The sequence below is a fragment of the Luteimonas sp. 3794 genome, assembly GCF_031456825.1.
Lineage (GTDB): Bacteria > Pseudomonadota > Gammaproteobacteria > Xanthomonadales > Xanthomonadaceae > Luteimonas.
This window is the reverse complement of the sequence record NZ_JAVDVJ010000005.1, coordinates 169,215-226,885: the sequence shown is the minus strand read 5'-3', so window position 1 is coordinate 226,885 and position 57,671 is coordinate 169,215. Positions and strand designations below refer to the sequence as shown.

Below are 57,671 nucleotides of genomic sequence, written 5' to 3'. Positions count from 1 at the left end.
GCTTCGGCCTGATTTCAACGATTGGTGGCGACGCCTCGCGCGCGATCGTCGACGGCGCGCTGCAGGCGCTGTCCCGCATGGCCCATCGCGGCGGCATCGCCGCCGACGGTCTGTCGGGCGATGGCTGCGGCGTGCTGCTCTATGCCGCCGATGCGTTCGTCGACACGCTCGCCGCAGAAGCCGGGTTCGATTTCGCAGGTGCGCGCCGCGCCGCCGGTATGGTGTTCCTGCCGCACGAGCCCGACGCCGCCGCGCAGTGCCGCGAGACGCTCACGCAACTGCTGCGCGATGTCGACGTGCGCGTTGCCGGCTGGCGCGAAGTGCCGCTCGACGACGCCGCGCTGGGTGCCCTCGCACGCAGCTCGATGCCGCGCATTGAACAGGTGTTCGTGACCGCCGACGGCGACGACATGCAGGCCTTCGAGCGCGTGCTGTACCTCGCCCGCCGCCGCGCCGAGCAGGCGCTGCGCACGCATGAACATTTCTACGTCGTCGGTCTCACGCCCGGCCTGCTCGGCTACAAGGGCATGGTGCTGCCGAGCCATCTGACCCAGCTGTTTCCCGACCTTGCGCGCGAAGATCTCGCGGCGAAGACCGTCGTCTTCCATCAACGTTTCTCGACCAACACCCTGCCGCGCTGGCCGCTGGCACATCCGTTCCGGCGCCTGGCGCACAACGGCGAGATCAACAGCATCGAGGGCAACCGACGCTGGGCACAGGCGCGCCGTGGCGTGTGGGCGTCGCCGCAGCTCGACATCGGCGAGTTCGACGAAACCGTGACCATGCACGGCTCCGATTCGCAGACGCTCGACAACATGCTCGAGTGGATGCTGCTCGGCGGCATGGACCTACTGCAGGCGATGCGTATCCTGATGCCGCCGGCCACGCAGTCGCTGGAATACAAGGACGCCGATCTCGCCGCGTTCTACGAGTACTACGCGATCAATTCCGAGCCCTGGGACGGACCGGCGGGCGTGGTGATGTGCGACGGCCGCCATGCCGCGTGCACGCTCGACCGCAACGGCCTGCGTCCTGCGCGCTGGACGCTGTCGCGCGACGGCGTGTTCGTCATCGCATCCGAGGCCGGCGTCTGGGACGTCGCGCCCGAGCGCGTCAAGGCCAAGGGCAAGCTGGGCCCGGGCGAGATGATCGCGATCGATCTGACCTCCGGCACGCTGCTCGACAACGATGCGATCGACGAGGTCAACCGCGCGCGCGCGCCGTACAAGCAGTGGCTCAAGCGCGGCATGAGTTATCTGCACACCGAACTGATCGATCCCGCGCTCGCCGCCGAACCGTTCGCACCCGACACCCTGCTCGCGTTCCAGAAGCTGTTCCAGCTCACCCGCGAGGAACAGGAATCGGTGCTGCGGCCATTGGCCGAGACCGAGCAGGAAGGCATCGGCTCGATGGGCGACGACGTGCCGATGGCGGCAATCAGCCAGCGCGTGCGCCCGCTCTACGATTGTTTCCGCCAGGCGTTCGCGCAGGTCACCAATCCGCCGATCGATCCGCTGCGCGAAGGCGCGGTCATGACGCTGGCCACGCAGATCGGCCGCGAAGGCAACATTTTTCTCAATTGCGCAGAGAACGTGCACCACGTCCTGCTGAACTCGCCGGTGCTGTCGCAGCGCAAGTTACGTCAGCTGCTGGCACTGCCGCGCTTCGCCGATGCCAACCGGCTGCTGCACCTGTATTTCGACGCCGACACCGAAACGCTCGAAGGCGCGCTGCGCCGGCTGTGCGCCGAGGCGGAAACGGCGACGCTCGCCGGTGCCGAAATCCTGCTGCTCAGCGACCGCTATCCCAAGCGCGGCACCGTGCCCGTGCACGCGCTGCTGGCGACGGGTGCGATCCATCTGCACCTGGTGCGCGCCGGCCTGCGCTGCGACGTCAATCTGGTCATCGAGACCGGCACCGCACGTGACCCGCACCACTTTGCCTGCCTGATCGGGTTCGGCGCGACGGCGGTCTATCCCTATCTCGCGTTCCAGACCCTGCACGCGCTGGGCCGTCGCGGCGTGCTGGCGACCAAGGTCGGCAACGAACATCTGCAGCTCGGTCGCAGCTACCGCCGCGGCATCCGCAAGGGCCTGCTGAAGATCATGTCCAAGATGGGCATCGGCAGCATCGCCAGCTATCGCGGCGCGCAGCTGTTCGAGATCGTCGGCCTCGCGCCGGAGGTCGTCGACCTGTGCTTCGAAGCGACGCCGTCGCGCATCGGCGGCGCCGGCTTCGCGCGGCTCGAAGCCGACGCGCGCCACCTCGCCGAACAGGGCTGGGACGATGCCGCGCTGCCCGAGCCCGGCGGCCTGCTGCATTACGTGCACGGCGGCGAGTACCACCAGTTCAATCCGGACGTCGTGACCTCGCTGCAGCGCGCGGTGTTGACCGGCGATCGCGAGGACTGGAAGCGCTATTCGGATTTCGTCGACTCGCGCCCGCCTGCCGCGCTGCGCGACCTGCTGCGGCCGATCGCGGCGGCTTCGCCGATCCCGCTCGACGAGGTGGAACCGGTCGCGTCGATCGTGCGCCGCTTCGATTCGGCGGCGATGAGTCTCGGCGCGCTGTCGCCCGAGGCGCACGAAGCGCTGGCGATCGCGATGAACCGTCTCGGCGGCCGCAGCAATTCCGGGGAAGGCGGCGAGGATCCCGAGCGCTACGGGTCCGAGCGCCGCAGCAAGATCAAGCAGATCGCGTCGGGCCGTTTCGGCGTGACGCCGGAATACCTGATCAATGCCGAAGTGCTGCAGATCAAGATCGCCCAGGGCGCCAAGCCCGGCGAAGGCGGCCAGCTGCCCGGCAGCAAGGTCAATCCGCTGATCGCGCGCCTGCGCTACGCCAAGCCCGGCATCGGCCTGATCTCACCGCCGCCGCACCACGACATCTATTCGATCGAGGATCTGGCGCAGTTGATCTTCGACCTGCGCCAGGTCAATCCCGACGCGCTGATCTCGGTGAAGCTGGTCAGCCATGCGGGCGTCGGCACGATCGCAGCCGGCGTGGTCAAGGCCGGCGCGGACCTGATCACGATCTCCGGCCACGATGGCGGCACCGGTGCGAGTCCGCTGGGCTCGATCCGCTACGCCGGCGCACCGTGGGAACTGGGTCTGTCCGAAGCGCGGCAGGCGCTGCAGTACAACGACATGCGCGGCCAGGTGCTGCTGCAGACCGACGGCGGCCTGAAGACCGGGCTCGACGTCATCAAGGCCGCACTGCTCGGCGCCGACACCTTCGGCTTCGGCACCGCGCCGATGATCGCGCTGGGCTGCAAGTACCTGCGCATCTGCCACCTCAACAACTGCGCGACCGGCGTGGCCACCCAGGACGAGCGCCTGCGCGCGAATCACTACAAGGGCCTGCCCGAGCGCGTGGAGACGTTCTTCCGCAACGTCGCCGAAGACGTACGCGAACATCTGGCCGCACTCGGCGTGCGCTCGCTCGACGAGATCGTCGGACGCACCGACCTGCTCGAACAGCACCTGCGCCACACCCGCGATGCGGTCGACATCGACCTGTCGATGCTGCTGCGCCGCGATCCGGACAAGCCGTTGTCGTACTGCGGCACGCCGGCGCTGCAGGCGCCTCCCGATGGCCTGGCCGCGGCGCTCGAGGCGCGCGTATCGAAGGCGATCGAACGCGGTGACGGCGGGGAATTCGATTTCGAGATCCGCAACACCGACCGCAGCATCGGCACGCGTCTGTCGGGCCTGATCGCGCGCCATCACGGCAACACCGCGATGAGCGATCGTCCGGTCACGCTGCGCCTGCGCGGCACTGCCGGCCAGAGCCTCGGCGCGTTCAACGCCGGCGGCCTGCACATCGATCTCGAAGGCGACGCCAACGACTACGTCGGCAAGGGCATGGCAGGCGGCCGCATCGTGCTGCGCCCACCGGGGGGCAGCGTGTTCGAATCGCGCAACACGCCGATTCTGGGCAACACCTGCCTGTACGGCGCGACTGGCGGCGAACTGTATGCCGCAGGTCGCGCGGGCGAGCGCTTCGGCGTGCGCAACTCGGGCGCGGTTGCGGTCATCGAAGGCGCCGGCGATCACTGCTGCGAATACATGACCGGCGGCGCGGTCGCGGTGCTCGGCCGCATCGGCCTGAACTTCGGCGCCGGCTTCACCGGCGGCATCGCCTATGTGCTCGATCTCGACCGCGATTTCGTCGACCGCTACAACCACGAACTGATCGACATCCTGCGCGTCACGCCCGAAGCCTTCGACAACTACCGCTCGCACCTGCGCGATCTGATCGAAACCCACGCGCGCCTGACCGGCAGCGCCTGGAGCGGCCGCATCCTCGACGAGTTCCGCGATTTCGTCGGCAAGTTCTGGCTGGTCAAGCCGAAGGCTGCGAGTCTGGAAGCGCTGGCCGAAGATCTGAGGCGGGCGGCGTGATGGATGGCCACAAGCGTAGGCGCGCGCTCGCGCGCGAAGCGGCTTTCCCGGGAACGCCCAATCGCGCGCGAGCGCGCTCCTACACGGGAGACTGCTGATGAAGCGCGATGTATTCCGGTTCCTCAACGAACCACGCGAGATGCCGGACAAGGTGCCACTGCCGCTGCGCACCGATGGCGACTGGAACGAGCTCTACGGCAACTTCGAGCACCGCGAGGCCGCGCATCAGGCGGATCGCTGCCTGGACTGCGGCAATCCGTACTGCGAATCCAAGTGCCCGGTGCACAACTACATTCCGAACTGGCTCAAGCTGGTGCAGGAGGGCCGCGTGCTCGAAGCTGCGGCGCTGTGTCACGAGACCAATCCGCTGCCCGAGATGTGCGGCCGCGTGTGCCCGCAGGACCGGTTGTGCGAAGGCGCGTGCACGCTCGACGACGGCTTCGGTGCGGTGACCATCGGCGCGGTCGAGAAGTACATCGTCGACACCGCGTTCGCGCAGGGCTGGCGACCGGATCTGTCGAAGGTGGTGGCCACCGGCCAGCGTGTTGCGGTGATCGGCGCCGGACCGGCGGGCCTGTCCTGCGCCGACCGTCTGGTGCGTGCCGGCATCGGCGCCGTCGTCTTCGACCGCTACGAGCAGATCGGCGGCCTGCTGCAGTTCGGCATCCCGAGTTTCAAGCTCGACAAGTCGGTGATCGCGACGCGCCGGGAGGTGCTCGAAGGCATGGGCGTGACGTTCCGCCTCGGCGTCGAGATTGGCAAGGACGTCGGGATGGACACGCTGCTCGAAGAATTCGACGCGGTCTTCGTCGGCACCGGCGCCTACCGTTACACCGACGGTGGCCTGCCCGGCCAGGATCTGCCGGGCGTGCTGCCGGCCCTGCCCTTCCTCGTGCACAACGGCCGCATCGTCACCGGCAGCGATACCTGGGGCCGTCCGGTCGCCGGCTGGGAAACCACGCTGACGCTGCCGAAACTCGAAGGCAAGCGCGTCGTCGTGCTCGGCGGGGGCGACACCGGCATGGACTGCGTGCGCTCCGCGGTGCGACTCGGCGCGGCCAGCGTGACCTGCGCCTATCGCCGCGACGAAGCCAACATGCCCGGCTCGGCGCGCGAGGTCGGCAATGCGCGCGAGGAAGGCGTGCGTTTCCTGTTCAACCGCCAGCCGCTTGGCGTGGAAGCGAACGCGGCCGGCGATATGGCCGGCGTGCGCGTGGTCGAAACGACACTCGGCGAACCCGATGCCAACGGTCGTCGTTCGGCGGTGCCGATCGATGGCACGGAATCATTGCTCGACGCCGACGTCGTGATCATCGCGTTTGGCTTCTCGCCGGTCGTGCCCGAGTGGCTCACCACGCACGGCGTCGAAGCCAAGGGCAACGGGCGCATCGGTGTGGGCGGCGAACGTCGCCTGCCTTACCAGACCGCGCATCCGAAGCTGTTCGCGGGTGGCGATGCGGTGCGCGGCGCAGATCTCGTCGTCACCGCCGTGCAGGAAGGTCGCGACGCCGCGGCCAGCATCGCGCGCATGTTGCGCAAAGGCGCACGTCCGAAGATGGCAGCGCTCGACGCGATCTGAGGATTTGCCGCGAGCGACTCGCGATCCGCCTCAGCCTGCCACTGGGAACGGCCCTCCCCCGCGTGCGGGGGAAGAAGCGGATCGCCGCACATCCAGACACGCGCTGGCAGATCAGCCCGGCGGCGGCGCCTTGCAGTGCCGATCGATGAACGCCTGGTGCGGCGGCATCGCATCCACGCAGGCCGACAAGGTGCGGCCGATGCTGTCGATGAAGCGATGGACTTCTTCGTCCGGCACGTTGTCGACCAGCGGATGCCAGCCCCGCGGCACGATGCCTTGTCCGATCATCACCTGCACCCAGCTGATGGTGTCGAACATCTCGCTGGCATTGCGGAAGAACCGTCCGCTGTCGCGGAACAGATCGATGACGCCCTGCAGTTCCGCAGGAATCTCCATCGTCCGGCACTGGCGCCAGAACGGCGTGTCGTCGCGACGTGTCGCCTTGTAGTGCAGCACGATGAAATCGCGGATGCGGTCGAACTCGAACGCCAGCTGCGCGTTGTAGCGCTCGCATAGCACCGGATTGAAGCCGTCGCGCGGCAGCAGTTCCAGCAGCTTGGAAATGCCCGACTGGATCAGGTGGATGCTGGTCGATTCCAGCGGCTCGAGAAATCCGCTCGACAGGCCGATCGCGACGACGTTGCGGTTCCAGCACTGCTTGCGGCGGCCGGTGACGAAGCGCAGCGGTCGCGGGTCGCCCAGCGCTTCGCCTTCCAGATTCGCCAGCAGCGTGGCGGCGGCCTCGTCGTCGCTGACGTGCGCGCTCGAATACACGTAACCGTTGCCGGTGCGGTGCTGCAGCGGAATGCGCCACTGCCAACCCGCCGCGCGCGCGGTCGAGCGCGTGAACGGTGCAGGCGGTCCGACGTTCGCGGTCGGCACGGCCAGCGCGCGGTCGCAGGGCAGCCAGTGAGTGAAATCGTGATAGCCGGTCTGCAGTGTCTGCTCGATCAGCAGGCCGCGAAAACCGGAGCAGTCGACGAACAGATCGCCTTCGAGCACGGTGCCGTCCTGCAACCGCACCGAGGTGACGAAACCGCTTTCGGCATGCTGCGCGACGTGATCGATCATGCCTTCATATCGGCGCACGCCGCGCTGCTCGGCGTAGCCTCGCAGATAGCGGGCATAGAGCCCGGCATCGAAATGGTAGGCATAGGCGATATTGCGCAGCGGCGACCCGACCGGCACATCGGTCGCCGACACCATGAAGCGGCCGCGCTGCGCGGCCAGGGTATTGAGCGTGTAATCGCCGAGCGGGCCCGCACGTCCTGCATGCCGCGCTTTGAGCCAGTACTGGTGGAACGGCAGCAGCCCGAGCGGATGCCCGATCTCGCTGCCAAAGCCGTGGATGTAGCGCTCGCCGATGTCGAGCCAGTCGACGAACTCGATGCCGAGCTTGAAGCTGCCCTGCGTGCTGCGCACGAAATCGGCCTCGTCGATACGCAGCAGCTGGTTGAACGCTTTGATGTGCGGCACGGTCGCTTCGCCCACGCCGACGGTGCCGATCTGTTCCGACTCGACCAAGGCGATGTCGTAGCCGGGACCGAGCACACGCGCGAGCGCGGCAGCGGTCATCCAGCCCGCCGTCCCACCACCGACGATGACGATGCGTTGCAGACGTTCCATTCCGGTCTCCTGTTGCGAAGGCGACTACACACGGCACGACGGGACCCGCAGGTCCCGTCGTGGTCACGCGGACGCAATGGACGGCGTCAGAACTTCGCGCCGATCTCGAAGGTCACCGTACGCGGCACATACAGGATGTCGCCCGTGGAGTTGACCGTGAGGTCGGGATTGAACCGGCCGTTGCTTCCGAAGCCGTTATAGGCGTAGGTGGAGTAGTTCTTGAAATCGAAGGCGTTGAGCAGATTCACGCGCGCCGACAGCTTGAAGTTGCCGGCCACGGTGAAATCCTTGCTGGCCTGGAAGTCGACCGTGCGGTAACCCCAGATGTCGCCGCCGAACAGGAACTTGCCGGTCCCCGGCGGGGTGACGCCGACCTGCTGGCAGGTCGCGCCGTCTGGATCGGTGAAACCGAAGCAGGCGATCGTGTTGATCGGCTCGGGCGTCGCCAGCACGATCTTCGCGCCGAAGGTGATGTCCCAGGGACCGTCGATCGAGCCGGACGCGACAAAGCGATGCGCCGAGGCCGCATTCGATTTCACGAACGGATAGTCGTGGATAGTCGGCTTGTCGAACGCGAACGCCTCGTCGATGTTGCGGTTCTGACGCGCGCTCGTGTGCGTGTAGGCCAGGTTGAGGCCCCAACCCGATTCCTCGGTGTAGGGACGCTCTGCCGACAGCAGGATCTGGCTGCTGCGCTGCTCCAGGCCGTTCATGCCGATGATCGTGTTCTGGAAGCCGGGCACCGGCTCGCCCCACGGCACGCTGCCGTTCTGGAAGTACGAGCCATCCGGATAGCGGTTGATCAGCGACATCGCGAAACCGTCGTAGCTCAGCACGCGCTGGAACGTCACGTCGGTGAGCCATTCGCCGACCTGGTTGCTGATGCCGACGCTGAACTGGTCGCTGTAGGGCGTCTTGATCTCGTTGTTGAACATGAAGAGTTCGGCGCTGCCGCTGACGTCCGGAATCGCATTGAGCTGGTCGATGCCATCCAGATAGCGCTGGTCGAAGGGCACGCAGACCCGATCGGCGCGATAGCACGCACCCGTCGCCGGGTCTTGGAAATACACCGCGACCGGCGACAAAGCCGCCTTGCTGGTTTCGAGCGCGAGCTGCTCGAACAGGTTGCGATCGTACGAACGCGCGGCGCCACCGTGCAGCACGGCCGTCTCGTCGCCGAGGAAATCGTAGGAGAAACCGAACCGCGGCGCCCACGCATCCTTGAAGTTCTTGCGGTTGTTGCCGGTGCTGATGTAGTCGGCCACGTTGATACCGCTGGCGAGCAGTCGGTTGGCCCAGGGCTGTCCCGGATTGGCGGGATCATCCGCATACAACGCGTCGACCATGCCCTGCGAGGTCACGAAGTCGGTGTAGGACGGCGTGTCCTCATAGTCGTAGCGGATGCCCAGGTTGAGCATCAGCTTGTCGTTCACCGCCCAGTCGTCCTGGATGAAGATGCCGTACTGCTTGGACGGCGACACCACGGTTGCCCGCTGGCCCGGTGTGTCGTAGGGCGCGACGAAGTCGACGCGGTAGGGCGTCGCCGCGACGCCTGCCGCGTTGACCGCGTACGAGAACTGCGGATTGACCGCCGCCGCGTCCTGCGAGGTCAGTTCCACATCCTTGTAGTTGAAGCCCATCTTGATGGTGTGCTCGCCGCGCCACTCGAAGCTGTTGAAGGTCAGCGCGTTCTGCAGGAACCAGCCCTTCTGGCTCTTGTTCTGTACATTCAGGCCCCCGGCCGGGCCGGTCGCGAGGAACGTGTACTCGTCGACATCGGTGGAGTTCGGGCGCGGCGCGAGAACCTTGTAGACGATGCCGTTGCCCAGGCTGGTCGCACTTGGGTTGTTGGACGAGTCCTCGGTACCGACGACCAGCTCGTTGATCCAGCTGTCGGCGTAGTGCTGCCAACGCAGGTTGGTCCGCTTGTCGGTATTGAGCTTCAGGGTCGCCTGCTCGAGATTGTTGATGCCGCCGACGTTCGCGGTCTGGGTCTCGTCGCGGTACAGCGTGCTCAGCTCGATGCGGTCGTTGTCGCCGGCTTCGAAGGTCAGCTTGCCGAAGACGAGGTCCTGCTCGAACGGCATGTTGGCCGCGCCGTACTGGCTCGAAATAGCGGGCGGCAGCAAACCGACGAACGGCAGTGCACGGCTGTCGGCCTGAATGCTCTTGGGCACGATGTTCTCCTTGCCCTCGTAGGCCACGAAGAAGTGCAGCCGGTCCTGCAGGATCGGGCCGCCCAGCGCGAAGCCGAACTCCTTGGTCTGCGAATCGATCTTGCCGCTCGTCGCTTCGTCGGGACGCGCCTCGCGCAGGTCCTGGTTGGTGAAGCGGTAGAACGCCTCGCCTTCAAACTCGTTGGTGCCCGACTTGGTCGCCGCGGTGATCGCCGCGCCGCTGATCTGGCCGTACTCGGCCTTGTAGTTCGAGGTGATGACCTTGTACTCGCCGACCGCGAGCTGCGGGAACGGGTTGCCCTGCGTGTCCGCCTGACCGGCGATGCCGCCGCTGCGCACGTAGCTCTTCTGGCCCACGCCGTCGATATACAGGTTGCCGGCGCTCGCATTCGAGGCGCCGCCACGCAGCTTGGTGTTCCCGTTGCCGTCGATCTCGAACACCATGCCCGGCACCACGTCGGCGAACTCGAGGAAGTTGCGCGTCGCTTGCGGCAGTTGCTGGATCTGGCGCAGCGAGATGGTGTTGCCGACCTCCGACGTCTTGACCTCGCGCAGCACCGGCGCCGTGACCCGCACCGCGCCGATATCCGTCACGTCGCCCTGGGCCGGCGTCTCACTGGTCGTGCCCGACAGGTTCAAGGTCGACGTGGAGGCCACCGTCAGCGTCACCGTCTGCGAATTGCCACCGGCATCGACCCGGTAGGTGCCCGGCGGCAGGCCGCCCAGCGTGTAGCTGCCGTTGGCATTCGTCTGCACGCTTCGGGTGGCCCCGGTGGCGAGATTGGTCGCGGTGACCGTGGTACCGGCTTCCGCACCGGCCTCGGAGGACACCTGACCGCGCAGCGTGGCGCTGCTGGACTGGGCGAACGCGGGCGTTGCGACGACGAGGCAACCCAGCAGCGCGCAGGCGAGCAGGCTGGGCTTGGGGGCACGCGAGGTGCGATTGGCTTTCATGGGATCCCCTCCGAGGGACTTCCGATACTTGGTGTGAGTTCTTGTTCTGACGTCGGGACAGCGGCACAGCCTTGGCAATACGCCCACGCGCGACCGCGCACCGGATCAAACCGGCGCTCCGGGAGCGGGTTGGGCCTGGAAAGTCGATGGAACGGCGCGTGGAGGCCTGGGGCATCCACGTCCTGGCCGGACCGGTCTCCACCGGTCGCGCCACGTCGCGGTCCGGGCCGGGGCACGGGGCGCGGCTGGCGCCGGCTGCCTGCGGCACGACGCGGCCTCGGGATGACGAGGGGGCGGCGCACAGCGGGACGGCGCGCATCGTAATCCTGCGCGGTGTCTGCGTCTACGAGGACGATCCCGGGTGCTGAACAGGGCACAGCCGCCCGGCGGACCCCTGCCGCGTCCTCACCGTATTCGACCGCCACAGCGCTCATTCGAACGTCCGCCCTCGTCAGTGGGGCGGACGCTACCACCGCTTGGAAACGTTTACATGCCGCAGTGCAGCACGTCTGAACAGGCCTGACGCATTGTCCACCGCGCCCCATGGGGGCTGAATGTCCGTCACGCCCTTGCCCGTCGGCGGGTGCGCGGGGGATGCCTTGCGATGCATGATGCAGCGATGGATATGCGAAGGATCGCCCCGCTCTCCCGTCCCGCCAGCCGCATGTGGGCAATGCTGCTGGGCGGCGTCTGCGCGATGTCTGCAATCGCGGCGCCCCCCCCGCCACCGCAGGTGACGGTGTACCGATGCACCGACGCGGGCGGCCGCGTGGCCCTGCGGGATTCGCCCTGCGCGGAGGGCGCGACCCAGGAAGTGCGCAACATGCTGCGCCCTGTGGATGGCGCGCCGCCTCCACCCCCGACGGCGCCCACCGCGGCCGCCGTCGATCCGCCGGCACCGCAGGTCATCGTGATGCGCCCACCGCAGCCGATGTATCGCTGCGTGCGCCCGGACGGCAGCAGTTACACCAGCGATTCCTCTGACGGCAATCCGCGCTGGGTGCCGCTGTGGACGCTCGGCTACGGATCCACGCAGCGCGGCCCGTCGACGCGGGTTGAAGCCGGCGATGGGCGCGGCAGTATCGAAGTGGATTCCGGTGTGGATACACGGCAGCGTGCGCGCGGTGGTTACTACGGCGCGGGCACCTGGATCCGGGACGAATGCCGGCCGATGCCGCAGACCGAGATCTGCAGACTGCTGGCCGATCGCCGCGAAGAGATCCGCCGGCGTTTCTTCAATGCCCAGCCCACCGAGCGCGCCGAGCTGACGAACGAAGAGCGGACCATCAACACGCGCCTGGCGCAGGACTGCGACCGGTGAAACGAAGCGTCGTGTTGTCCATCGCGCTCACGTGCGCGCTGGCGAGTGGTGGCAGTGCGGCGGTGACCACGGTGATCTACCGCTGCACCGATGCAGCCGGCGCGGTGACGTTCCAGAACGGCACGGCCTGCCCGGCCGGGCACACACAGCAACGTCGCGTCGTGGAGATGGCCACGCCGATGCCCGCCTTCGTCTCGCCGCCGGCGCCGTCCGTTGCCCCACCGCAGGTCCCGCTGATCTCGCGGCTGCCCGCTGCCGAAGCGCTGGCACCGCGCGAGGAGGATGCGCAACGCCAGCCGCCGCCTGCCCTGTTCGCCTGCCGCGTGTTCGACAACAGCAGCTACTGGCGCGAGGACGACAGCCCGCCGTTGCGTTGCCGGCCCATGCGCACGGTCGGCATCGGCGGCCTGCCCGGCCTGGAGGCAGGCCAGGCCTGCGAGCAGGTCGCGGACGTCTGCGAGGCGGTGCCAGTGGACGCGCTATGCAGCGCCTGGGAAACGCGCGTGCGCGAGGCGGAGTTTCGCTGGCGCTATGCGCAGACACGGGAACAGCCACCGCTGCGACTGGAATACGAGCAGCTGTTCTCGACCTGGCGCGACAGCAGCTGTGGTCCGGGCGCGGGCGTCGCGCCCGCCGCCGATTAGAGCCAGCGCGGCACGGTCGCCTGGTAGGTCTCGTACTGGACGCCGAACCGCGCGCGCAGTCGACCTTCCTCGAACGGAATGATCGCGTACTGCAGCGCCAGCACGGGCAAGGGCAGCAGAACCAGCACCCAGGGCAGATCCAGCATCAGCGCCAGGCCGACATAGGCCAGCACCTGGGCCAGGTAGATCGGATTGCGCGTCCACCGGAACGGACCGCGCAGGAGGAGTTGCGCGGGCGTGTGCGCGGGGATGATCGTGGTGCGGCGCCGCGCGAACAGCGCGAAGGCCCAAACCGCCAGCACCAGGCCAGCGTCGGCCAGCAGCGTGCCGGTCAGATGCAGCGCGCCGCGGATGTCGTCCGGCGCCAGCGGCAGGTCGAACGCGTGCTGCAATCCAGCGCCTGCCGCGAATGCGAGCACGCACTGCACCGGGGAGGTCATGCGCACCAGCCAGGGGGCACGCGGTGCGATGTCGAGCGGCTCAGAAACCATGCTGCAGGAATCCGCCGTCGACCGCGATGCATTCGCCGGTGATGTAGCTGGCGGCCGGCAGGCACAGGAAGGCGACCGCCGCGGCGACCTCCTCCGGCTCGCCGATGCGGCCCATCGGCGTGCGCAGCAGCACCTCGTCGAGATAATCGGGATCGGCCAGCGGCTCCGACGTGCGTCGGGTGCGGATGTACCAGGGCGCGACCGCGTTGACGCGCACGCCGTCCTCGGCCCATTCGACCGCGAGGTTGCGGGTCATCTGCTGCAGTGCTGCCTTGCTCATGCCGTAGGCGACGCCGGTGCGCACATGGGTCATGCCCGACACGCTGCCGACGTTGACCACGCTCGAAGTCGCATGCTGCACCAGCAGCGGGTGGGCGTAGCGCGTGAGCTCGAAGGCGCTGAACACGTTGATCTCGAAGATCTCGCGCCACTCGTCCTCGCTGTAGTCGGTCGCCGCACGCGCGATATTGCCGCCGGCGTTGTTGACCAGGATGTTGAGGCCGTCGCCCTGGTCCTCGACCCAGTCGAGGATCTCGCGCCGCTGGTCTTCGTCGACGACATCGGCGATGAGCGCCCGTACGTCGCCTTGCGGAAATTCCTCGATCAGATCGTCGCGCGTGGCTTCCAGCGCGTCACCGTTGCGGCCCACGATCAGCACCGTCGCGCCGAATCCCACGAGTTCACGGGCGATCGCGCGCCCGATGCCGGCGCTGCCGCCGGTGACCAGAGCGAGTTGCCCATCCAGGCGCCAGCGGTGCGGATCCATTCGACACATTTCCTTTTCTGTCGGCGCGTAGGATAGCGCCGAGCCTCTGCGCCGGAGTACCGCATGACCATGCCACGCATGTCTCCAACTGAAGTTTCGCGCCTGCCGCAGTCGCTGGCTGCAGCAACGCTTCTGGTGGCCCTGTCAGCCTGCACCCCACCGCCCGATTCGCCGACCGAAAAGCCCACCGAACCGCGGGCCGCGCAAATACGCGATGCCATCCGCGAGCCACTGGACGAGGCGCATGCGACCCAGCACGCAGTCGATGCCGATGCACGGCGCACGCGCGAGGCGATCGACGCCGCCGGCGGCTGAGCGCGACACGGCTGCGGGCCGGCTTACCAGTCCGTCGGCTTGTAGTCCTTGAGGAACTGGCCCCAGACGTGGGTGCCGGTGTTGAGGCCGTCGATGATCGGATCGACGATGCGCGCCGCGCCGTCGACGATGTCGAGCGGCGGATGGAAGCGTTCCTCGACGATCTTGCGCTCGGCGATCTCCACCGGATCCTCGTCGGTCACCCAGCCGGTGTCGACGGCATTCATGTGGATGCCGTCGCCGTGGTAATCGGCGGCCGAGGTGCGCGTCATCATGTTGAGCGCGGCCTTGGCCATGTTGGTGTGCGGGTGCTTGGTGGTCTTGAAGTTGCGGTAGAACTGCCCCTCGACCGCGGAGACGTTGACGATGTGCTTGTCGCGCTCGGGCGTACGCACCATCAACGTCTTCAGGCGCGCGTTGAGGATGAAGGGCGCGACCGCGTTGACGAGTTGCGTCTCCAGCAGTTCGACCGCCGGCACTTCGTCCATCTGCAGCCGCCATGAATTGCGCCCGCGCAGATCGACCTGCTGCAGATCCTTGTCGACGCGTCCTTCCGGGAACAGATGCGCCTGGCCAACCAGTTCGTCGGCGAGCAGCGGTACTTGCGACAGCTCGGCGGCGCGCGCGAGACCGGCGCGGCCTGCACTGCTCTCGACCAGCGACTGGCTGCCGCCCGGCAGCAGATCGGCCGCGCGCAGACCCTCGTAACCACCGACCAGCTTGCGCACGTGCTCGGGCAACGTCTCCACCGCAGCGGTCTCGCCGGCCATCATGTGCGCGTAGAACGCGGGCGGACGACGCACGGTCTGGCAGGCGTTGTTGACGATGAAGTCGAGCCGCTCGCGGGTGGCGACAAGCTCGGCGCAGAACGCTTCGACGCTCGGTGTGTGGCGCAGGTCGAGGCCGAACACTTCCAGCCGGTCGCCCCAGTCGGCGAAATCCGGTTCCTGCGCGTAGCGCTGCGCGGAATCGCGCGGGAAGCGCGTGGTGACGATCAGCGAGCACCCCGCGCGCAGCAGCTTCAGGCCGGCCTGGTAACCGATCTTGACCCGGCCGCCGGTCAGCAGCGCGACGCGGCCGGTGAGGTCGGCGGTCTCGGTGCGCTTGAGGAAATTCAGTTCCGCGCAGGTCGGGCACAGCTGGTCGTAGAAGTGGTGCACCTGCGTGTATTTCTGCTTGCAGACGTAGCAGTGCAGCAGCTCCGGCGACTCTGCATACGGCAGCTCTTCCGGCGCGGCGTTGCGCGGATCGTGCTGCCCCGGGGGCTGCGGCGGGAAGTAGTTCGGCGTGGTGAACACCGGCTTGCGACGCAGCGTGCGGATACCGGTCTGGTCGAGCAGCGCCTCGGTGCGCCGCACCTTCTCGCGGTTGGCTTCGCGCAGCGCTTCCTTGGCCTGTTTGCGACGCGCGCGCGGCTCGGGATGGTGCACGAGCGCGACCGCCTGCAGCAGGCGGATGCGGGCCTCGTCCGGCAGGCCGTCGAGCACGCTGCGGTCGTCGCGGATCGCCTCAAGCAGGTCGGCGGCGATGCGTGCGCGCTGCGGCAGGGAGTCATCGGCGTCGGACGCCGGGGGCGGTGCGGAGGTCGAATTCAAGAGCGTGTCCGTGGGGCGTGCGCGGCACCTTGGACGCGGGGCGCCGGTGTCGAGCGTGGAATCGTGCGGTGCATCGGCCTGGCGGCCGTCGCGGGCGTAAGGTGGTCGCGATGGCGGAACGAGAGCCTAGTGCGTGACCGTGCCGGGATCGGATGGGATCCGCGGCCAGGACATTTTCGCCGATTGGCGGGGGCTGTGCCATCGCACGGCTGAGCGAGGTCCCTGCGACGCCTGCTAAGACTGCCTGTGATCACCTGAAGCCCGGCCTGGAGTTCACGCTTGGCCCGCCAAGGATCCGTTCCGCGGTTGGCTGGAAGCATTGCTGCACGCGCTCAGAAACGAGGGGCTTTCTCCGACACCCTCGGGCAAACGGCCGTCGTTCCCGCGAAGGCGGGAATGACGATTTCAGCGATTCGCGAACCGCTCGAAAGCCTACCTACCCCGTCAGAACGCCTAAAGCGATTCGTTAGAAATGGCCCTAGCGCTTCACCGGCTGATACACGATGAAGATCACCAGTTCCTCGTCGTCCAGTTGCGCCAGCGCATGACGGTCGCCGTTGCGGGTCAGGATGGCGTCGCCGGGGCCGACCTCGCGCACGGTGTCGTTCAAGGTCAGGCGGCCGCGGCCCGACAGCACGTAGTAGATCTCGTCCTTGTCGTTGACGTGGTCGCCGATCGTCGCGCCCGGATGGAAGGCGCGCTTGCGGAAGATCAGGTCGAAGCCGGTGGAGTCCGAGAAGAACGGGTACGCGGTCGTCGTGCCGAGGCCGTCGTGCGGGCCGGGCTGGGTGATCGCGATGTCGCGCTCCTGCACGACGACGGAGGGGGATACCGGCGCCACAGGCGGTGCGGGCAACACGTGACAGTCGGCCGCGGTCACGGCCTTGACCGGCGCATCGGCATCGATGCCGCGCCAGCCGGCCGCGACGAGGCAGGCCACGGCATCGGCGCCGGCCTCGCTGAAATGGGTGCCATCGGTCTTGCCCTGCGCGGGCATGTGCATGAAGTAGGGCTTGGCGCCCTCCTCGCCATGCGCGCGGATCCAGTCGCTGGACGTGGCGTTGAGGTCGATCAGCGCGACATTTTCACGACTCGCCAGGTCCTGCATCGCCAGCGTGTAGCGGCCATGGGTGTCGACCAGCGAGCGGAAATCGTAGAGCAGCCGCGCGACCGGGGTGATCAGAATCGGCGTCGCACCGTTTGCGCGTGCGACCTCCACAAAGCGCTGCAGCAGCTGCGGATAGTCGGTCGCGGGATCGGTATAGCGGGTGGCGTCCTCGCGCTTGGCATCGTTGTGGCCGAACTGGATCAGCAGGACATCGCCCGCGCCGATCTCGCTGGCGATCGCGTCGAGCCGGCCTTCGTCGATGAAACTGCGCGTGCTGCGCCCGCCCACGGCGTGGTTGCGGACGTCCCAGCCTTCAGCGGTCCAGTTCGGGAACTTCTGCCCCCAGCCGGCCTGTGGCGCGCGCTCGGCGCCGTAGGTCGCCGCGGTGGAATCACCGGCGATGAAGATGCGATGCGGAGCAGGCGATGCGGCGAACGCGGTGCCCGCGGCACACAGGAGCAAGAGCGACAGCAGACGTTTCATCATGACGGCGCCCTGCGGAATTCTGGATGGAACCGCAGGCCGCCGCGCCATGGCCACGGCCTGCGTCGTGCAACGGTGTCGCGCGGGGCTTACTTGCCCAGCACGCCCTTGACGTAGGCGACGATGGCCTCGTCCTGGGCGTTGTCGAAGAACGCCTTCTGGAAGCGTTCGCCACCGACGGCCTGCTTCACCAGCTCCTGGTCGATCGCCTTCAGGCCTTCGACGAAGTCCTTGGACGCGCCCTTCTTGACGTCGGCCAGGATGCCGGCGTTGGTCATCTGCGATTCCTTTCGCTCGGCCGGGTAGCCCTGGCCGCGCTCGCCGTCGAACGCCTTCTCGAAGATGTAGCGGATGTTGATTTCCGCGCCCCAGCCGTAGCCCTTGGCGAACGGAATGGCCAGCGCATTGCCGTTGTTGACCTGCGCGAACAGGAAGGCGTCGGTCGGCTCGATGCAGTAGCCGCAGTACACACCCGGCCACGCGTTGAGCGACATCAGCGCGCCCTGGCCCGTGCCGCAGCCGGCGACGACGAAATCGACCGCCTTCGAATTCAGCAGCAGGCTGCCGATGATGCCGAGGTGGATGTAGGTCAGGCGGTGGTCGTTGTCACCGTCCATGCCGACGTTGAAGACGGTGTGGCCCTTGTCGGCTGCCACGGTGTTGAGCTGCTCCAGCACGACCGGGTTCTTGGCGGCCTGGCTGAATTCCTGCATCAATGCGATTTTCATGAAGACTCTCTTTGCGTGATTCGAGGGGAGGTGGAACTGCGAAACCCGCCGGTGCGGCGGGTTCCGCTCGTCCGGGAAGGGATCAGCGCGCGAGCCAGCCGCCGTCGACCGGAATCACCGCGCCATTGACGTAATCGGACGCGCGGCTGGCGAGGAATACCGCCGTGCCGCCGAGATCCGACGGCTCGCCCCAGCGCGCGGCCGGGATGCGATCGAGGATCGACTTGTTGCGGGCTTCGTCGGCGCGCAGCTGCGCGGTGTTGTCGGTCGCCATGTAGCCCGGCGCGATGGCGTTGATGTTGACGCCCTTGCCGGCCCACTCGTTGGCGAGCAGGCGGGTGATGCCGGCGATGCCCGACTTGCTGGCGGTGTACGAGGGCACGCGGATGCCGCCCTGGAACGACAGCATCGAGGCGATGTTGATGATCTTGCCACTGCCCTGCGCAATGAAGTGGCGGCCGACGGCCTGCGACAGGAAGAACGCGGACTTGATGTTGACGTTCATCACGTCGTCCCAGTCCTGCTCGCTGAAATCGACCGCGTCGGCGCGACGGATCAGACCGGCGTTGTTGACAAGGATGTCGACGCCGCCGAGGCCGTCGAGCGTTTCCTGCAGCAGGCGCGCGACCGGCTCGATGCTGGTCAGGTTGGCTTCGATCGCCACGAACCTGCGGCCCAGCGCCTTGACCTTGGCTTCGGTCTCGGTCGGCGGGCTGATACCGGCCGCGGCGATGTCGGCGCCGGCTTCGGCCAGTGCCACTGCGATGCCCTGTCCCAGGCCGGTATTGGCGCCGGTGACCAGCGCGACCTTGCCTTCGAGACTGAACGGATTCGTCATTGCGTTGCTCCCTGTTGCGATGCGTGAGTGGCCACGTGCGGCCGGTTACTTGAGCTGGCAGATGTCCAGCACGTGCATGTCGGTGTAATCGAGGTTCTCGCCGCCCATCGCCCAGATGAAGCAGTAGTTCGACGTGCCGGCGCCCATGTGGATCGACCACGGCGGCGAGACGACGGCCTCGTTGCTGCGCACCACGATGTGGCGCTGCGCGTCGGGCTCGCCCATGAAGTGGTAGACCCGATCGGCGTCGCCGAGATCGAAATAGAAATAGACCTCGCTGCGGCGGTCGTGCAGATGCGGCGGCATCGTGTTCCAGACGCTGCCCGGCTTGAGGATCGTCAGACCGAGCAGCAGCTGCGAGGACTGGCAGGTCGCCGGCACGATGTACTGGTAGATCGTGCGTTCGTTGCTGGTTTCAAGCGACCCGCGTTCGAGCGGCACCGCGTCGGAGATCGAGATCTTCTTCGTCTCGAAGCGCGCATGCGCCGGCGTCGAAGCGAGATAGAACTTCGCGGGCGCGGACGCGTCATCCGAAGCGAACACGACCTCAGCGCTGCCCATCGGCACGTACAGCCCGTCCTTCGGTGCGAGCGCGTAAGCGGTGCCATCGACGGTCACCGTGCCGGCGCCTGCGCCGACATTGACGATGCCAAGTTCGCGACGCTCCAGGAACGGACGGCCCGCCGCGGACGCGGGTTCGGTCTGCGTGGGCAGCGACAGCGGACCGGCGACCGGCGATGCGCCACCGATGACGAAGCGTTCGTAATGGGTGTAGCTCAGACGGATCGCGTCGTCGACGAACAGACAGTCGAGCAGGTACAGATCGCGCAGAGCGTCATTGGAGATGCCCTGCATCACACCGGGATGGGTCGCGTGATAGGTCTTCTGGTACATGACGGGCTCCAGACAGAACAGGGCGCGGTCACCACGGCATGGCGCCGGGTTCTTGCGCGGACGGCCATTCTATGATGTTCGGTAACCGGTGTCATTCCGCGGCGCGGCATGGGTGAATAAGTTCGATAGATGACTGCGCGGCCAAGCCCAGACCCCACCGGTGTCCGCGCGATCGCGTTGCCTGGCGCGCGCCATTTTTCAACCGTCATTCCGGCGAAAGCCGGAATCCAGTGGCTTGCCCAGTAAAAAACTACGAATCCTCATTGATGCGCACTATGGTCGGCCGAACGGTACTGCGTGGATTAGCGCAGCCCGCGCCCTCGGTCGAAGTCGCTGGATTGTCCCGCCATGCGGCGGTCGAAAAGCGCTTCGGCCTTCGCCGGAATGACGACGTCGCAATCCGGATGGCCTTTAAATCTGCACGCACGGCCTCAGCTCAAATACCTTGCACGAAGCTGTGCGGTGTGAAGACGCCGCAAGAGCCCTCACCCCACCACCTGCTTCGCAGGCGGTCCTCCCCTCTCCCGGAGGGAGAGGGGCAGTGGCGTCTGCCGCCGACGGCGGCAGACAGCGTCTTATCTTGGTGGCTGGCAGGAATCGCGCAGGATCAGATGCGGACGCACGCTCGCCAGCGGGCGTGGACCGTCCTCGGGCTGGATCAGCATCGCCGCGGCGATGCGGCCGGTGTCGCGGGTGTCGCGACGCACCGAGGTCAGCGGCGGCCACAGGCGCGTCGCCAGCGGGCTGTCGTCGTAGCCGACGACCGACAGGTCGCGCGGCACGTTGATGCCGTCGCGCATCGCCACGCGATAGACGCCCGCGGCCATTTCGTCGTTGCCGCAGAAGATCGCGGTCGGTCGCTTCTTGCCCGACAGCAGTTTTTCCGCCGCGGCGACGCCGGATTCGAAGGTGTAGCCCGCCTCGACGACGCGCGACTTGGGCAGTTCGATGCCGCGCTTCTGCAGCGCCGACAGGAAGCCGCCGGTGCGTTCGATCGAGGAACGGTAGTCACGCGGACCCGTGATCAGGGCGATATCGCGGTGACCCAGCGACTGCAGATAATCGGCCACTTCCGCTGCGCCGTCGTGGTCATGGGTCACGACCATGCGCTCGGGCTTGTCCATCGAGACCGCGGCGATACGCACGTAGCGCACGCCGATCGAATCGAGCATCGACGCCAGCGCCGGATCTTCCGACACGCGCGGCACCAGCATCACGCCGTGCAGCTTCTGCTGCTGCACGAACCGCCGCACGCCGTCGACGTAATCGGGGCTGCGGCTGTCGCAGGGATGCACCACCAGCTCGAAGCCCGAACCGCGCAACGAATCCAGCGCGCCGTACTGCATGTTGACGATGAACTGCGCGGTCGGATTGTCGTAGACCATGCCGATCAGGAACGAGCGGCGGAATGCGAGTCCGCGCGCCAGCGGGTCGGGCGAATAGCCGACCTCTCGCATCAGCGTCTCGACCTTCTCGCGCGTGTCCTGCCGCACCAGTGGCGAGTGGTTGATGATCCGCGACACGGTTTTCTTCGACACGCCGGCGAGCCGGGCAATGTCGTTGATCGTCGCGGGACGCGATGGATCCCGCACGGCCGGCGCCTTGGGTGTCTTCTTTGCTGCAGGCATCGGCCGTTCCGTCCGTCGGGTTGTCGCGCGGTTTCCATTCTAGCGGCAGTTCCCGGGCCGCCGTGCGGCGGCGCCGGTCACCCGGGCGGACCTGTCAGTCCAGGGCGCGGTACCGGAAGTCGCGGAAGTGCACCTTGCCTTCGCCGGCCGCGTAGATCGCCGGCTTCACTGCGAGGAAGCGACCGGCCACGTTGTGGTGGTAGCCGGAGATTTCCATCTGCACCGGATATTTGGTCCAGGTTTCGCCGTCGGTGCTGGTGTGGATGGTGACGATGTGCTGATCGTTCTTGACCCGCATCCAGAGCTTGCCCCCGGCGGCGCTGGGCGCGATCTGGTTGGGACGTTCCTCGCCGTAGCGATGCATGATGAAACGCTCGCCGTTGCTGCCCACGCCCACATACAGTTTGTCGCTGTAGAACAGCAGCGCGCCGCCCTGCGCGCCCGGCTCGATCTCCATTCCCACCTGGAATTCGTAGGACTTGTCGCCGGCGATCACCGTCAACGGCGAACTGTCGCGCGGCTGCGTGCCCTTGCCCTGCAGCGTCAGCGTGCCGTCACCGAACGACAGACGCTCGTACTCGGTCTGCGTGGGGTCGTAGAACGACCATTGCGCGCCGAGGGTGTCACCGCTGAAATCGTCGGAGAGCGCCATGCCGTGCTGGCCGACCGACTCGCCGGCGGGCTTGACCAGCGGCTGGCCGAGATCGCCGCCCTTGGCGACGAACCAGCCATCGTCGGTCCATTCGATCGGCTCGAGCAACGCCTGCCGACCGAGCGTCCAGTACCCGTTCTCGTAGCCGTGATAGATCATCCACCAGCGGTCGTCGGTACCCTCGACGATGGTCGCGTGGCCGCGCGACCACCACGGCTCGGCGCGATCGACGGTGCGCACGATCGGGTTGTGCGGCGAGTTCTCCCACGGGCCGTGGATCGAACGCGAGCGCGCGGTGATCACCATGTGACCGGTCGGCGGACCGGCCGTGCCGCCGACGGCCGTGGTCATGTAGTACCAGCCATCACGGAAATTGATCTTCGGGCCTTCCTGGGCGTAGGCCTCGACATCCCAGTCCTCCGGATACTGCCAGCCGTCGTAGACATGCTTCGGCTCGCCGACCACACTGAGGCCATCGTCGGAGAGCTGTACGTAGGCGCCGCCGCTGAGGAAAAGGTAGCGCTTGCCGTCTTCGCCGACCGCGTGGCCGGGATCGATGTAGCGGCCGAGGCCGATGTTCACCGGCTCGCTCCACGGCCCCTTGATGTCGTCGGCCCAGACCACGTAATTGCTGCGCTCGCTGCCTTCGGTGCCGCCGGTGCGCGCGGGGAAATAGATGTAGTAGCGCTCGCCGTGCTTGATGATGTCCGGCGCCCAGATGGAGCCGACGTTCTTGGTGATCGCGTGGCCGAGCGGCTGCCAGTTCACCAGATCGCGCGAGTGCCACAGCGGCAGGCCCGGATAGGCGTCGAACGAGGATGACGTGAGGTAGTAGTCGTCTCCATCCTTGAGCACCGACGGATCCGGGCGATCGCCCGCGAACACCGGGTTGAGGAAGGTACCGTCGCCCAGATCGGCCTTGCGCTGGTTCTCGATGCCGCGCGCCCAGGGCGATGCGTCCGAAGTGGCGCTGGCAGCCGGTGGCGCGGCGAACGCGCCGGCAGCGAGCGACAGGCCTGCGAGACAGGCAACGAGAACGGGGGCACGCAACATCGATCGCGACATCAGCAACTCCAAGGCGGGAACGGTCGCTCATCCGTTGGATGACACCGATAGTCATTCGACCGTAGCAGAGCCGCGCGCATCGATCATTTTGCGACGCAGCAAGGCTTTGACGATGCGCCTCGCTACAGTCGACACGCATCAGGCAGCCGCGGCGGGCATTCAGTGACACCGATAGTCAGTTCTTTCCGCATAACGGCGTGCGTCGATGTGCGTCCAGTCCAAGCCGTTCCCGGCGCGCGACGCATCGCGCTGCTGGCGACAGCACCTTCCAGTCGATTGTCCGCACTGACAGCGAGGGCCTCACCGCTCACTCGGACCGCAGCGCGCCGTGCGGTCCGAGCAGAGGAGGATGCAGTGTCACCGGCCGAAGACGAATGCAGCCCGCAGCACCTGTGCGCGATTGCGTTACGCTCCGGCGAGCCGCGCCAGCGCAGCAGCAGACGCGCGCTTGGAACGAACTTGTTGAATTCGAACACGCGCCGCTGAGCGCGCGACGACACGCCCTCGGGAGGGGATGCACATGACGGCAACACAGGCGGGGGAAAACACACGGCTGATCGTCCTGATCAGCTGTGTGGCGACGATCGGCGGATTCCTGTTCGGATTCGACAGCGGCGTCATCAACGGCACGGTCGACGGCCTGCAGCGGGCGTTCAATTCCGACTCCGTGGGCACGGGCTTCAATGTCGCGTCCATGCTGCTGGGCTGCGCAGTCGGCGCGTTCTTCGCCGGCCGGCTGGCAGACGTGTTCGGCCGCCGCACGCTGCTGATCGTGGCCGCCGTGCTGTTCCTGATATCGGCCTGGGGCTCGGGTATCGCGACCGGTTCGCTGGAATTCGTGCTCTACCGCATCATCGGCGGCCTCGCCGTCGGCGCGGCCAGCGTGATGTCGCCCGCCTACATCGCCGAGGTATCGTCGGCGCGTTACCGCGGCCGGCTGGCGACGGTGCAGCAGATCGCGATCATCGGGGGCCTGTTCGCCGCCTTCCTCAGCAACTATCTGCTCGCGCGCGTGGCCGGCGGCTCGACGGTGGAATTCTGGGCCGGCTACGCCGCCTGGCGCTGGATGTTCTGGATCGAGATGGTACCGGCGGCGCTGTTTCTCGTTGCGCTGTTCGCGATTCCCGAGAGCCCGCGCTTCCTGGTCGCGCGCGGCCGGCTGGCACAGGCCGAAGCCGTGCTGGTACGCCTGTACGGCGACATCGACGGCCGCCGCAAGCTCGGCGAGATCCGCGATTCGCTGGCCTCCGATCTGCATCGCCCGAAGTTCTCCGATCTCGTGTCCAAGGTCACGGGGCGCGTGCGCCCGATCGTCTGGGTCGGCATCGGTCTGGCCGTGTTCCAGCAGCTGGTCGGCATCAACGTCGTGTTCTATTACGGCGCGGTGCTGTGGCAGGCGGTCGGCTTCTCGGAAAACGATGCGCTGCTGATCAACGTGCTCTCCGGCGCGCTGAGCATCGGCGCCTGCGTCGTGTCGCTGCTGCTGGTCGACCGCATCGGCCGCAAGCCGCTGCTGTGGATCGGCTCGGCCGGCATGGCGGTCACGCTGGCGGCGGTGACCGCCGCGTTCTGGACCGGCACGCTCGGTGACGACGGCCGCCTGGTGCTGTCCGACTCGATGGGTCTGCTCGCGCTGGTCGCCGCGAACCTCTACGTGATCTTCTTCAACGCCTCGTGGGGCCCGGTGATGTGGGTCATGCTCGGCGAGATGTTCCCCAACCAGATCCGCGGTTCGGGCCTGGCGGTCGCCGGCCTGTTCCAGTGGGGCGCGAACTTCCTGATCACCTGGACCTTCCCGATGCTGCTGGCGGGCATCGGCCTGGCGGGCGCGTACGGCCTCTACGCGATCGCCGCGGCGCTGTCGGTGGTGTTCGTGCTGCGCTACGTCAACGAGACGCGCGGCCGCGAACTCGAGCAGATGGAAGGCTGATGCGTCTGGGACTGGCCGCCAACCGGCTGCATCACGCGCGTCCGGATGCCGCCCTGTTCCGCTGGCTGCGCGCCAGCGGCGCAGGTATCCGTGCACTCGACATTGGATTGCACGCCGTGGGCCGCACCTTCGACGCGATCGTCGAACGTGACGCGCTCCCAGGTCACACGGGCCTGCAGCGCTATCCCTACGGCCGCGAAGGCGGCCTGATGACGCTGGTCGCCGAGATCGTCGGCCTCGGCCCGGCGCGCACGCTCGACGGTGTGGTCTATCTGATCGACCCGGTGGATCCGTCATCGATCTTTCCCGAAGCGGTGGCGTTGAAACGCCAGTGCGTGATCCAGGGCAAACCGTTCCTGTCGACCGTCGCCTCGGCGCGCGACTTCATCGAAAGCGAGCGTCTGCACGCTGGCCTGCCGGCTGATCCGGGCGCCGACGATCTGCACGCGTTCGAACAGCAGACAATCGCGCTGATCGCCCACGACGCGATGAAGCCGCGGATGCTCGCGTTCGTCGAACAGCATTTCGATCTGCTGTCTCGCTTCAATGGGCGCGTCGCCACCGGTACGACCGGCCAGTTGCTCAATGATCTCGCTTGGCAGCGCGGCTGGCCCGTCGATCAGCCCTGGACGCAGCGCTTCCAGAGCGGTCCGCTCGGCGGCGACGCACAGATTGCAGACCTGGTGCTGTCCGGCCGCTGTCAGCGCGCGGTGTTCTTCGAGGATCCGCATGTCGCGCGCCAGCACGAGGCCGACATCCAGTTGCTCGAGCGCGCGGTCACCACTGTGACCGATACGGTGGCCTGCCTGACCTCGCCGGCAGTTGCCGACCGATGGGCGCAGGCGGCAGCGCGCCGCGCGGCGATGGCCTGAACCTGCACGTGCGCTGAGACCTCCGGTCGCTGGCGCTGCGTCCGGCCACCCGCATTCGATCATCCGATGCTTCCTGTAGGAACGCGCTCGCGCGCGAGGGATGTCCGGCAAGATCACTCTGTATGTGCGTGTGCACGTAGAAAGGCCCTCGCGCGCAAGCGCGCTCCTACAAAGGGGGGCTGATGGGTAGGAGCGCGCTTGCGCGCGAACAGCTATAGCCAGGGGTACGCTTCGCGCGCGCAGACTGACGGTGTCGCATCCATGACGCCGGACCCGAACCCGAACCCGCTCCAGTGTTCTTTTCCAGCGGTACGTTGGCTGTGCTGTGCCCTGCCCTGCCCCGCCTTGGGCCTTGGGCCTTGGGCCTTGGGCCTTGGATTTGGATTTGGCTTTGGCTTTGGCTCTCAGCTTTTGACTTGAATCGAGCCGTAGAGCGAGCCGAGCACCGGAGCCTGGCGGGGCCGAAGAGCAGCCCATGTCTGAGCGCAGCGAGTTTGGGCTGCGTGCCGCGTCAGGCTAGGAGCACAGGGCACCGACGCGGCTTCATCGCGTCGGCTCGCGTCCGGCGAAGGGACCTTTTGGTTCCTTTTGGGTCCCTCCAAAAGGGACTCGCACGCGCAGCGGGCGAAAGCCCTGCACTTGCTTGAGCTTTTCGGCCTTGGCCTTGGCTTCCCCATTGGCGCTACGCGCACTGAAGCGAAACGCCCGCTTCGCGAAGATCAAGTACAGGGCTTCCGCGCTGTCGCGCGGCTTACTTTTGTCTTGGCAAAAGTAAGCAAAACCGTCTTCGCCGGACGCGATCCGCCGCGATACAGCCGCGGCGGTCCCCTGCGCTTCTCGGGCAGCGAGGCACGCAGCCCAAACTCGCTTCGCTCAGACATGGGCTGCTCTTCGACCCCGCCGCCCTGCGATGCTCGGCTCGCTCTACGGCTCGATTGAAGTCAAAAGCTGAAAGCCAAGGCAAGGCAAGGGACGAAACGATAGCCACAGCACGATCAACATGGATGACCAGCGCTAAGCGCTGTTGAAAAGCGCCTCCCGCTTTCGCGGGAATGACCGCGGTGGAGCGAAGGCGAACAGCAGCGAAAGGCGAAAGCACAAGCAAACACATAATCAACGCTAGGCTGGTCCAACAAAAAGAAACGGCCCCGCAAGCGGAGCCGTCTCGTGATCAATAACCACCCGCCGATCAGGCGCGCAATACCCCCGGCAACCACAACGACATTTCCGGGAACAGCGCCACGATCAACAACACCACGAAGCCCGCAATCCAGAACGGCCAGATCGTGCGCATGCTCTCCATCACCGTGATCTTGCCGATCGCGGTGCCGATGAACAGCACCGAGCCTACCGGCGGCGTCACCAGACCCAGACCGCCAGCCAGCACCAGCACCAGGCCGAAGTGGATCGGATCGATACCGTAGGCGCGCGCGACCGGCAGGAAGATCGGCGTGCAGATCAAGATCAGCGGCGCCAGGTCCATGAAAGTGCCGAGCAGCAATAGCACCAGGATGATCATCAGCAGCACGGCGAGCTTGCTGTGCGCGAACGACTGCAGGAAGTCGACCGCCGCCGCCGGCACCTGCAGATAGGCCAGCAGCCAGCCGAACACCGAGGCCGTCGCGATCACGAACAGGATCACGCCGGTGCTGCGCGCCGCATGCACGATCGTCTCCATGAACTCGCGCAGCCGGAGCTGGCGGTACAGCACGGTCGTCACCAGCAGCGCATAGACCACTGCCACCGCCGCGCTCTCGACCGCAGTGAAGATGCCCATCCGGATGCCGACGAAGATCAGCGCGACCAGGCCCAGGCCCGGCAGTGCCGACACCAGCCGCAGCAGCACCGCACGCCAGCCCGGGAAGATCTCCACGCCGTAACCACGCTGCCGGGCGACCAGATAGCCGGTGAGCATCAGCGCCGCGGTCATCAGCAGTGCGGGCATGATGCCGGCCGCGAACAGGTCGGCAATCGACAGGCCGCCGCCGGCCGCCGCGGTGTAGAGGATCAGGTTGTGCGACGGCGGCACCAGCAGGGCGACAAGCGCTGCGGTGATGCTGACGTTGACCGCGAAGTCGCGGTCGTAACCGCGCTTGACCATCTGCGGAATCATCGTGCCGCCGACGGCCGACACGTCGGCGATCGCCGAGCCCGACACGCCGCCGAAGAACAGCGACGACAGCACCGACACCTGGCCCAAGCCGCCGCGCATCCGGCCGACCAGCGACGAGGCCAGTGCGATCAGGCGCTCGGAGATGCCGCCGCGCATCATGATCTCGCCGGCGAATATGAAGAGTGGAATCGCGATCAGCGAGGCAGTGCCGGTACCGGCCGAGATCTGCTGCACGAGCACGATTGTCGGCAGATCGAGATACAGCAGCGTCGCCAGCGCAGCAGCGGCCAGGGCGAAAGCCACCGGCACGCCGAGCATCAGCAACACCGCGAAGACGAAGAAAAGCAGCGCGATCGCCATGTCAGTGGCCCTCCCCGGCCGGCGCCGGGCGCAGGACGCGCACGAAACGGTTGAGTGCGAACAGCACCATCAGGGCGCCGCCGATCGACAGCGGCAGATAGTTGATGCTCTGCGGCAGATTCGCGCCGGCCGCCTTGATGCCGAGTCCGTCGAACAGCAGGATCGTCGCCCACCACGCGATGACCGCGCCGATGGCGACGATCACCAGAGGCACCAATAGTTCGACCAGGCGCCGGATGGTCGGGCGCATGTGTTCCTGCAGCAGGAAGAACCCGAAATGCCGGTTGGTGTGCACGCCGGCGGCTGCACCCAGGCTCATCGCGGTGGCGAGCAGCAGCAGGGTGACGGGCTCGGTCCAGCTCGGTGAATCGTTGATCACATAGCGGGCGAACACCTGCCAGCCCTGCACGATCACCAGCCCGAACAGGGCAGTGGCGGCAACGGCGATGACGGCGTCAGCCAGGCGATCGAGGACGGTTTTCGGTGCGTCTTCGGGCGCGAGGGTCGTGTCTTCGGACATCGTGGATTCCCGTGTCGGATCCGGTTGGATCAGGCGAGGTCGCGCATGCGACGGTAGAGAGTCTGCAAGGCGGGCTGCTGCAGGTAGCGATCGCGGATCGGCTGCGCGGCGGCGCGGAAGGCGTCCATGTCGACAGCGTTGAACTCGATGCCGTAATCGGCGACCGACTGGCGGGCAGCCCCTTCGGATGCGTCCCACAAGTCGCGCATGACCGGCACCGATGCGCGTGCGGTGTCGATCAGCAGATCGCGATCGTCCGGTCGCAGCGCATCCAGCGAGCGGCGCGAGATCAGCAGAATGTCGGGGGCGTAGGAATGCTCGCTCTGCGACCAGTAGCGCGCGGCCTCGAAATGCCGGCTCGAATGGAAGCTGCGCATATTGTTCTCGGCGCCATCGATCATGCGCGTCTCCATGCCGGAGAACGTGTCGCCCAGCGACATCGGTGTCGGATTGGCGCCGAGCAGGCGCACCAGATCGATGAACATGTCCGACGAGGCGACGCGCAGCTTCAGGCCATGCAGGTCCTTCGGCGTGACGATGGGATGGCGCGTGTTGTAGAAGCAGCGCGCGCCACTGTCGTAGACCGCCAGTCCGACCAGATCGCGCGTGCCGAAACCGTCGAGCACGGTCTGCGCCACACCGCTGTCGAGCGCATGGCGCATGTGCGCAACGGAATCGAACGCGTAGGGCAGGCACAACGCGGTGGTCAGCGGAAAGGCGTTGTTGAGCGCACCCGCGTACACGCGCGTCATGTCGATCGCGCCGAAGCGCGCCATGTCGATCGCTTCGGACTCGCGCCCGAGCTGGCCGGAATGGTACTGGCGCAGGCGCACGCGCCCGCCGGTTTCACGTGCCATGGTCTCGCCGATCCACTTCACCGCTTCGACGGTGGGGTAGTTGGCGACGTGCACATCGGTGGCGGTCAGCACCGTGTTTGCCTCGTCGGCGCGCAATGCGGCAGGGATCAGTGGCGCGGCGCAGGCCGCGCCGAGTCCGGCGAGGAAGGCGCGCCGTGTCGTCATGCCGCGCTCTCCTCCGGTTGCGGTGCGGCGGCGCGTGCCGTCAGCATCAGCTCGCCGTGGCTCGGAAACACCACGCGGGCACGCTGGCCCGGGAGGATGTCGTGGATACCGGTGGCATTTCCGGTCGCGATCAACTCGCCAGCCTTCAGCGGCCGACCGCGCCGCGCAGAGCGCGACAGCGCGAACGCGAATGCGGCGCGCAGACCGCCGGGCAGCGTCGTCGCCCCGCCAGTACCGACGCGCGCGTCGTCGATCCAGCTCTCCGCGGTCAGCGTCGCTTCGTCGAGCGTGGCCCAGTCCGCGATCTCGCCGCCGACGATCAGTCCGTTGTTGTTGCCGAAATCCGACACGACCACGCGCGGGCCGAGCTGGTTGATGGTCGCCAGCGGGCTGCTGGCGACCTCCATGCCGATGAACAGCGTGGACGGCAGCGCAGCGGCCTCGTCGGGCGTCCAGTCGATCTTGTCCACCGGTGCGTCGGCATCGAGCCGCAGCACGAACTCGGCCTCGATTGCCCCGAAACCGCCCTCGAAGACGTGGAACTCGGTGGCCGCGTCCGCGCGTTGCAGCCGGTTGCGGAACACCGGCCCGAGCAGGCGTTCGTCGCCGGATGCATCGCGCTTTTCCGGGGCGATGTAGCCGACCTTCCAGCCGACCAGCGTGTCGGGCCACTGCGCGATCGCAGCGTCCTGCACGGCATAGGCGGCGACGAGGTCATCGGGAATCTCACCAGGGAAACCCGGCAGCGAATGTCCGTTGCGGCGTGCGTCGAGGAAGGCATCGACGATGCCGCGGGTGGCGTCGCTCGACGTCGGTTTCGACGTCGACGGATGCGGGGAGGCGTTGTTCAAGCGGGTTGCTCCTGGCCTGTGTCCGTTTGCTGCACCGCAGATCGCGATGCCTGGACGTGTCTTGTATGGTAAACCGGTGTCATCTTCAATGTGCACTGCGGCAAAAACACCACGACAGGTACGAGAGGCGGGGCGGTTGCGATGCGCAGACCAGGAATTGTTGGGGTTTTTGGCAGCGCCCTGCTCGCACTGTGTGCAGCCATACATGCCGCGCCCGCACGTGACGATGCGGTGCCTAAGCTCGCGCTGTGGCCTGCGCACGCGGGTATGCAGGCCGGGCGTATCACCGAACGCAGCGACGACTCCGCCGTACCTGACCGCATCATCGAAGACGTGCGCGCGCCCTACCTCGCCATCTACGCGCCTGCGCGGCCGAGCGGCACCGCACTACTGGTCACGCCGGGCGGCGGCTATGCACGCATCGTGCTCGACAAGGAAGGCACGGCGCTGGTGCCGGCGTTCGTCGAGGCCGCGGGCATCACTCTCTTCGTGCTGCGCTACCGCCTGCCCGATGCCTCGCATGTCGAGGGCGCGGATGCACCGCTGGTCGACGCCCAGCGCGCGATGCGTTTGATCCGCGCGCATGCCGCCGAGTACGGCATCGATCCGGCGCGCGTCGGCGTCATGGGATTTTCCGCCGGCGGTCACGTGGCGGCGCGCCTCGCCACCACGCCCGATGCGGCGTATACCGCGACCGATGACGTCGATGCGCGGTCGTTGCGGCCTGATTTCGCATTGCTGGTATACCCGGTGATCTCGATGCACGCACCGCTTGCGCATGGTGGTTCACGCGACCGTGTGCTCGCGGTCAGTGGCGATGCGAAGTCCGCCACGCTCGATCGTTTTTCGCCGGACCTGCATGTCACCGCGGAGACACCGCCGATGTTCCTGCTGCACGCACAGGACGACGAGGTCGTACCGGTCGGCAATACGCTCGCCATGCATGCCGCCGCGCTGCGGGCGGACGTGCAGACGTCGCTGCATGTGTTCCCGCGAGGTGGCCACGGCTTCGGTACGCGCGGCGCCACCGGTGCATTGGCGCGCTGGCCGCAGCTCGCGATCGACTGGATCCACGAACAGACTTCAGGCCCATGACCCAGAACCTTATCGATCCCCAGCGCCGCCACTGGTTGCGCGTCGGCGCCACCGTTGCCGCGCTGTCTGTAATGCCGAGCGCATTCGGCGCCGGTCCGCGGGCGAGGACCACCATCGCGCGCACCCGCAGCGGACAGATCGGCGGACAGGTCGAGGACGGCGTGCACGTGTTCCGCGGCGTGCCGTATGGCGCCGACACCGCCCCGCGTCGCTGGCAACCGGCCCTGCAGGAGATGCGGTGGCGCGGCGTGCGCGATGCGCTCGACTACGGACCGTCGGCGCCGCAACGTGGCGGCGAAGGCCCTGGCAGCGAAGACTGCCTGCGCGTCAACGTGTGGACGCCAGCGCTGCGCGACGGCGCGCGCCGTCCGATTCTGGTCTACATCCATGGCGGTGGATTCACCACCGGTTCCGGCAGCGATCCGCTCTACGACGGCGGCGCGCTGTGTCGACACGGCGATGTGGTCGTGGTCACCCTCAATCACCGGCTCAACGCCTTCGGCTATCTGCATCTGCGTGACCTGGGCGATGCCGCGTTCGCACACGCCGGCAACGTGGGCCAGCTCGATCTGATCCAGGCACTCGAGTGGGTGCGCGCGCATGCGCATGAGTTCGGCGGCGACGCCGGAAACGTCACCGTGTTCGGTCAGTCCGGCGGCGGCGCCAAGATCGCCACGTTGATGGCGATGCCGGCCGCGCGCGGCCTGTTCCATCGCGCCTGGACGATGAGCGGCCAGCAGGTCACCGCCGCCGGTCCGCGCGCCGCCACCCAGCGTGCGCAGATCTACCTCGATGCACTCGGCCTGCAGCCGGCAGAAATCGACCGGTTGCGCACGCTGCCGCTGCAGGCGCTACTCGAGGCGCAGACGGTGCGCGACCCCTCGCGCGTGGAAGACAGCGCGCTCTACTTTGGACCGGTCGTGGACACGGTCAACCTGCCGCGGCATCCGTTCTGGCCCGACGCGCCGCCGCAGTCCGCCCGCATCCCGATGGTCATCGGCAACACCCGCGACGAGACCCGCGCATTCCTCGGCAACGACCCGCACAACTTCACGATGCACTGGGACGACCTGCCGGCGAACCTGCGCACGCAGCAGTTCGTCGATCTCGACCCGGCCGTCGTCGTGGCCGAGTACCGGCGCCTGTATCCCGACTACACGCCGTCGGAGGTGTTCTTCGCGGCGACCACCGCCGGACGCTCGTGGCGTGGCGCGGTCGAGGAGCTCGAAGTGCGCGCTGCACAGGGCACCAACACCTGGGCCTACCAGCTCGACTGGTATCCGCGTACCGAAGAGGGGGCGCGCAGGCGTGCGTTCCACACGCTCGACATCCCGCTGGTGTTCGGCAACACCGGCGTCACCGGCGCGAAGACTGGCGACACGGTCGAAGCGCGCGCCGTGGCCGAAACGATGCGAGACGCACTGCTGGCCTTCGCGCGCAGCGGCGATCCGAACCACACCGGCATTCCGTTGTGGGCGCCGTACTCGATGGCGGCGCGCGAGACGATGGTGTTCGACGCCGCTGCGCGTCTCGAACACGATCCACGTGGCGGTGAGCGCATGCTCTACCAGCAGGCACCCTTTATCCAGCGAGGTACGCAGTGAGCCCACGCCATGCCGCAGTGACTCTCGCAGCCGTTGTACTGCTCGCCGGCTGCGCTTCGACCGCGACCGATGCGCCAGCAGCCGGCGCGACCACGTTCCGGCACGCACCGCTGGTCCGCGAGGTCTTCATCGCCGATCCGTCGGCGCACGTCTTCGACGGCCGCATCTACGTCTACGGCTCGCACGACGTCGACGAGCCGCCGCGCGACGACGAACCCGGCAGCGCCTTCGTGATGCGCGACTACCGGGTGCTGTCGATGGACCGCATCGGCGGACCGGTGACGGTGCATGGGCCCGGCCTGCGGCTCGAAGACGTGCCGTGGGCATCGCGGCAACTGTGGGCGCCCGATGCCACGCGGCAGGGCGGCCGCTATTACCTGTACTTCCCGGCCAAGGACCACGACGGCATCTTCCGCATCGGCGTCGCCACCGGTGAGCGGCCCGAAGGGCCGTTCACTGCGCAGCCCGAGCCGATTGCCGGCAGCTACAGCATCGATCCGGCGGTGTTCGCCGACGACGACGGTGCGCGCTACATGTACTTCGGCGGCATCCACGGCGGCCAGCTGCAGCGCTGGGTCTCGGGCACCTACGACGCTTCGATGGGCGAGACCGACCTGCAGCAACCCAATGCGCCCGCGCTGATGCCGCGCGTGGCCCGGCTCTCCGACGATCTGCTGTCCTTCGCCGAGACGCCGCGCGAGGTGATGCTGCTCGACGACGACGGTGCGCCGCTGCGCGGCGGCGATCTCGACCGGCGCTTCTTCGAAGCCGCGTGGGTGCACAGGCACGATGGGCGTTACTACTTCACGTATTCGACCGGCGACACCCACACGATCGCCTATGCGATCGGTGACTCACCGTACGGGCCGTTCACGTATCGCGGCGTCGTGCTGGCGCCGGTGCAGGGCTGGACCACGCACCACTCGATCGTCGAAGTCGATGGCCGCTGGTGGCTGTTCTATCACGACACCGAGCTGTCGGACCGCACCCACCTGCGCAGCGCGAAGGTGACCGAGCTTGTGCACGAGGCCGACGGCCGCATCCGCACCATCGATCCCTTCGTGCGTTGATATCCGCGCCCGACGCGCATCCACCCCGCTTCCGGAATCCAATCCATGCGCCATCCGCGCCTGCTCGCCCTCGTCCTGTCGGTGGCTTGCCCCGTCGCCGCCTTCGGCACGGACAATCCAATGCGCCCGCCGGTCACGCCGATCCAGGCCAGCAAGATCGTACTCGTCGGCGATTCCACGACCGCCGTGCAGGGCGGCTGGGGTGGCGCGTTCTGCGATCGCCACGTGGCCTCGTTCCTGGCCTGCGTCAATCTGGCCCGCGGTGGCCGCAGCACCTACAACTACCGCGCCGAGGGCTCGTGGGACATCGCGCTGCACGAGATGCGCACCGGGCCGTTCGACGCGGTGTATGTGCTCGTGCAGTTCGGCCACAACGACCAGCCGGGCAAGCCCGGCCGCTCAACCGATCTGACCAGCGAATTTCCGGACAATCTGCGCCGCTATGTCGCCGAGATCCGCACCGCCGGCGCGCACCCGGTCCTGGTGACACCGTTGACGCGCCGCCAGTTCGAGGACGGCCGCCTGCTCGACGATCTCGCGCCGTGGGCCGAGGCGACGCGCACGGTCGCGCGCGAGCTCGACGTGCCGCTGGTCGATCTGCACGCGCGCAGCCGGGACCTCGTGCAGGGCATGGGCCCGGTGCTCGCGATGCGCGCCGCGCAGCGTCCTGCAGCTCCGGAACAGGTCGCCGCCGCGCAGGCCGGCACGACGATCGGCACGCCGCCCGCCGCCGCGCCTGCAACGGCTGCAGCAGCGCCCATGCCCGCCAGCACGCAGGACAACGCAGCGACCGAACCGATGGGCCAGGCCAAGCTCGCGTTCGACTACACGCATCTCGGCCCGGAAGGCGCCGCGCTGTTCGCGGCGATCGTTGCCGACGAACTCGCGCAGCAGGTGCCAGTGCTGCGGCGTCACCTGATTCCGTAGTCGTTGCCGCGCAGAGCTTGCGTCGGCAAACGGAATCCACGCGTGCAGCGGCGACCGGTCAACAGCCGCCCTGTAGGAGCGCGCTCGCGCGCGAACCTGGCAGTCCAGGGGGTCCTTGGTCGCGCGCGAGCGCGCTCCTACAAGGTCGGGAGCGGCGCAGGATCGCCCGGACCCGGCCACGGCGCCGACTCCGCAGCAGCCTCGTCGAACCGGCGGACTCCTCGCGTGCAGACGTGCGAACGAGGGTTCCGTCCGGCTCGGTCACACGCGAGTTCGCTCCTGCGAACGCGAACACGTCGGTCTGAAGGGTCGCGCTGTTCGCGGCGATCATCGCCGCGCTGTATTGCCGGCGCAGACCGGCACCCTGGTTCGCAGCCATTGACGCGCAGAGCTGCACCGGCAGTCGGCATTCGCGACCGGTCAGCAGCCTCCCTGTAGGAGCGCGCTCGCGCGCGAACGTGGCCGTCCAGGAGGTTCTTGGTCGCGCGCGAGCGCGCTCCTACAGGGGCCGGGACGGCGCGAGGCCGTCCGGACGGTGGCCTTGTCGGGCACGCCCCATCGCGCGCGAGCGCGTGCCTATGAAGGCCGGGACGGCACGGGGGATCCGCAACCTCGCCAGGCCGCGAGGCCGCCGCGGCAGCCGCATCGATCCGGTATTCCAATCCAGTGACAGGCCCGCGGCCCGAAGGCCGCAGGCCCCGCCCCATCAGCGCACGTCGGCGACGTTGTTGAGCCGGGTCACTTCCTCGCCGTCATCCGGCAGCGCGATGCGCACGCGTCCGCCGCGCGGATCGACACCGGCCGCAGGCACGAGCCGCAGCGTCGCGGTTCTGGGGCGCAGGTCGCGCGGTGCCTCGAGCGCGGGGATCTCCGCACGCGCGAGTTCGCGACCGCGCGCATCCTCGAGCACCGCGATGCCTGCCGGGGAATCGACATGGCCCAGGCCGTGCACGGTCACCTCGACCGCGCCGTCGACGACGCGCACGTCACCGCGGCCGATGCCGATGTCGGCGCGGGTCTCCACCGGCGTGCCGGCCTCGATCAGCTCGAACTCGAACACCTCGGTGCGGCCGGGCGCGAACGCCAGCTCCACCGATGTGCTGGTCTCGAGCGTCACCTCGCGGGTCTGGGTGCGGCCGTCGATGGCTTCGTCGCCGTTGCGGTCGACACCGCTGGTGATGCGCCAGCGCCCGGCCGCGACGTTCCAGCCGGTCATCGCCGCGCTGGCGCTGCGCGCGCCGGTGTTGTGCGCGATCACCTTGAAGCGCTCACGCGACGGCGCCGACACCAGCAGCGCGACGGCTTCCGCCTCCGTCTCGTCGGCGAAGCGCCAGCTCACGGTGTGGCCGGGATAGGTCGAGTTGCGCTTCAAACCGAGCCCGCCGAGGCGCACGCGCTGCAGGAACTCGCTGTGCGCCTCGACCCGGTCCGACCACCAGTGGCCTTCGGTGTTCATGTACTCGCGCATGGCCTTGGCCTGGATGCCGTCGGCATGCAGGGCTTCGAGATAGGCCTTGTCACCGGTCTGCTGCCAGGCGAACACGCTCTGCACACCGGTCTCGCCCTTGTCGGCGGACTGCTGCAGGCGCGTGCCCCAGTCCTCGCGGCGGCCGAGCGCGTCGACGTAGTTCTCCGACAGGTTCGACAGGCCCGCGGGGCCGGCCCGCTCGACGCGGTATTCGATCGGGCGCAGGTACTTCGCGTCGCCGGTCCAGCGCCAGGCCGCCCAGTACAGGTGCATCGTGTCGGCCCCGCCCGATCCCTCGAACAGGTTGCCGCCGCGGCGCTCGCCGGTGGCCCAGTTGATCTCGTTGGGCAGCTGCCAGGCGCCGGCCTCGTCGGTATAGGCGTGGGCGAGGTAGCCGTCGGCCAGACCGGTGATCATGCCGCGACTGGTCGGATCGGCATTGAACACGCCGAGCACGAACGCCGGATGCAGCACCGGGAACGAATACGGCTTCTGCCACTGCCAGCGCGGCTCGCGATAGACCTTGTTGCCACCGAACCAGTTGCTCGAGAACAGCAGATGGCCCTGCGGATTGCGCAGCACGATCTTCTCGTCGAGGTCGCGCACGGTCTCCATCAGCCGGGTCATGCTCAGCGGGTCGCCCCAGTTGAGCAGCGCCATCGCGCTGTTGGTGTTGATGCCTTCCTCGTAGGCGTGCAGTTCGTCGGTCTCGATCGTCGACAGGCCGCCGACGAACATGTCGTTGGCATAGGCCGCATCGGCCAGCGCGGTGATCGAGGCGTTGATCTTGTCGGGCATCACGCCCATCAGCGCCAGGCCCGGCCACTGCTGGCTGAGATCACTGTCGTCGGAAATGCCGCCGCCGAAATCGCCGAACGCCACCTGGCGCTCGTCGATCCACCATTCGATGAAGCGTCGCACGGCCTTAAGATCCTCGAGCTGACGGAACGCCCACAGCGGCACGCCGGCCGGCGCCTGCGGCTGCTCGAACGGCGGCAGGCCCTGGCTGTTGTAGCTCATGTAGTTCCAGTAGCGCCGGCCGAGTTCGTGGTCGGGATCCACGCGCAGCAGATCGCTGATGTCGGCGAACACGCGCTGGTAGAGCCGCTGGCGCTTGGACGTGGTGTGTTCCTCGACCAGGAAGCCCCAGTTGTCGCGCACCTGGTTGAAGCGATCAGTGACGTGCTCGGCAATCGCCTGCTCTCGCGGCTTGTAGACCATGCGCACTTCGGCGCCGTCGAGCGCGGACGCATCGAAGCCCGTTGCGGCCGAGGCGATGCTGATCCACAGGCTGTCATTGGTGAGGATGCGGTCGCGCGTATCGAGCCAGACCGTGCGCTTCTCGCCCGGCCGTACCGACACCGAAACGTCGATCATGTCGCGCGCCGGCCAGACCGGATCCTTGACGCGGATGTTGAGCGGGATCACCGCCGTGCCGTCCACCGTGTGCGTGGCCGGCAGGTCGAGCGCGGGAATGTCGATGGCGATGCCGTCGAGGCCGTCGTGCATGTTCTCCCAGCTGTGCGCCCAGCTGCGGATCAACGGCTGCGCGGCCGGCGCGTCACTGATGCCCGACGGAATCAGCACGTGTACGATCGGCTGCGCGTCCGCGGCCTGCGTCTGCGTCGCCGTACGCGCGCGGAACGCGGCGCGGCCCGGCAGGGCGAGCGCCATGCTGCGTTCGCCGGGCGCGAAGCGGCCCTCGATGTAGGCGCGCAGATCGGCGAGGTTGGTGTAGTCGATCTCGGCGTTGCCGCGAATCGTGTAGGCCTGCTTGACTGAGCCTTCCGGCTCGGCGGCGTCGCTGACGTGATAAGCCCAGATTTCCTGGATCGGGGTTTCCTGCGCCGCGTTCTCGAAGCGCAGGTGGCCGCCGCGGCGTTCGGCGAACGTGTCGACGCTGCGCACCACGCCCTGCGGCCTTGTGAACAGTGGCGCCAGCGCATCGGGCCCGGCGCCGGCCTGCGCCTGGCCGTAGGCGGCGCCGCGCAGTTCGATGCGGTTCCAGGGCTCGTCGGGCAGGCTCAGATCCAGCGCCTTGCCGCCGTCGACATACGTGTCCCAGTCGGGCAACTGGAAGTAATCGTCGCGGCCGCGCAGCCGCGAGCGGTTGTAGACGCCCGGCCAGGTGGTTTCGGCGATGCCGTCGGTGCCCTTCCACATCCACTGCTTGAGGTCTTTCGCATCCGCGAACTCGACCTTGCGGATCGTCGTCACCGGCGTGTCGAGCAGCGGCGGCGCGGCGCCGTCCTGCCAGCCGTGACGGAACAGCCATGCGGCCTGGCGGTCGGCCGGTGCCACGGCCGACGCGGGTGCACGGAAGCTGCGCACGGCCTGCACGCCGGCGGCATCGAGCATGCGGTCGTGCACGCGGATGTCGTCGAAATCGCTGCCGCGCAGGAAGTTGTAGCGGCTCTGCACCTGGTGCGGCGCGAGGATGCGCGCGGCTAGGCCGAACTGGTCCAGCGCGGCGTCGTAGTCGAACGACGCCTGGGCATTCGCCGGACGATCCTCGCGACCGACTTCGCGGCCGTCGACGTACAGGCGCACGCCCACGGTCTCGTCCCAGGCGAACGCGACATGCGTCCACGCGTCGGCGGCCGGCGGCGTGTCCATGCGGAACGACACCCGCGAGCGCGCGAGGTTGGCATCGGTGACGAAGGCATCGAAGCCTTCTCCGTTCCAGTCGATGCGCAGCCAGGCCATGTCCCAGCTGGAATGGTCGGCGTAGCCGACGCGGAAGATCACGAACGGCGCCTCGCCGACCGGATCGCGCGAGCGCCAGAAGAAACTCAGCGTGCCGCGCGCGGCGTCGATGTTGCCCGGCGCGTTCCACGACAGCACGCCGTCGTCGTCCCATTCGATCGCGCGTCCGCGCGCGCCGCCATCGACCAGGCGCACCTTGTCCTTGAAGTTGGGTACCGGATCGCCTGCCGCGGTGTCGGCGACGAAATCCGCGTCTGCGGAGACATGGAACAGCAGGCGCGGCGTGTCGTCCGCATGGACAATCGCTGACAGGCACAGTGCACAGGCCACGGCCAGGATTCGCTTCGACATCTGGTTCAAACCTTCATCTCCTCGACAACGATGCGCCGGTCAAAGCCCGCGCGCATTACGGCGTATCCGCCGGCAGTCCGCCCGGTGCATGGGAACGCTGCCAGCGCGGCAGTTCCTTCTCCAGCAACCGGTCGGGCCAGGCGCCGTACCAGGCGTACCCGGTCCGGCGCTCCTCCGACATCTCGGCCAGCGACGCGACGATCGCGCCACCACGATCGACCAGCTGCGGCTGCTGCCGCTCCAGGTCGTAGAACCGCGCCCACAGTCTGGCACCCGGGCGTTGGACCAGTCGCACGTCGCGCGGTCGCGCGCCATCGCGCTCCGTGCGCTCGACCGCGAGGTCCGCCAGCGCATGCGTCTCGAACCAGGCGGCTGCATGCGTGACCGCCGCGACGATCTCGGGCGTGGGCTGCGGCTGGCGCATCAGCAGGCGGACGATGCTCACCGATTCCGCGCTCGCCAGCGACGGCAGCTCGTAGCTGCGCGCCGCTTCCGGCACCAGCGTCGTCTCGTCGTATTGCGCCGCCCAGATTGTCGGCACGCCATCGATGCGCACCTGCAGATCGAGGATCAGCGCGATCGCCCGGTCCACCGCGGCGCGGGCCGCTTCGCCGCGCAGTGGCGCGAGTGCGGCGACATCGCCCTGCGCTTCAGCGATGTCCTGCAGCAGGCCGACCACCTGGGTCATCGCGTCGTCGTTGAACGTGACCTGGCCGCGATAGCCGGAGCGGTCGGGATGGAACTGCGGCCAGCCACCGTTGGCATACTGCGCAGCGAGCAGATAGTCCACGCCACGCAGCGCGGCGTTGCGGTAGCGCAGGTCGCCGGTGTGTTGCCACGCTTTGACGAGATGCACGATCTCCCGCGTGGTCGCATCGTTGTCGATCGTGGCCTCGTCCGGCCGATCGGCGTGCGCGAGCGCGGCGCTCTCGGCCGCATTGAACGGCTGCGCGTAATCGATCGCCTTGCCGGCGAGGTGCTTGGGCCAGCCGCCCGAGGCGGTTTGGGCCTGCAACATGCGTTGGGCCACCGGGTCCGCCGCAGCGGCGGACGCGGTGGGGCCCGCGACGAGGGCAGCCAGCAGCACGACGTACTGCAGTACACGCATCGGGCGTCTCATTCGAAGGGTCTCCAGTCACCGAACAGCATCTCGCGTGTCGGCAATGCGGGCGCCTCGCCCGCCCAGGGCGCTGCGGGTAGGACCGTGAAGAAACCGCCGCGGGGGTCGAGCAGGCCGAAGCGGGCAGTCGCATGGATGTCTTCGCTGCCCTCGTCGTACCAACCCGGATACGACACCGGTGCGTCGAGCACACAATCAGCGAACAGGACCGCTGCATGCGGCGCCCCGGCCCGCCCCAGATAGACGCTCGACACCCCCGCTCCGACGCTGAGCCGGACACGCTCGAAGACGAAGCCGTACGCCTGCCCGGCGGGCGTGGACGCCGCGGTCACCGCGCCTTTGGTGTGCGAATGCAGGGAGCCGCCCTCGAACAGCGCGGTGGCGGCACCGAAAATGTAATCCTCCGTGCCCTCGACACGGCTATCGCGGAACCAGGCCACCGCGCCGGGCTTGCGCAGGTACAGCGTGTTCTGGTGCCCGAGCACCCGGACCTGGCGGAACGCCGCCCGCGTCCCGTCCACGACCAGCGCGACCGCCGGGCCGAAGGGGCCGGCATCGTTGACGATGTGGAGTCGCTCGGCGCGGAAATCGTCGCTGCGCACGAACAGTGTCGCCGAGCCGTAGACACCGAACGGACGGCCTGTCTGCGGATCGATCTTGGACGCGGCGTGGCCGTTGACCAGCGTGGTGACACCCTTGCCGCCGCCGGTCAGGGTCAACGGCGGCGCACCGGGTGGCACATCGACGACGCCCCGCCAGACACCCGGGGCGATGCGGATACGCGCGGGCCTGCCGGCGGCCACGGCGGCATCCACTGCAGCCTGCACATCGGCGAAAGGACCGCCGGCGACCACATCGAAGTCACGCACGGGTGCGCGCGACGCGCAGCCGGCAAGGCATGCCAGCGTCACCGCCAGCGGCAGGACACGCCCCCACCCCCGCCGCCGGAACGGCGGGGGCAGGCGACGTGGGGAGGCCTCAGAAGCGATAGCGGGCACCGACGTAGTACTGGCGTCCCGTCGTGGTGTAGCGATCGGGCAGCATCAGGTCCGAATCGACGTAGCGGCGGTCGGGCGTGTCCAGCAGGTTGACCGCCTCGAACGTCAGGCTGAGCTTGTCGGTGACCTTGTACGAGGTGTTGAAGTCGACATTGCGCACGCTGTGCTTGCCGGTGACATCTGCGGTGCCGAACTGGTTGCCGTCTAGGTCCCACACGTTCTCGCGGCTGAGCACTTCGCCGATGTAGCCGTCACGGTAGCTCGTGGACACGCGCGCACTGAAGCGGCCGTCGTCGTAGTACAGCGTGGCGTTGTAGGAGTTCGGCGACAGGTTCACCAGCTGGTTCTCGGTGATCTGGGTCACCACCGCGGTGTTGTTGCTGGCGGCGGTGCTGAACAGGTATTCGATGTCCGAATCCACGTGCGTGTAGTTCATCTGCACGCCGAACTTGCTCCAGAAGCCCGAGAGGAAAGTGAAAGGCTGCTGGTAGGTCAGCTCCCAGCCCTTCAGCGGGCCGCCCGGCGTGTTGTAGTAGCTCTGCACGTTGAAGATCGTGTTGGCGTTGAAGCCGGGCGGCAGCAGGTCGAGCGAGTAACCGAGTTCCGACCAGGTGCTCAGCAGGCGCGTGCGCTGCACATAGGTCTCGATGTCCTTGTAGAACACCGCCGCCGACAGCAACGCGCCCTCGCCGAAGTACCACTCGGCGCTCAGATCGAAGTTGGTCGAGCGGAACGGATCCAGCTTCGGGTTGCCGAGATTGATCGAGTAGAAGCGTCCGTCGTCGAAGAAGTTCGTCGGGCCACCGGTGACGCTGGGCGACATGTAGGTCAGCGTCGGGCGGGCCATGGTCTTGGCCGCGCCGAAACGCATGATGAAGGTATCGGTGAGATCCCAGGACAGGTTCAGCGACGGCAGCACGTCGGTGTAGTTGTGGCCGACCACGCTCTCGACGACAAAACGGTCGCCGGCCGCGGACGTCGCGTTGGCGACACCGAACACGCGCTCGCAGTTCGCCTCGCCGCCCGTCGGGCACGGCGCCCAGCCTGCGGCGCTGATCTGCGTCTTGACCAGGCGCACGCCCACGTTACCGCGCAGCGCGCGCGAGAGCAGGTCGGTGTTGAAGTCCAGCTGGGCGTAGGTCGCCATGCTGCGCTCGTTGACCGAGAAGTTGTTGTTCGACGAACCGAAGTGGCCGATGCCGGCGAGACGGTAGTCGCCGCCGGGCACGCCGTTGTCGGCATTGCTGTAGATGTTGAGCAGAGCGGCGATCTTGTCGAAATCCGGAATCAGCCACGAGCTGGGCATGCTGCCCGACAGGTTGTTGCCGAAGCCGTCGAGCGTGGTGCTGAGGTCACCGATGGTCACACCGGCCGGCAAGGCCTGCGGCAGACGGCCGTAGCTGATGTGCCGGTATTCCTCGGTGCTCATGTCGTAGTCCTTCCAGGCCAGGCCGGTGCGGAAGGTCAGGGTGGGATTGAGGTCGAAGGACAGGTCGACCTTGGCCGTATCGAAGGCGTTGCTGACGTAGTTGGGATTCAGGCGCACTTCGCTGATGTTCGCGCCGCGCGCGGTGCCGTTGCTGTTGACCGGCACTGCGCCGTAGCCCCGCCACTGCCACGCATCCGGGCTGCTGGTGTCGAAGGGGAAGGTCATGCTCGGCATCTCGGGATTGCCGCGCAGGTCGAGCACGAAACCGTCGAGATTCGCATTGTCGAAGCTGACCATCGAGAACACCGGGCGGGCGTACTCCGACGACGAGTGACCGATGGTCGCATCGAGGCGCACCGCGTCGTTGAAGCGGTGCTCGAGCTGCAGGCTGAACTGCTTGAACTCGGTAGACTCCTCGATCTGGCTGGACTCGGTGCGGAAGTCGACGTTGTCGAACACGCCGTACTGCAGGCGATTGCGATCGTCGACCTGGGCCTCGCGTACGACGATCTGGGTCTTGCCGCCAAGATTCGCCGCTCGGTGCAGGTTGGCGCCCAGCGAATCCTCGCGCTGGTCCTTTTCGAGCTTGGAGTACAGGGCGTCGAAGCTCAGCAAGGTGTCGTCGCTGATGCGGAACTGGAACGCGCCGGTCACGCCGAGGCGCTCGATCTCGTGCTTGGTGCGGATATAGCGCGGGTAGCGCGGCAGCCAGGCGTTGGTCGCGGTCTCGTAGGCGGCGATGTTCTCCGGCGTCGCCGCCGGACGCGGCAGGCCGGTGCCGCAGTTGTTGGCATCGATGCCATAGCTGCCCCAGCCGTTGTTGCGGTCCTGGTTGGCCTGGCTGCCGACACCGGCCGGCGTTTCGTTGGCCAGTGGATTGCGCGGGGTCTGCGGGTTGTAGCCGGCCGGCGAGCAGAAGCCGTAGGTGCCGTTGTTGGCCACGTTGGACTGGTTGGAATTGCGATGGTTACCGTGCTCCCAGCGCACCGGGTTGTAGCCTTCCTCGAACACCGTGCGCTGGCTGTAGGACGCCGACAGCAACGCGCCGACGCGGCCATCGGCCCAGGTATTGCTGATCAGGCCGGACACGCGCGGATCGCTCTCCTCCGACAGTTCGTTGTAACCGATCTGGCCGCTGGCCGAGCCACGGAACCCCTGGAAGTCGAAGGGACGTGAGCCGCGCAGATCGACGGTCGAGCCCAGCGAGCCTTCGTCCATCTGCGCCGACTGGGTCTTGTTGACCTTGACCTGACTGAAGAGCTCGGAGGCGAAGGTGTTGAAGTCGAAACCGCGCGAACGGTTCACGCCGGCGCTGCCGCTGCCGGCGGTCGCCAGTGCTTCGAGGCCATTGAGGCGCACGCGGGTGAAGTCGGAACCCAGACCGCGCACCGAGATGCGCTGGCCTTCACCACCTTCGCGATCGATCGAGATGCCGGCGATGCGCTGCATCGATTCGGCCAGGTTCTGGTCGGGGAACTTGCCGATGTCCTCGGCGAAGATCGCATCAACCTGCTCCACGCTGTAGCGCTTCTCGTCGAGCGATTTCTGCAGGCTCTCGCGATAGCCGGTCACGGTCACAGCGGCCATGTCGACGGCGCGTTCCTGCTCTGGGGACTGCTGGGCCATAACCGGCGACGACAGCGCGACGGCGATGCCGGCGGCGAGCAAGGTAACCGGTGTCTTCCGGACTTCACGGATACGATCCATCTGCATGATTTTCCCCGAAACGTGTGTTGTCTGATGTTCGCGGGAGGTTGCGCCTAGCGCCTCCTCTGCCTGATCAATGACACCGATGGTCATCGAGGTGCGTAACCTACCAGCGCGTGCAGCGGGCGGCATCTTGCAACGCAGCAAGACGGCACCGCACGCTCTATGCAGAACCCGCGCCTACGGCAGAGCTCCAGTCGTCGCGAACGCAGGTTGCAGCAACGAAAAAAGCCAGAGCGTCGCCGCTCCGGCTTTTCGTTTGAACGACGTTGCGATCAGAACTTGTAGCGTAGGCCCACCAGATACTGACGGCCGGTCTGGCTGTATTCGAGGGGAAGCTGCAGCGCCGGATTGGCGACCCAGGATTCCTGCGCGACGTTGGTCAGGTTGATGCCCTCGAGCGTGACTTCGAACTGGTCAGTGAGCTTCCACCGCACCGAGGCGTCGATGGTGGTCGTGCCGGTCTGGCCGTGCACGCCGTTTCCCGCGCTGTCGAAGCCGACTTCCGTACCCGGCACCTGGATCAGGTAGTCGTCGCGGTTGGTCGCCGACACTCGGCCGGAGAAGCGCTCGCCCTCGTAGAACACTGTGGCGTTCCACGCGTGCTTGGACAGACCGGTGAGGTCGGTCTTCTGCGCATTGGCGCCGGTCGAAGTGAGGTACTGGATCTGCGAATCGACATAGGTGTAGTTCAACTGCACGCCGAAGTCCTGCCAGATCCCCGAAAGGAAGGTGAAGGGCTGGGTGTAGTTCGCTTCGAAGCCCATCAACTCGCCACCGGGGGTGTTGATCGGCACCGAGAACACGAAGTCTTCGTTGACCGATACGCCGGTGCCGTCGAGCAGGCTGGCGGGCAGGCCGCTGGACGCGAACGTCCGCGTCTCGCGGGTGTTCTGGATGAAGCTGTCGATGTCCTTGTAGAACAGGCCGACGCCGAGCATCGCGCCCTCATCGAAGTACCACTCGAATCCGAGATCGGCGGTGGTGGCACGGATCGGATCGAGCAGCGGATTGCCGCCCGAAACCGCACGCGCCGAGCCGCTGATATTGACCGTGACGCCCGGTGTCAGGCTGCCCAGGCCCGGCCGCGACATGACCTTGGCTGCGCCGAGGCGGATCAGGAAATCGGGCGCGACCTCGGCCACCAGGTTCATCGACGGCAGCGTGTCGCTGTACTCGCGCGACACGGTCGTGGGGATCGGCGTGCCGCTGGCCGACGCGATGCCGGTCGACGACTGGCTGGTGCGGACATGACGCACGCCGAAGTTGCCCGAGAACGGGATGGAGCCCAGATCGGTCGAGAACTCGCCCTGCAGGTAGGCGCCGCGATCTTCTTCCTCGACGCCACGGGTGCTGGCGGCGAACTGGGTCTGGGTGAACGTGCCTTCATTGCTGTAGATGCCGAACAGGCTGGCGATCTTGTTGAAATCCGGAACCACCCAGGTACCCGGCGCACCCGCCAGGCCGCTGAGGCGGGCCAGGCTGACGAAGTCGGTCGGCACGATGGTCGAGCCGTTCGGGAAGCTGGGAACGATGGCCTCGTTTGCGCCGCGACGGAACTCGCGGGAGCCGAACGAATAATCCTTGGCCAGCACGCCGCCCTTGAGGCGGAAGCCGGGCGAGAGGCTCCAGTCGAAATCGATCTGTCCGGAGTCGAAATTGTTCTCGACGTAGTTCTGGCGCAGACGGATCGTGGAGAGGGTCCAGCCTGCCGGATCGGTCGGATCCACGCCGTAATTGAAGACCGGCTTGTAGGGATCGTTGCGGTAGTCGTAGCTGTAGCCGTCGACGTTGAGCTTGTCCATCATGATGGTCGCCTGCACGGGATTACCGTGCTCGGACCGCGAGCTGCCCACCCGCCCGCTCATGCGGAAATCACTCGTGAAGCGGTGTTCGGCCTCTAGGCTCAGCTGCTTGAACACCGTGCTCCACTCGTCGTGACGGCTCTCGGCACGCAGATCGACGTCATCGAACACGCCATACACGAGGGCACCGTCGCGGATCTCGCCGTCGCGGACGATGGTTTCCGGCTTGCCCGTACCGCCGCGGCTGAAGGAATACGCCTCGATGTAACGCTCGTCACGCTTTGCATCGATCTTGGAGTACAAGCCGTCGAGCGAGAGCGTGGTGCGGTCGGTCGGCTTGAACTGCAGCGAGGCGGTCACGCCGGTGCGCTGCTGGTCGTGCTCGATCAGGGTGTAGCGGGGAAAGCGCGGATGGAACACGTTGGCGCCACGCGCGGCCGCGAACGGCGAGGAGGCGTTGAAGTTCCCGTTGCTCGGTCCATTGGCCCAGCGCACCGTGCCGGTCCCTTCCTCGACGCCCTTGCGCTCGCTGATCGCAAACGAGACCAGTGCACCCACCCGGCCATCGGCCCAGGTGTTGGACACCAGCCCGGCCAGACGCGGCGAGATGGATTCGGACGCGTCCTCGTACGCCGCCTGCCAGCTGGCGGCCATGGTGAAACCGTCGTAATCGAACGGCCGCGACGTGCGCAGGTCGACTGTGGCGCCGAGCGATCCTTCCTCGACTTCGGCCGATGCGGTCTTGCGCACGATCAGCTGCGAGAACAGATCGGAGGCGAAGACGTTGAAGTCGAAGCCGCGGCCACGATTGGTGCCGCCGGCACCGTCGCTGCCGCCTACGGTGCTCAGCGCCTCCATCCCGTTGATGCGCACGCGGGTGAAATCGGGACCGAGGCCACGCACGGAAATGTTGCGGCCCTCGCCGCCCTCGCGCGTGATCACCACGCCCGGGATGCGCTGCAGCGATTCGGCGAGATTGAGATCCGGGAACTTGCCGATGTCCTCGGCGACGATCGCATCGACCACGCCGGCTTCGCCGCGCTTGATGTCGAGCGCCTTCTCGACGCTGGCCCGGTAACCCGTGACGCGCACGACCTCCAGTTGCGTGGCGTCACCGGCGGTGGCGGTCTCTTCGACGCCGTCGTCCGCCGTGCCGCCAGCGGTCTGCGCGAAGGCAGGCATGGCCACCGCCTGCAGCGCGAGTGCGATGCTCGCCGCCAGCAAGGTAACCGGTGTCTTTTTTCTACCGTGCAACTGCGTCATGTCGTTCCCCTCCCAGGGTGCGAAGCGATCTCGGCGCGTCTTGACTGCGTGGACGCGCTTGTTATGGTGGTTCGCCGGTGCCGGAATGACACCGCGGGTCAAACGCTAGCAGAGGGGATTCCCCAAAGCATGCTGCGCCGCCACATCCACCCTGTCCGCCCCCGCCGGGCACCTGACCGAAAGGCATTGCCGAATGGGCAAACGTATCCTCTGCTTCGGCGAGCTGTTGCTGCGCCTGGGCGCACCAGGCCGCGAATTCCTGCTGCAGTCGCGGCATCTCGACGTGCACGTCGGCGGCGCCGAAACCAACGTCGCGGTCTCGCTCGCCCACTTCGGCCACGACACTGCCCTGGCGGGCACGGTCGCCGCGAATGCGCTGGGTGACGGCGCGCTGGGCGAGCTGCGCCGACACGGCGTGGATGTCTCGCGGGTCGCCCGCGCACCGGGGCGCATGGGTCTGTATTTCTTCGCCGCCGGCGCCGGACTCCGGCCCAGCGATGTGGTCTACGACCGGGCCGATTCGGCGTTTGCAAGCGCGGCGCCCCAGACCTACGACTGGCCGGCCCTGCTCGACGGTATCGACTGCCTGCACGTGTCCGGCGTCACTCCCGCTGTCGGACGGAATGCGGCGGACGCGGCACTGGCGGCGGTCCGCGCCGCGCGCGCGCGTGGCACGACGGTCTCGTTCGACGGCAACTTCCGTCCGAAGCTGTGGGCGACCTGGAACGATGCGCCGGCGCCGTTGTTGCGCAGCCTGCTGATGGAGGCGGATATCGCCTTCATCGATCATCGCGACATCGATCTCGTGCTCGGGTTGGAGGCGGCTGAGACCGGCGCGCACGCGAGTGCCGAACGCACGCTGCAGGCGGCGGCGCGCGCCTTCGCCGCGTTCCCGCACCTGCAGCGCATCGCGTGTACGCAGCGCACGGTGCACAGCGTCGACCGCCACGCGCTGGGCGCAGTGCTGGTGCGTCGGGATGGAGGCGTGCAGCGCATCGAGGCCCTGCCCGTCGACGGCATCGTCGACCGGATCGGCGGCGGCGATGCATTCGCTGCCGGTGTGCTGCATGGCGTGCTGTCGGGGCTGGACGATGCCCGCACGCTCGCCTTCGGTCTCGCGGCTGCGCGCCTGAAGCACAGCGTGCCGGGCGACTTCAATCTGGTCGGCGTCGCCGACGTGGACGCACTTGTCGACAGCGCGCGGCTCGACGTGCGCCGCTGACAGGTACTGCGTTTCATCATAAAAAACGGCCCGCCAATGGCGGGCCGTTTGCATGACGCGCTCTGCTGGAACTCAGAGTTCGCAGAAGCAGTACGCAACCGCCTTGACCGGGCGACCCGGCTGCGGGGTGATCACGCTTTCGAGCAACTGCATGTCCTGTTCGGCGCGCGGCGCCACACGGGCCAGCACGCCACGCGCGATGTCGCTGTGGCTGACCAGCGCGCCGCCGAGGCGACCACTGATGAATCCGGTCAGCAAGCGTCCGAACGGCGTCGCGGTCTTCTCGACATACCGCGTGCGCCACTTGCCCTCTTCCAGTCCACCGAGTTCCGCGGCCTTGGCAATCGCGGTGCGCAGACCGCCGAGCTCGTCGACCAGACCGCGATCGAGTGCCTGGGTGCCGCTCCACACGCGACCGCGCGCGACGGCGTCGATCTCCTCCGCGCTGCGACCACGCGCATCACCGACCTTGCCGATGAAGTTGCGGTAGCCGCGGTCGATGATCGCCTGGATCGCCTGACCGGCCTCGGGCTGCAAGTCGCGGGTGAGATCGAACGCACCGGCGAAGGGGGTCGTGCCGACACCGTCGGTCCGCACGCCGATCTTCTCCAGCGTGCGCGGGAAGGTCGGCACCAGCGCGAAAATGCCGATCGAGCCGGTGATCGTCGAAGCATCGGCGTAGATGCGATCGGCGTTCATGCTGATCCAGTAGCCGCCCGATGCAGCCACGTCGCCCATCGACACCACCACCGGCTTGCCGGCGGCCTTGAGCGCATCGACCTCGCGGCGGATCTGCTCGGAGGCGAACACTTCACCGCCGCCCGAATCCACACGCAGCACGACCGACTTCACGCGCTCGTCGTCCAGCGCCTCGCGCAGCAGGGCCGAGGTCGACTCGCCACCGATCGTGCCCGGCGGCTGCTCGCCACCGGTGATGCCGCCTTCGGCGACGACCACCGCGACCTGGTCGCGACGGTCCGCGGCCGAATTGGCCGGCGACACGTGCGCGAGGAAGTCGCGCATCGACACCTGCCGGAACCCGCCTTCGGCATCTTCGTCGGCGACGCCACGCTCGACCAGCAGGTCTTCGACCTCCCCACGTGTCTTCAGGCCGTCGACGAACTTCTGCGCCAGCGCGTACTGGGCCAGATCGCCCTGCGCCGCGGCGATGCCCTGCGGCAGCGTGTCGACACTGGCGTTGAGTGCTTCTGGCGTGGTGCCGCGAACCCTGGCGATGTCGGCGATGTGCCGCTGCCAGATGTCGTTCATCCAGTACAGATCGGCTTCCTTCGATTCCGGCGATGCGCCGTCGAGGATGTAGGGCTCGGCCGCCGACTTGTACTCGCCGACCTTGAACAGGTGCACGTCCACGCCGAGCTTGTCGGCCAATGCCTCGCGATAGTACTGGCGGTAGCCGGCCAGACCCTCGAGCATCATGCCGCCTTCGGGATCGAGGTAGACCTCGTCGGCCTGCGCGGCGAGCAGATACTGCTGCTGACCGAAATACTCGCCGAAGGCGACGACCTGCTTGCCGGCCGCGCGCACTTCGGCAATCGCCTCGGCGACTTCGCGCATGGACGCGTAGCCCGAGAACGTCATGCGGTCGGTGCGCAGCAGCACGCGCTCGATGCGGTCGTTGGTCTTCGCCGCTTCCAGCGCGCGCAGCACATCACGTAGCTGTACCTCGCCCACGCCACTGCCGCTGCTTTCGGCCAGCGCGCGCATGAAGGGATCGCTGCGGTACTGCTCGACGAGGGCGCCTTCGGGCGCGATGACCAGCGTGGTGCGCTCGAGCAGCGGCGCCTGCCGTGAGCCGCCGCCGACGATGGCGATCAGCACCAGCAACGCGAACAGGAACAGCAGACCGAAGAACAGAAGATTGAAGACCAGCCGACGGATGAAGTTCATCCCGTCCCAGATGCCGACAATGAAGCGCGTCAGCGGCGCGCGTGGCTGCACAGTACTCATGCGGGAAACAGCTCCATCAGAAAAAGTGTCGGGGTCTGGCCGCCGGCAGCGGTGCGGCCATGATCGGTCCCGGCAGGCAGCCTACCGGGCGCGGCGTGCCGATGCATGCGCCAGTCGTCACTGTGCCGTCGGATCGGCAGACAGCGCAGGCACGCGCCGGCTGCTACGCAGGAACCGGGTGCCCAGCAGCACGGCGGCGACGGTCAGGCCGGCGATCAGGCCGATCCACATGCCCTTCGGTCCCCAGCCCAGGCCGAGACCGAGCGTGGCGCCCAGCGCCATGCCCACGCCCCAGTACGCGGCTGCGGCCAGGAACATCGGCACACGCGTGTCCTTGAGCCCGCGCAGCGCGCCGGCCGACAGCGCCTGGATGCCGTCGGGAAACTGGAACGCGGCGGCATAGAGCAGCAGCGAGCCGGCCAGCGCGGCCACCGCAGCGTCCTCGGTGTAGATGCCCACCACATGGTCGTGGCCCAGCAACAGCAGCACGCCCGAGACGGACTGGGTCACCAGCACCAGGGTCAGACCGGCGAAACCCGCGCGCCGCACGCCGGCGCTGCCGAGGCCGCGACCGATCGCATTGCCCACGCGCACGGTGGTCGCCTCGGCCAGGCCGAACGGCACCATGAAACACAGCGCCGCGACATTGATCGCGATCTGGTGCGCGGCGGCCTCGATCTCGCCGAGCCGGCCGATCAGCAGCGCGGTCACGACGAACAGGCTGCCTTCCATCGTCACCGTGACGCCGATCGGCAGGCCGGTGCGCAGCAGCGCGCGGATCTCCGTCCAGCGCGGCAGGTCGAAGCGGGTGAACAGCTGGTAGCGCGCGAAGCGCTTCGACAACGCCAGATAGAGCGCGAATGCGATCGACTGCATCCACATCATGATCGCCGACGCGACACCCAGGCCGCCGGCGCCGCGCTCGGGGAACGGCCCCCAGCCGAACGCGAGCGCATAGCCCATCGGCACCAGCACGGCGAGACCGCCGAAACCGAACACCATCGTCGGCAGCGTCCAGTGCAGGCCGTCGCTGAGATAGCGCATGCAGAAATACAGCGTCAGCGCCGGCACGCCCCAGCGGATGCCGTGCAGGAACGCGGTGGCGCCCGGCACGATGTCCGGCGCGATGCCGAACGGCCCGAGCCCGGCGGCCAGCCCCGTCAGCAGCCCGAACAGCGCCAGGCCCAGACCGGCCGCCAGCCACAGCGCCTGCCGGAACAGCGGACCGACCTCGGCATGGCGGCCTTCGCCGTCGAGCTGGGACACCGACGGCGGCACCGCCATCAGCGTGCCCATCGGCACCATCAGCGGCAGCCAGAAGATCGCCGTCCCCACGGCGACCGCAGCCAGCGTGGCGGTGCCGTGGTGGCCGGCGATGACGGAATCGACGAAGCCGATCAGGCCGGTGGCGACGTGGCCGGCGACCAGCGGGGCCGCCAGAACGGCGGTGCGCCGCACCTCGTGTCCGAAGGGCGGCGGCGTGATTGCGGAAGACATGGAGACGACTCTGCGACTGCGGCCGCGCGGACGACGGATGCGTGCGCTGGCACCGGGGCGCGAAGGACGGGCATTCTATCGTCAGCCGCGCCGGGGAGCGACACGCGCGGCCGCCCACCTCCCTCCCGTTTCCGTGTCCGCGGCCGCGCCGCCGCGACCTTGCCAGGAATCCGCCCGCGCATGTCCCACGCTGTCCTGTCGTCCGACACCCTCCATCCGCCCGGCTGTGAAAACTGCGGCACGCCACTGCAGGGCGACTTCTGCCATGCCTGTGGTCAGTCCACGCACAGCCCGGTGCGCCATGTCGCCCACGCAGTGGAGGAAGTCTTCGAATCGTTCTGGCATCTCGACGGCCGCATCTTCCGCACCGTGCGCGACCTGTTCGTGCCCGGCCGCATCGCCAACCGGTACCTCGCCGGCCATCGCGTGCGCTACGTCGCGCCGATGCGGCTGTTCGTGATCCTGACCCTGCTGACGTTCTTCGTCGCGAAGTTCGTCGTCCAGGACGCGATGCAGGATCTCCAGCCTGGCCAGGCGGTACGCACCGACGATGTGGCGACCGAGTTCTCGCAGGCCAAGACCGTCGACGAGGCGCGTGCGATGCGCGACGACGCGCTGGCCGGTATCGCCGAGACCCGGCGCACCGTGGGCGCGCTACCGGGGGTCGGGCCGCAGCTGGACATCGCCGCGGCGCAGGTGCGTGCACAGGCGGAGACGCGGATCGCGGCGCTCGCGCCCGACGGCGCAACGCCCGCCACCGCCGATGCGGTGCCCGACGACGCCGCGTCGACCGGCGACGCGCAGCCCGCCGCATCCCCCGCGCCTGACGACTTCGACATTCCGTCATCCGGCCCACCGACCATCGGCGGCCCGATCGGCGAACGCATCGAGCGCAACGTCATGCGCCTGCGCGACGATCCGCAGCTCTATGTGCGCGCCGTGCTGGGCGTCGCACCGACCGCGCTGTTCATCCTGGTGCCGCTGTTCGCGGTGCTGCTGAAGCTGCTCTACCTGTTCCAGGGCCGGCTGTATCTCGAGCACGTGGTCGTCGGCCTCTACAGCCATGCAGCGCTGATGCTGGGCCTGCTGCTGGTGTTCTGCGGCGCACTCGCAACGCCCTGGCTGACGGCCCACGCGGCGTGGGCGGCGGGCATTGTCGGATGGCTGCAGACCCTGCTGCTGTGGGCGATGCCGGTCTATCTGCTGCTGATGCAGAAACGCGTCTACGGCCAGTCATGGACGTGGACGCTGGTCAAGTTCGCGATCATCGGCATGGCGTATTTCGCGCTGTTCCTCAGCGTCGCGATTCCGATGGCGGGCTACGCGCTGTACGCGTTGTAGCCGTTCGCGTCAGCGCGTGCCCGACACCCGCGCGCGCAGCCATGCATCCCGCGTGTCGGCCGGCACCGCGAGCCATTCGGCGCGCAACGCGTCGCGCTCGTGCGGGGGGGTGCGCTGGGCCAGTGCGGCAAGGTCGTCGCGCGCCTGCGCCGAGGTCGCGCGCAGGGCCAGCAACGCCGGACCGCGCTGGTCTTCGGGCATGGCCGAGAACAGCGGGTGCAGTCGGGGCCAGTCGGCGCCCAGCACCGGGCCGAGCAGCCAGCCACGCCGCAGGCTCTGATCGAGTTGTTCGAAGGCCAGCCGCAACGCGCGCTGCTCGGGCTCGGGCAGCGTGTCGAAGTGGGCCGCCGCGCGTTGCAGCTGCATGCGCTCGGCATGCGGCAGGGCCTCGACTGCCTGATACGCGATCCGCCGGCGCGCACGCTCGCCGGCCGGCAGGGCCTGCCAGGCCGCCAGCCGTGCCTGCAGCGTTGCGTGCTCGGCGGGCGTCATCTGCGCCAGGCGCGCGACCCGGGCTTCAAGCCGGGCGCGTTCTGCGGCGGGCAGGCTCTGCGCCTGCAGCCCGGCGGGCAGCGCGGCCTGCGCCAGCGGCGCGGCCAGCAACAGCAACGCGACACCACCGCGACGCCGGAGACGCTCAGAGATCCGCATCGGTGGTCTCCATGCCGTCGGCAACATCCGGCGCGTCATCGAGATGGGCATCGCGGGTGTCGTCGGCGGGGGTGTCGATCTGCGTGGACAGCCAGGCGTAGAACGCGGGGTCCTCACGCCAGACGGCAGTGTCTGCCTCGATCAGCAATTCGAGATCGGGCGCGGTGAGCAGCCCGACCTCCGCGTCGTAGGTCGCCGCGGGTGCCTGTGCATCGGGCAGGGCTTCGATCCGGATGGTCGCATCGTCCGCGAGGCCGCCACGCGGCCAGGCATCGCGCCAGGTCCAGGCCAGCGCGGCGAGCATCGCGAGCAGCACGAGGGCCTGCGCCGGCCACAGCCAGCGGGCATGGGTCCGGGCCGCGGGGGGCAGGGTTTCGGGCGGCACGGCTGGGGCCACTGCGCGCTGCAGCGGAAACCGGCGCAGGGGCGGTACCTGGCCGCGCAGTGCGGCTTCACGCAGGCCGGCCAGGCGCGCAAGCCGATCGGGCGGCAGGGCGCGGATGGCCAGCTGCGCGGCGTCGGCGATCCGGCGCCAGGCGTCGGGATCAGGACTGCCGTCCTCACGGTGGGGCAGTGCCCGCTGCAGACCGAGACGATAGGTCGCCCGCGTCACGCCCAGCACCGCGGCCGCCTCGTGCTCGGGCAGGCCGGCCACCATCCGCAGCAGCACCGTCACCCGCGGCCCGCCGGACAGTCCTGCCAGCGCAGGCAGCCCGTCGGCATCCTCGGGCAACACCCCCGGGGCGCGCAGCGCGGGCGATGCCAGCAGCTGCGCCCAGAACCGGCGCGGCCAATCGGAGAACGGGGTATTGGTCGCCAGCTGGCCGAAATCGGTCATGGCCGCGGCCAGTGCAGCGTCGCCGGTGTCGATGTCGCCGCACTGCCATTGCGCGAACGCGGCGGCGCGCCGCTCCACCCCACGCAGGAACGCGGCGACGGCGGAGGACATGGTGGCAGGCGCTGACTGGGGAGATGTGGTCATCGGGGCCGACGTGTGCGACCGCGCATCATAGCCATCCCCCATCCGCGCCCCACTCTTGACAGACCGCACGGAAAACGCTCCACAGGCTGTCAGGCGCGCCGAAGGTTGTTCACAGGGCTCACAGGATCGTCATCCAGCTGAAGATCCGTGCACCCCGATGCTGCATGACAACAATGTTTCACGGCCAAGCCACTGATTTAAAAGCATTTCGCATGTATGGCACTTTTTTGTCCAACAGATCCTTTACCCCACTGAATACCGCATAACGTCGTATTCCTGGAACTGTATGCACAGGCTTATCCACAGGCTGTGTGGATAAGCCGCAATCCCTTTTATTCCGGGCACTTGCAGACACATCGTGCATTCGAAGCGAGGTTACGCGCGCAAATGCGCAAGCGCCGCCGGCGACCCGATAGACTTTGCCGGTGCGCACGCCGGATCCCGTCCCCACCGTTCTTCAGGTCGCCCTGCCGCTGCCCCTGCCGCGTCTGTTCGACTATCTCGCGCCTGGTCCGGCGCCCCCACGCGCCGAGGATGTCGGCCGGCGGGTGCGGGTCCCGTTCGGCCCGCGCGAACTGATCGGCGTGGTCACCGGCGTGGGGCCGCCGGACGACCCGTCGCAGACGCTGCGCACCACTCTCGAATGGCTCGACGACGCCCCGCTGCTCCACGGCGAACTCGCCGCGTCGCTGCGCTGGCTGGCGCGTTACACCCACGCGCCGCTCGGCGAGGTGCTGGCGACGGCGTTGCCCGCCGCCCTGCGCCGTGGCGAAGCCCTGCCCGACACCCACGCCTGGGCCTGGCGGCTGACCGAAGCCGGCCAGACCGCGCTGTCCGGACTGAAGGCCGGTGGCCGCCCCCAGCGCTTGGCGGCCCTGCTCGCGCCGACCCCGCGCGACGAGGACGCGCTGGATCTGGCGATGGACGGCTGGCGCACCGCCGCGCGCACGCTGGCCGGTCGCGGGCTGGCCGAACGCTTCGCGGTGCCGGCGTCGCAGCTGGCGCCCACGCCGCAGCCCGGTCCCGCGCTGCACGACGAACAGCAGCAGGCGGTCGATGCCGTCGCCGCCTGCACCGGTTTCGCCGCGTTGCTGCTCGACGGCGTCACCGGCAGCGGCAAGACCGAGGTCTATCTGCAGGCGATCGCCGACTGTCTCGCCCGCGGGCGCCAGGCGCTGGTGCTGGTGCCGGAGATCGGCCTGACCCCGCAGACGCTTGCGCGCTTCCGCGCCCGCCTCGGCGTCCCCGTCCACGCGCTGCATTCAGGCCTGGGCGATGGCGAACGCGCGCGGGTCTGGGCGGCGGCGGCGCGTGGCGAGGCGCGCGTCGTCGTCGGTACCCGGTCGGCCGTCTTCGTGCCGCTGCCCGATGCCGGCCTCGTCGTCGTCGACGAGGAACACGATGGCAGCTACAAGCAGCAGGACGGCATCCGCTACCACGCGCGCGATTTCGCGCTGGTGCGCGCCAAGGCGCTCGACGTGCCGGTGCTGCTCGGCAGCGCGACGCCGTCGCTGGAATCGCTGCAGAATGCC

The 57,671-nt window shown here is 67.8% G+C and carries 38 protein-coding genes (2 of these 38 cut by a window edge); 14 read left to right on the top strand and 24 right to left on the bottom strand.

Annotated elements, in window-relative coordinates:
- Positions 1-4,403, top strand: the 3' portion of a protein-coding gene (gltB, locus tag J2X52_RS10090) for a glutamate synthase large subunit (protein WP_310152403.1). It extends 67 nt beyond the left edge of the window; the window shows 4,403 of its 4,470 coding nt (coding positions 68-4,470); the start codon falls outside the window, past its left edge; the stop codon is at positions 4,401-4,403.
- Between the two features lie 94 nt (positions 4,404-4,497).
- Positions 4,498-5,982, top strand: coding sequence for an FAD-dependent oxidoreductase (locus tag J2X52_RS10085; RefSeq protein WP_310152500.1), 1,485 nt, complete (start codon positions 4,498-4,500; stop codon positions 5,980-5,982).
- Positions 5,983-6,093: 111 nt separating this feature from the next.
- Here the strand turns inward: J2X52_RS10085 and J2X52_RS10080 are convergent, their stop codons facing one another.
- Together J2X52_RS10080 and J2X52_RS10075 are read right to left on the bottom strand one after the other, a co-directional pair.
- Positions 6,094-7,608, bottom strand: coding sequence for a tryptophan 7-halogenase (locus J2X52_RS10080; RefSeq protein ID WP_310152400.1), 1,515 nt, complete (start codon positions 7,606-7,608; stop codon positions 6,094-6,096).
- Positions 7,609-7,694: 86 nt separating this feature from the next.
- The gene (locus J2X52_RS10075) at positions 7,695-10,739 is read right to left on the bottom strand and encodes a TonB-dependent receptor (protein ID WP_310152398.1); all 3,045 of its coding nucleotides are present in this window, start codon (positions 10,737-10,739) and stop codon (positions 7,695-7,697) included.
- A 604-nt stretch (positions 10,740-11,343) separates the two neighbouring features.
- Here J2X52_RS10075 and J2X52_RS10070 point away from each other — a divergent pair.
- Positions 11,344-12,060 carry a DUF4124 domain-containing protein gene (locus J2X52_RS10070; protein WP_310152396.1) on the top strand — a complete coding sequence of 239 codons (717 nt, stop codon included), beginning with the start codon at positions 11,344-11,346 and terminating at the stop codon, positions 12,058-12,060.
- A complete protein-coding gene (locus J2X52_RS10065; protein WP_310152392.1) occupies positions 12,057-12,704 on the top strand; it encodes a DUF4124 domain-containing protein in 648 nt (215 codons plus the stop codon). Before J2X52_RS10070 ends, J2X52_RS10065 begins: the two co-directional genes overlap by 4 nt.
- On the opposite strand, the gene J2X52_RS10060 is transcribed toward J2X52_RS10065, so the two are convergent.
- A complete protein-coding gene (locus J2X52_RS10060; RefSeq protein ID WP_310152389.1) occupies positions 12,701-13,195 on the bottom strand; it encodes an isoprenylcysteine carboxylmethyltransferase family protein in 495 nt (164 codons plus the stop codon). The two genes, J2X52_RS10065 and J2X52_RS10060, sit on opposite strands and share 4 nt — an antisense overlap.
- The gene (locus tag J2X52_RS10055) at positions 13,185-13,961 is read right to left on the bottom strand and encodes an SDR family oxidoreductase (protein WP_310152387.1); all 777 of its coding nucleotides are present in this window, start codon (positions 13,959-13,961) and stop codon (positions 13,185-13,187) included. The genes J2X52_RS10060 and J2X52_RS10055 overlap by 11 nt, the downstream gene beginning before the upstream one ends.
- A 63-nt stretch (positions 13,962-14,024) precedes the next feature.
- Here J2X52_RS10055 and J2X52_RS10050 point away from each other — a divergent pair, with 63 nt between their 5' ends.
- A complete protein-coding gene (locus tag J2X52_RS10050; protein ID WP_310152384.1) occupies positions 14,025-14,276 on the top strand; it encodes a hypothetical protein in 252 nt (83 codons plus the stop codon).
- Between the two features lie 23 nt (positions 14,277-14,299).
- Here the strand turns inward: J2X52_RS10050 and J2X52_RS10045 are convergent, their stop codons facing one another.
- The 7 genes from J2X52_RS10045 to J2X52_RS10015 form a co-directional block, all read right to left on the bottom strand.
- Positions 14,300-15,871: an SDR family oxidoreductase gene (locus J2X52_RS10045; RefSeq protein ID WP_310152381.1), complete on the bottom strand. Its 1,572-nt coding sequence runs from the start codon at positions 15,869-15,871 to the stop codon at positions 14,300-14,302.
- Positions 15,872-16,349: 478 nt separating this feature from the next.
- Positions 16,350-17,462, bottom strand: a complete 1,113-nt coding sequence (locus J2X52_RS10040; RefSeq protein WP_310152379.1) for a GDSL-type esterase/lipase family protein — start codon at positions 17,460-17,462, stop codon at positions 16,350-16,352.
- Between the two features lie 89 nt (positions 17,463-17,551).
- Positions 17,552-18,190, bottom strand: coding sequence for an RpiB/LacA/LacB family sugar-phosphate isomerase (locus tag J2X52_RS10035; protein WP_310152376.1), 639 nt, complete (start codon positions 18,188-18,190; stop codon positions 17,552-17,554).
- Positions 18,191-18,272: 82 nt separating this feature from the next.
- Entirely contained in the window at positions 18,273-19,028 is a 756-nt protein-coding gene (gene kduD / locus J2X52_RS10030) for a 2-dehydro-3-deoxy-D-gluconate 5-dehydrogenase KduD (protein ID WP_310152374.1), read from the bottom strand.
- 45 nt (positions 19,029-19,073) lie between these two features.
- Positions 19,074-19,922, bottom strand: coding sequence for a 5-dehydro-4-deoxy-D-glucuronate isomerase (kduI, locus tag J2X52_RS10025; protein ID WP_310152372.1), 849 nt, complete (start codon positions 19,920-19,922; stop codon positions 19,074-19,076).
- Between the two features lie 575 nt (positions 19,923-20,497).
- Positions 20,498-21,550 (bottom strand): LacI family DNA-binding transcriptional regulator, encoded by a 1,053-nt coding sequence (locus tag J2X52_RS10020; RefSeq protein WP_310152369.1) that lies wholly within the window; start codon positions 21,548-21,550, stop codon positions 20,498-20,500.
- 94 nt (positions 21,551-21,644) lie between these two features.
- The gene (locus tag J2X52_RS10015; protein ID WP_310152367.1) at positions 21,645-23,267 is read right to left on the bottom strand and encodes a family 43 glycosylhydrolase; all 1,623 of its coding nucleotides are present in this window, start codon (positions 23,265-23,267) and stop codon (positions 21,645-21,647) included.
- 466 nt (positions 23,268-23,733) lie between these two features.
- Between J2X52_RS10015 and J2X52_RS10010 the strand changes: the two genes are divergently transcribed.
- Both J2X52_RS10010 and J2X52_RS10005 read left to right on the top strand, forming a co-directional pair.
- Complete coding sequence (locus J2X52_RS10010; protein ID WP_310152497.1) at positions 23,734-25,197, top strand: sugar porter family MFS transporter; 1,464 nt, start codon at positions 23,734-23,736, stop codon at positions 25,195-25,197.
- A complete protein-coding gene (locus J2X52_RS10005) occupies positions 25,197-26,069 on the top strand; it encodes a methylglyoxal synthase (protein WP_310152364.1) in 873 nt (290 codons plus the stop codon). Before J2X52_RS10010 ends, J2X52_RS10005 begins: the two co-directional genes overlap by 1 nt.
- Positions 26,070-27,258: 1,189 nt before the next feature.
- Here J2X52_RS10005 and J2X52_RS10000 read toward each other — a convergent pair.
- The 4 genes from J2X52_RS10000 to J2X52_RS09985 are packed head-to-tail and all read right to left on the bottom strand — an operon-like array spanning position 27,259 to position 30,872.
- The gene (locus J2X52_RS10000; RefSeq protein WP_310152361.1) at positions 27,259-28,542 is read right to left on the bottom strand and encodes a TRAP transporter large permease; all 1,284 of its coding nucleotides are present in this window, start codon (positions 28,540-28,542) and stop codon (positions 27,259-27,261) included.
- A 1-nt stretch (position 28,543) separates the two neighbouring features.
- Positions 28,544-29,062 (bottom strand): TRAP transporter small permease, encoded by a 519-nt coding sequence (locus tag J2X52_RS09995; protein WP_310152358.1) that lies wholly within the window; start codon positions 29,060-29,062, stop codon positions 28,544-28,546.
- A gap of 29 nt (positions 29,063-29,091) precedes the next feature.
- Positions 29,092-30,084, bottom strand: a complete 993-nt coding sequence (locus J2X52_RS09990; protein WP_310152355.1) for a TRAP transporter substrate-binding protein — start codon at positions 30,082-30,084, stop codon at positions 29,092-29,094.
- Entirely contained in the window at positions 30,081-30,872 is a 792-nt protein-coding gene (locus J2X52_RS09985; protein WP_310152494.1) for a 2-keto-4-pentenoate hydratase, read from the bottom strand. The genes J2X52_RS09990 and J2X52_RS09985 overlap by 4 nt, the downstream gene beginning before the upstream one ends.
- Before the next feature lie 204 nt (positions 30,873-31,076).
- On the opposite strand from J2X52_RS09985, the gene J2X52_RS09980 reads away from it, so the two are divergent.
- From J2X52_RS09980 to J2X52_RS09965, 4 genes are all read left to right on the top strand, one after another.
- Positions 31,077-32,030 (top strand): alpha/beta hydrolase, encoded by a 954-nt coding sequence (locus J2X52_RS09980; RefSeq protein ID WP_310152353.1) that lies wholly within the window; start codon positions 31,077-31,079, stop codon positions 32,028-32,030.
- Positions 32,031-32,101: 71 nt separating this feature from the next.
- Positions 32,102-33,634 carry a carboxylesterase/lipase family protein gene (locus J2X52_RS09975; protein WP_310152492.1) on the top strand — a complete coding sequence of 511 codons (1,533 nt, stop codon included), beginning with the start codon at positions 32,102-32,104 and terminating at the stop codon, positions 33,632-33,634.
- The gene (locus tag J2X52_RS09970; protein WP_310152349.1) at positions 33,631-34,704 is read left to right on the top strand and encodes a glycoside hydrolase family 43 protein; all 1,074 of its coding nucleotides are present in this window, start codon (positions 33,631-33,633) and stop codon (positions 34,702-34,704) included. Before J2X52_RS09975 ends, J2X52_RS09970 begins: the two co-directional genes overlap by 4 nt.
- Before the next feature lie 120 nt (positions 34,705-34,824).
- The gene (locus J2X52_RS09965; protein WP_310152489.1) at positions 34,825-35,631 is read left to right on the top strand and encodes a rhamnogalacturonan acetylesterase; all 807 of its coding nucleotides are present in this window, start codon (positions 34,825-34,827) and stop codon (positions 35,629-35,631) included.
- Between the two features lie 706 nt (positions 35,632-36,337).
- On the opposite strand, the gene J2X52_RS09960 is transcribed toward J2X52_RS09965, so the two are convergent.
- The 5 genes from J2X52_RS09960 to J2X52_RS09940 form a co-directional block, all read right to left on the bottom strand.
- The gene (locus J2X52_RS09960) at positions 36,338-40,156 is read right to left on the bottom strand and encodes a LamG-like jellyroll fold domain-containing protein (RefSeq protein WP_310152346.1); all 3,819 of its coding nucleotides are present in this window, start codon (positions 40,154-40,156) and stop codon (positions 36,338-36,340) included.
- 55 nt (positions 40,157-40,211) lie between these two features.
- The gene (gene pelA / locus J2X52_RS09955) at positions 40,212-41,264 is read right to left on the bottom strand and encodes a pectate lyase (RefSeq protein ID WP_310152343.1); all 1,053 of its coding nucleotides are present in this window, start codon (positions 41,262-41,264) and stop codon (positions 40,212-40,214) included.
- An 8-nt stretch (positions 41,265-41,272) separates the two neighbouring features.
- On the bottom strand, positions 41,273-42,145 hold the full coding sequence (locus tag J2X52_RS09950; RefSeq protein WP_310152339.1) for a pectinesterase family protein: 873 nt from the start codon (positions 42,143-42,145) through the stop codon (positions 41,273-41,275).
- A 109-nt stretch (positions 42,146-42,254) separates the two neighbouring features.
- Complete coding sequence (locus J2X52_RS09945; RefSeq protein WP_310152336.1) at positions 42,255-45,410, bottom strand: TonB-dependent receptor; 3,156 nt, start codon at positions 45,408-45,410, stop codon at positions 42,255-42,257.
- 275 nt (positions 45,411-45,685) lie between these two features.
- Entirely contained in the window at positions 45,686-48,478 is a 2,793-nt protein-coding gene (locus tag J2X52_RS09940) for a TonB-dependent receptor (RefSeq protein WP_310152333.1), read from the bottom strand.
- A gap of 193 nt (positions 48,479-48,671) precedes the next feature.
- Here J2X52_RS09940 and J2X52_RS09935 point away from each other — a divergent pair, with 193 nt between their 5' ends.
- Positions 48,672-49,700 carry a sugar kinase gene (locus J2X52_RS09935; RefSeq protein ID WP_310152330.1) on the top strand — a complete coding sequence of 343 codons (1,029 nt, stop codon included), beginning with the start codon at positions 48,672-48,674 and terminating at the stop codon, positions 49,698-49,700.
- A gap of 72 nt (positions 49,701-49,772) precedes the next feature.
- Here J2X52_RS09935 and sppA read toward each other — a convergent pair whose 3' ends face one another.
- Both sppA and J2X52_RS09925 read right to left on the bottom strand, forming a co-directional pair.
- Positions 49,773-51,668 carry a signal peptide peptidase SppA gene (gene sppA, locus J2X52_RS09930; RefSeq protein WP_310152328.1) on the bottom strand — a complete coding sequence of 632 codons (1,896 nt, stop codon included), beginning with the start codon at positions 51,666-51,668 and terminating at the stop codon, positions 49,773-49,775.
- Positions 51,669-51,785: 117 nt separating this feature from the next.
- Positions 51,786-53,165 (bottom strand): MATE family efflux transporter, encoded by a 1,380-nt coding sequence (locus J2X52_RS09925; RefSeq protein ID WP_310152325.1) that lies wholly within the window; start codon positions 53,163-53,165, stop codon positions 51,786-51,788.
- A 180-nt stretch (positions 53,166-53,345) separates the two neighbouring features.
- On the opposite strand from J2X52_RS09925, the gene J2X52_RS09920 reads away from it, so the two are divergent.
- Entirely contained in the window at positions 53,346-54,506 is a 1,161-nt protein-coding gene (locus J2X52_RS09920) for a DUF3667 domain-containing protein (RefSeq protein WP_310152323.1), read from the top strand.
- Between the two features lie 9 nt (positions 54,507-54,515).
- Here J2X52_RS09920 and J2X52_RS09915 read toward each other — a convergent pair whose 3' ends face one another.
- Positions 54,516-55,157: a DUF3106 domain-containing protein gene (locus J2X52_RS09915; protein WP_310152320.1), complete on the bottom strand. Its 642-nt coding sequence runs from the start codon at positions 55,155-55,157 to the stop codon at positions 54,516-54,518.
- On the bottom strand, positions 55,144-56,106 hold the full coding sequence (locus J2X52_RS09910; protein ID WP_310152317.1) for a hypothetical protein: 963 nt from the start codon (positions 56,104-56,106) through the stop codon (positions 55,144-55,146). Before J2X52_RS09910 ends, J2X52_RS09915 begins: the two co-directional genes overlap by 14 nt.
- Before the next feature lie 458 nt (positions 56,107-56,564).
- On the opposite strand from J2X52_RS09910, the gene J2X52_RS09905 reads away from it, so the two are divergent.
- Positions 56,565-57,671: the beginning of a primosomal protein N' gene (locus J2X52_RS09905; RefSeq protein ID WP_310152314.1), read on the top strand. 1,125 nt of this gene lie beyond the right edge of the window; only the first 1,107 of its 2,232 coding nucleotides appear in the window; its start codon is at positions 56,565-56,567; its stop codon lies off the right edge, out of view.

Coding starts and splice junctions, on each gene's coding strand:
- J2X52_RS10080 (WP_310152400.1), bottom strand. CDS start 7,608: ATGGAACGTCTGCAACGCATCGTCATCGTCGGTGGTGGGACGGCGGGC.
- J2X52_RS10075 (WP_310152398.1), bottom strand. CDS start 10,739: ATGAAAGCCAATCGCACCTCGCGTGCCCCCAAGCCCAGCCTGCTCGCC.
- J2X52_RS10070 (WP_310152396.1), top strand. CDS start 11,344: ATGCATGATGCAGCGATGGATATGCGAAGGATCGCCCCGCTCTCCCGT.
- J2X52_RS10060 (WP_310152389.1), bottom strand. CDS start 13,195: ATGGTTTCTGAGCCGCTCGACATCGCACCGCGTGCCCCCTGGCTGGTG.
- J2X52_RS10055 (WP_310152387.1), bottom strand. CDS start 13,961: ATGGATCCGCACCGCTGGCGCCTGGATGGGCAACTCGCTCTGGTCACC.
- J2X52_RS10050 (WP_310152384.1), top strand. CDS start 14,025: ATGACCATGCCACGCATGTCTCCAACTGAAGTTTCGCGCCTGCCGCAG.
- J2X52_RS10040 (WP_310152379.1), bottom strand. CDS start 17,462: ATGAAACGTCTGCTGTCGCTCTTGCTCCTGTGTGCCGCGGGCACCGCG.
- J2X52_RS10035 (WP_310152376.1), bottom strand. CDS start 18,190: ATGAAAATCGCATTGATGCAGGAATTCAGCCAGGCCGCCAAGAACCCG.
- kduD (WP_310152374.1), bottom strand. CDS start 19,028: ATGACGAATCCGTTCAGTCTCGAAGGCAAGGTCGCGCTGGTCACCGGC.
- kduI (WP_310152372.1), bottom strand. CDS start 19,922: ATGTACCAGAAGACCTATCACGCGACCCATCCCGGTGTGATGCAGGGC.
- J2X52_RS10020 (WP_310152369.1), bottom strand. CDS start 21,550: ATGCCTGCAGCAAAGAAGACACCCAAGGCGCCGGCCGTGCGGGATCCA.
- J2X52_RS10015 (WP_310152367.1), bottom strand. CDS start 23,267: ATGTCGCGATCGATGTTGCGTGCCCCCGTTCTCGTTGCCTGTCTCGCA.
- J2X52_RS10005 (WP_310152364.1), top strand. CDS start 25,197: ATGCGTCTGGGACTGGCCGCCAACCGGCTGCATCACGCGCGTCCGGAT.
- J2X52_RS10000 (WP_310152361.1), bottom strand. CDS start 28,542: ATGGCGATCGCGCTGCTTTTCTTCGTCTTCGCGGTGTTGCTGATGCTC.
- J2X52_RS09995 (WP_310152358.1), bottom strand. CDS start 29,062: ATGTCCGAAGACACGACCCTCGCGCCCGAAGACGCACCGAAAACCGTC.
- J2X52_RS09990 (WP_310152355.1), bottom strand. CDS start 30,084: ATGACGACACGGCGCGCCTTCCTCGCCGGACTCGGCGCGGCCTGCGCC.
- J2X52_RS09980 (WP_310152353.1), top strand. CDS start 31,077: ATGCGCAGACCAGGAATTGTTGGGGTTTTTGGCAGCGCCCTGCTCGCA.
- J2X52_RS09975 (WP_310152492.1), top strand. CDS start 32,102: ATGCCGAGCGCATTCGGCGCCGGTCCGCGGGCGAGGACCACCATCGCG.
- J2X52_RS09965 (WP_310152489.1), top strand. CDS start 34,825: ATGCGCCCGCCGGTCACGCCGATCCAGGCCAGCAAGATCGTACTCGTC.
- J2X52_RS09960 (WP_310152346.1), bottom strand. CDS start 40,156: ATGTCGAAGCGAATCCTGGCCGTGGCCTGTGCACTGTGCCTGTCAGCG.
- pelA (WP_310152343.1), bottom strand. CDS start 41,264: ATGCGTGTACTGCAGTACGTCGTGCTGCTGGCTGCCCTCGTCGCGGGC.
- J2X52_RS09945 (WP_310152336.1), bottom strand. CDS start 45,410: ATGGATCGTATCCGTGAAGTCCGGAAGACACCGGTTACCTTGCTCGCC.
- J2X52_RS09940 (WP_310152333.1), bottom strand. CDS start 48,478: ATGACGCAGTTGCACGGTAGAAAAAAGACACCGGTTACCTTGCTGGCG.
- J2X52_RS09935 (WP_310152330.1), top strand. CDS start 48,672: ATGGGCAAACGTATCCTCTGCTTCGGCGAGCTGTTGCTGCGCCTGGGC.
- sppA (WP_310152328.1), bottom strand. CDS start 51,668: ATGAGTACTGTGCAGCCACGCGCGCCGCTGACGCGCTTCATTGTCGGC.
- J2X52_RS09925 (WP_310152325.1), bottom strand. CDS start 53,165: ATGTCTTCCGCAATCACGCCGCCGCCCTTCGGACACGAGGTGCGGCGC.
- J2X52_RS09920 (WP_310152323.1), top strand. CDS start 53,346: ATGTCCCACGCTGTCCTGTCGTCCGACACCCTCCATCCGCCCGGCTGT.
- J2X52_RS09915 (WP_310152320.1), bottom strand. CDS start 55,157: ATGCGGATCTCTGAGCGTCTCCGGCGTCGCGGTGGTGTCGCGTTGCTG.
- J2X52_RS09910 (WP_310152317.1), bottom strand. CDS start 56,106: ATGTCCTCCGCCGTCGCCGCGTTCCTGCGTGGGGTGGAGCGGCGCGCC.